Here is a 56,918-nt window from a genome sequence, read left to right on the forward strand (position 1 = left end):
GCCCTTTTTTATTGTGCGCGATTTACCTTCAATCAACGCAGTTCACGTTGATTGCCACTCTCACAACCTTTAATGAAAGTCCCTGGACTTAACCCTGAGTTTATCCAATAAATGGCTTAGATCTTCTAGCTTGCCGGCAATTACATGGATAACACCACCGTCACCTTTTTCAAGCAGGCCTGAGACCTTAAGAATACTGGACTTCAGGTAGGCTTGCTTTTGCGCCCTGGCGGTGGCAAGCCAGACAATTACATTAATATTGCCAGTGTGGTCTTCTAAGGTGATAAAGGTCACTCCCTTGGATGTACCTGGGCGTTGCCGCCCGGTGACCATGCCTATCACAGTAACGGGTTTTCTGTGCTCCTTCATGGTTAGTTGAGCGGCCGGGGTATATTTTCCTAACAGCGCGGCTTCATCCAGCAATTGAATAGGATGCTTGGCAAGGCTGAAGCCTGTTGCAGCGTAATCCTCGGAGAGCGTTGCCAGCTCATCTGGTTGAAATAGCCATGCCTGAGTTGAAGGTTCTGAGTGGCTAAACACGGACAGACTATGGCTGCTGTCCATAAGTGCCCACCTGGCCTGATAGCGATTGCCCTGAATACAAGCAAGGGCGTCGGCACTGGCTAGCTGTTCCAATGCCTCCTGAGAGAGATTAATCTCACGTAACTGCTTAATATGAGTAAACCCATGCTTTGGACGAGCAGCTAGGAGGTTCACTGCCGCCTGCTGGGCAAGTCCTTTAATCTGGCGAAAGCCCACCCGAATAGCCAGTTCATTATCCTGTTTCTCCAATCTATAGTCGTAATCTGAGTGATTTATACAGACAGGAAGCACCTTGATGTGGTGACGTCTGGCGTCCTGAATGAGCTGGGAAGGGGTATAGAAGCCCATCGGCCAACTATTCAGTAAGGCGGTATAAAAAACGGCTGGGTAATAATATTTTAGCCACGACGAGGCATACGCCAACACGGCAAAAGAGGCGGAATGTGCTTCGGGGAAACCGTACTCACCAAAGCCACAAATCTGCTGGAAGATGCGTTCAGCGAATTCCCGCTCGTAGCCTCTGGCCAGCATGCCGTTAACCAGTTTCTCGCCAAACCTTTGCAGTTCGCCGGTTTTCTTCCAACTGCCCATGGCGCGACGCAATTGGTCTGCCTCTCCCCCGCTAAAGCCCGCTGCGACCATAGCCAACTGGATAACCTGTTCCTGAAAGATAGGCACGCCAAGGGTGCGAACCAGGACTTTTTCTACCTCTGGTGAGGGATACTCGACTGGCTCCTGACCATGACGTCGACGCAGATAGGGATGCACCATATCGCCTTGAATAGGGCCGGGGCGGACTATGGCAATCTCAATCACAAGGTCGTAATAGTCCCTGGGTTTTAGCCTGGGTAACATACTCATCTGTGCGCGGGATTCAATCTGGAAGACCCCTACGGTATCCGCACTTTGGATCATGGCATAGACCGCTGGATCATCGCCGCGATTGCTGATTTCAGCAATCGACAGAGCTTGTCCATAATGTTGTTGAATAAGGCTAAAACACTTGCGGATAGCCGTAAGCATTCCTAGAGCCAATACATCGACTTTGATCAGGCCCATGGCTTCAAGGTCATCTTTATCCCATTGAATAACAGTACGCTCTGCCATGGCGGCATTCTCTACTGGCACTACGTGATACAAGGGGCCGGAGGCAATCACAAAGCCACCGACATGCTGGGATAAATGGCGCGGAAAGCCAATCAGCTCGTTGACCAGTTCAATAAAGTGCTGGCCAAGGTGGGACGATGGATCCAAGCCTAACTCGCTGAGCTGGGCCTGCCAGTTCAGGCCACTGTCGCGGTGATTGATGTTTTTGATAAAGAAGTCCAGCTGGGTCTCATTAATACCCAGGGCCTTGCCCACCTCACGTATGGCGCTTTTGCGCCTGTAAGTAATTACTGTAGCGGCCAGGGCTGTGCGCTCACGGCCATACTTTTGATAGATATATTGAATGACTTCTTCGCGGCGTTCATGTTCAAAGTCCACATCAATATCCGGTGGCTCATCTCGCTCTCTGGAGATAAAACGCTCGAACAGTACCTCGCTTTTTTGCGGGTTTACCGCGGTAATGCCCAGGCAATAGCATACCGCCGAGTTGGCGGCCGAACCCCGCCCCTGATAGAGGATGTCCTGCCGACGGGCAAACTCAACAATGTCATGAATAGTCAGAAAGAAATATTCGTATCCAAGCTCTGAGATCAGACAGAGTTCTTTATCAAGTAATGCTTGTACCTTGGCCGATACGCCCTCGGGATAGCGCCATGCTGTACCTGCTTCAACTAATGCCCGTAGATGCTCACTGGCCGTTTTACCCTGAGGTACGACTTCCTGGGGATACTGATATTTGACTTCATCCAGTGTAAAGGTGCAGCGCTCAGCGATACTCAGGGCAGTCTGTATCCACTGCTGAGGGTAAAGCTTCATAAGCTTTTCCAGTGGCCGCAGGCAGGCTTCCGCGTTGGCCTGGAGTTGATGACCTAGCTTTTCCACTGGCTTACCCTGGCGAATGGCCGACAAGGTGTGTAGCAGTTTTTGGCGGGTTTCATGGTGCATTAACACCCCGGTGCAACAACAAACCGGCAGCTTGTACTGTTCACTTAACTGCTGACAATGTGCCAGGTATTCCTGTTCATCGGCTTTGAGTAAACGCCGACAGCCCAGCCAGAGACGTTCTCTCTGATGTTTAGTTAACCAGTCAGCCCAATAGTTATCTTGCTGCTTCTCCCCGCTGGGCAGCCATAGCAGTAGGCAGTGCCGTAGGCTTTTTAGATCCCATTCATGTATCTGGTAGCTCCCTTTTTCTGAACGGCGTCTGGCATTAGTGATCAGTCGGCAAAGCTCGGAATAGGCGGATTTGTCCGGGCAAAGCAATACCAGTTCGAGACCCGGTGCGAGCTTAATTAAACTACCGACAATTAACTTGATATCCAGTTGTCGGTCTCTGACTTCCATATACGCTTTGACAATACCGGCCAGGGAACACTCGTCAGTGATGGCCAGCGCCTGATAGCCAAGATAGTCGGCTTGCCTGATGAGTTCTTGTGGATGGGATGCCCCGGTCAGGAAGGAAAAGTTGCTCTGGCAGAATAACTCAGCGTAAGACATCAACTGAATAATCCTTGGATGTACCACTGGTTATCGCGGGTACGATAAACCCACAGCCACTGGCCCTGGATATTGCGGGCAATAAAATAGTCCCGGTCAATGGCCTGATGATCCCACCAACCCGTTTGGATACGCTCCGGACCCTGTAACAGGCTGACTTTTTCATTTAAGGGGCGATGAGGGGCCAATAGCAGGCTGGGTCTGAGGGTGGGAACCGGCCAGTTTTGCTTTTCAAGGCGCTCAAAAGGGCGGCAATAGCTACTGCTGTATTCAGGGCGAAAGTCATCACGTAGTTGTAGTCCCGAGACCGCGTTTGTGCCTAAGCGAGCTTGTAGCAGCGACAGCAACTGGCGGTGATTCATTTGCCCTTGCTTACCGGCGAACAGATCATTCACCTGCGCTTCTTTGGCCATCATATGAGTAACGGCCAACTGGATGCCATACACGGGCTGATCAAGCTCCAGGTTTTCCAGTTTAAGGCTGACCAGGGATTGCCATTGCTGGGCCTGATATTCTCCTTGTGCTGAAGATACGGTGAGTGAAAGGGCGTCGCTATCTCGCTGTGAGAAGCGAAACTCGAGTACAGTGGCCAGCTTATCCCGCAAGCGTAAAAAACGCTCTAAATCGCTCAGCAAGCGCTTGATGGGGTGCAATAGTATTGGGCTGCTGTCTATTTCATACATCAGCTCAAGATACTGATTGAAGACGGCCGGGGGGTGATAAAAGTCCACGGGGTGATGGAATGTGCCCTGCAGCTTGCCTATATAGGTCACCAGTTGGCTGTCAAAGCGTTTAGCCAGCTCGCCGGGGGGCACATTCATCAGTTCTTTCAGACGGCGGATGCCCACTCTGGCCAGCTTCTCACACATACTCTGGGGAAGGTCAGTTTGTTCCAGTGTGCATAAGCTAACCTTCTCTCGCAGCAGCTCTGGATCCTGACTGATGAGATTGTGTCCGCTTCTGGCTAGTAGCCTTGCGCCCAAAGGGCTGGTACCGCAAGCGTAGCCTATGGTTAGTTTTAAGGAGCTGAGCCTGTCATTGAGCGCCTGCCAGTAAGACGACAAGCCACCATACATGGATAACATATGCTGGATACGCAGCAACAGGCCGTTAGGTGACCAAAAGGCAATGTCTGAGGTGACAAAGTACAACCACTGTGCGATCTCGGCTAACTTAGTGGCTTCCAGTTCCTGCCTATACTCAATAACTTGTAGATCTCTATGTAAAGCGGCGGCACTGCCAAGCCCCATGCCCACTCTGATCCCATGGTGATATGCCAGAGCATTTAGCTGGATGACCTGGTTGTGTTCTTTATTCAGGATGATGACAGGATTGGAGGCTTGCTCCTGGTATAAGGTGTCGAGTTGCAGACTGGGAAAGTCCAGATACAGCCAAAGGGGCGTCATAGGGGGGCTCAGCTTGCACGATGCAGAGGGATTACATTGGCTGAGGGCTGTGCTGGCTGAGGCAGACACAGTTTTGGCCAGCGCTGGCGCATATTAAAAATAAAAGGTGCAGGTGGCCAACTACCGCGGCATTTCGTGACTTTGATCTGAAGGCCTTGTGCATGGGCTTCAAGCTGCAAGCTTAACGATACCGGCAAGGATTGGCTAATGCTCTGCCTGGTACGCAATAGGAACAATTGCGCCCGACCTTGCTGACAAGCCTGCTGCAGTCGTTTCACCTGAGCAACTTCCATATCACCGTGCCAGAGTAATACCGAGTGGCAGGTTCCGCTTTTCAGACACTGCTCTGCTGCCCACAGGGCATCTTTGCCATCACGAGGGTGTAGAATAAGCACCCGGGACAAATCTACCCCTGCCTGGTGCAGACATTCGCCATTGATTTGGTGTGGTGGTGCAATCCACACCAACAGTCTGTGGTCTTGACCATTCGCTGCCAGACGCGGGAGTAACAGACGAATTTCACCTATCCCAATCTGGCTGTGAATTTCCACCAGGGCATGTTCTTTCAGCCCGCCACGAACATATTCATCCAGATCGTCCGGTACAGGTTGATTGGCGATGGGCAAAGGTCGGGTAAAATCCGTTTGCCAGATCCAACCTTTGTTTTTTAAATGATCGAGAAGATTGTTCATAGGATAAATTTGACTGTATATAAATACAGTATATTGATGATTGGCCATTGTGCAAGTCTCTGTCCGTTCAGGGGCTGAAAAAGGAGCAAGACAAATGCGTTATTGGTTATTTAAAACAGAACCCGATGCTTTTGGGATCAATGACTTAATCAGCCGTCCAGAGCAAACCGAGCATTGGGATGGGGTGCGAAATTATCAGGCCAGAAACTTTCTGCGTGATCAGATTGCGCTTGGCGACCAGGTATTTATTTATCATTCCAGTTGCGATGAAGTGGGCATTGCCGGGGTGGCCGAAGTGGTCAAGGCTGGCTATGTGGATCACACCCAATTTGATCCTGAATCCAAATACTATGATCCCAAAAGCAGCCAGGATAAGCCGCGCTGGTATATGGTGGATGTGAAGTTTGTGCGTAAGTTTGACCGGGTGTTGAGTCTGCAAAGTATTAAAGCCAATCCTGCGCTGGCAGATATGCAACTAGTACAAAAGGGCAACAGGCTGTCAGTGATGCCGGTCGAGGCCGGCGAATGGAATATCTTGCTAGAAATGGCGGGCTGATTCTGGGGCGTAAAACCTGAAGGGCCCGGGTTGGCCGGGCCGCTAACGATTAACTCTGTTGTTTAATGTAGTCTCTGACCAGTTGTTCAAGCACGTCCAGGGGCACAGAGCCGTTTTCCAACAACATGTCGTGGAAAGCGCGCAGATCAAAACGGGCACCCAGGGCCTGTTCAGCCTCTTTGCGCAAGCGCTTAATGGTGATTTCCCCCAGCTTGTAAGACAGCGCCTGACCGGGCCAGGAAATATAGCGATCAATCTCTGTGGTGACGTTGTGGGCGGATAACGCGGTATTTTCCAGCATGTAGTCAATGGCTTGCTGGCGTGTCCAGCCCTTCATATGCATACCGGTGTCGACCACCAGGCGGCAGGCCCGCCACATCTCGTAGCTCAGGGCGCCAAATTGATCATAAGGGGTTTGATAAAAACCAATTTCCTTACCCAGATATTCAGAGTACAGGCCCCAGCCTTCACCAAAGGCAGAAATGTAGGTGTAACGTCTGACTGGTGGTAGGTCAGTCATTTCTCTGGCCAGTGAGTTTTGCAGGTGATGACCAGGTACGGCTTCATGTAAGGTCAAAGCAGGCAATTCATATAAGGGGCGCTTGTCCAGGGCATAGGTATTTACCCAGTAGTAGCCGGGCTGATCGTCCCTGGTTGGGCCAACATAACGCCCGGTGGTGTACTTGGGTGCAATGCTGTCTGGTACCGGTGCCACGCCATAAGGGGTGCGGGGCAATTTATAGAAAAGCTGCGGCAGTTTGGCGTCAATTTGTTTGGATAAGTAAGAAGCCTGCTTCAATAACTCCTCGGCACTAGTGGCATAAAATTGCGGATCGGTGCGTAAAAACTGAATAAACTCACTATGCTCACCTTTAAATCCTGAGGCTTGCATCACGGTTTGCATCTCTTCACGGATGCGTTTGACTTCTGCCAGACCGAGTTGGTGAATGGCCTCTGCACTCATATCCAGGGTTGTGTAATAACGGGCACGGTTTTCATAGTAGGCGGCACCCTCTGGCCAACTTTTAGCGGCAATGTCCTGCTTGGCACCGGGAATATATTCTTTTACGAAGAAGTCATAGACCATCTGGTAAGCCGGGAACACTTGCTGGCTGATAATCTGCCTGGCTTCGGCCTGCAGCTCGCCTTTTTGTTTGGCGTCTATGTGGGCTGGCATGTTTTTAAACGGGCCATAAAACAGGCTGTCTTCTGGACGGTCATGAATGAATGCCAGGGCTGTTTGCTCAAACCCTTTCAATACAACTTGTGGCTGGGTAAAGCCGGTTTTTAACCCTTCGCGCATCCAATGCATGTTTTGCTGGAAATAGGTGTTAATGGCAGCAAGCCTGGCCAGGTAGTTCTCATAATCCTGGCGGCTGGCAAACTTGCTGCTGCGCGGCAGGAATGACAAGGCACTATGGAAGCCGTACTCGGAGGTAATAGGCATGTAGTGGGCATGAAACTGATAGCTATCGACAATTTCTTGCAAGCGGCGGCGCTGCATCAGCAGATTGATGCGACCGTCTTTACTCAGCTTGCTGTCGGCCAGCGCGTCGAGTTGCTTGATATAAGCCTGAGCTTGGTCGTTTTCACGTTTTAGCGCCTCGGCAGACAGGTCAGCCAGCAAATGATCATAATCATGTACCCCTTGAGACGTGGCCATTGTTGGGGAAACACGTAATTCAAATTGCCAGATCTCGTCTAACAGCTCGTCCAATCTGTCGCTAGCCATGGATGCGCTGCTGGTCAGTAGCAGGGCTCCGGTTATCCAATGCTTTAACACAGTGATTACCTTATTTCTTATTCTGAACCTCAGAGCTTAAGGCATCCTGGTTGGAAAGTGTATTGGTCAGAGTGAGAGGCTCGTTGGATTCGTTGTGATCTGCGTTTGTTGGCAGTGAGGTCAGTGCAAGCCTCAGTTCTTAGGGGTATAGATGGGTTTGGGAAAGGGCGTCACTTTGTCAGACAATTCTGTTACCTTGGCATTGCCTTGTTTTTTCACTTCATCAATGCGCAGTACGTTATGCATTGGAATATATGTACGCATAACGTTGTCAAATTCGGTCTTCAGCTTTTCCTGACTGGGGTCCACTAACAGGCTGCTGTGGTTATCCCAAACAAAGTCGCCAATTTCGACAAAGCCAAACATGGCACCTTGGCTGACTTCGCGCACATACACCTCGTAACGTTCAGCGTTACTGATAAATTGGACTTTATAAAGTGGCTTAGCTTTGCTCATTTCAGGGTTTTCGAGTGACCATCAGGGCGGCGATTTTAGCGGTTGCACAAGTCACTGCCAATAGCCTCTCATTTATATCGACAAAGGACCAAGTAAAGCATGGGTCGCTAATTTAAGTTCATCCGTCTGAGCCGCCAGGATGGCATTCACCGCAAATCCTTGCACATAGCAGGTGAGTTGCAGCGCGGTGGCTTCCAATTGAATGTCCTTGCGCACTTCGCCATGCATGAGAGCTCTTTCCAGGCAACCAATAAAGCCCTGTTGCAGATTATCCAGATAATGGCGCCCCATCTCGCGTATTCTGGCATCGTCAAAACCCAGCTCAGTAATACAGTTAATCAACAGACAGCCGCGACCTTTGATCAAGGCAATGTAGTCATCAAAGAAATGCTGGATGGATGCCAGCCCTTGATTTTCGGCCAGGTGATGGGTAATCGGTGCCAGTTTGTGCTGTTGGTAGCGTTCAAGTACCAAATAAAGAAAGTTCTGCTTGCTGCCGAACTCGAGATAAAAGCCACGGCGATTAAAATCGGTCCTGGCAATGATTTCATCCATGATAGAACCATGAAAACCATGCTCCAGCAGTACATCCATGGCCTGATCTAAGACCTGATTGACATCATATTGCGCTTTTCTAGGCATAGTGTAGGTGAACCAAAGAACGAATGTTCTTAGCAGAGTAGTGCAATGCGCAATCAAGTCAACCCACTCGCCCGCACAGATACAGCAGAATTAAATAATTACAAAGTATAACGCGGACGAGCGAGGGGAAATATGCGAGACTGGCGAGGCGTAACCACCGAGAATTACAATGAAAAGATCACTGATTACATTATGTTTATTGCTGGGAAGCAGTTTGCCAGCCTGGGCAGAGGCAGACCTGCCGAAAGCCGATGCAAACCGCCTGCAGGCACATTTACAGTTTTTATCTCATGACCTGCTGGAAGGGCGGGATACCGGTTCCAGAGGGCATGATATTGCTGCGCAATATATGCTCAGCCAGTTCGCCCAGTTGGGGTTAAAGCCAGCGGGTGACAATGGCAGCTATTTGCAGGCCATCCCTTTTCGCCAGGCTTACTTGGTACAGGACTCTGCTAAGTTGGTTCTAAAGGGGACTGGTGGTGAAACCAGTCTGGAATATCCTCGTCAGTATTTGACGTCTGCGAGCCTGATCAGTGAAGTCTCGCAATTGCAGGGAAAACTGGTGTTTGCTGGATATGGCATTGTCGCTCCGGAATTACAGCATGACGACTACGCCAAGCTTGATGTGAAAGGTAAGGTGGTGGTGGTGTTATCGGGTAAACCTAAGTCTTTTCCCAGTGAGGAAGGGGCGCACTTTGGTTCCGGCAGCGAGAAGAGTCGTCATGCCGCCGAGCATGGGGCTATTGGCATGCTCACTATCAGTACACCACTGGCTGAGAAAGTCAGACCCTATCAGAATCTACTCAATTATTTACACATGCCTAGTGTAAGCTGGTTAAAAGCTGATGGTGAACCTGCTAATCAACAACCCCAGTTAAAAAATTCGGCGTACTTCTCTCAGGATGCTGCGGCCTTGTTATTTGCGGGCGCACCACGCAGTCTGGAAGAGATTTATGCGGATCTTGAGCAGGATAAATCTCCGGCAGGTTTCGCATTACCTACTGAGATTGAATTCAGTAAGCGCAGCGAACATAAAACCATTAGCAGCCCCAACGTGGCAGCCATTCTGCCGGGTTCGGATGCTAAGTTAAAAGATGAGTATGTAGTATATACCGCGCATTTGGATCATATTGGCTTCGCTAAAACCGTTAAACAAGACAAAATCAATAATGGCGCTATGGATAATGCCAGTGGCAGCTCGGTATTGTTAGAAACCGCCAGGCTGCTAAGTGGCCTGCCACAGGCGCCTAAACGTTCCATATTGTTTTTGTCTGTTACCGGCGAAGAGAAAGGCCTGCTCGGGGCGGACTATTTTGCCAACCATCCGACTGTACCTTTAAAGTCTATGGTGGCGAACGTGAATCTGGATATGCCAATTCTGACTTATGAAGCTGCCGATGTGATCGCCTTTGGCGCCAACCACAGTTCTTTGCAAGCTACGGTCGCGGATGCGGTGGCCAAGCTTGGCATGAGTTTGAGCCCGGATCCTTGGCCAGAACAGGCACTCTTTACCCGTTCCGATCATTATATGTTCGTGAAGAAAGGGGTGCCTGCGGTATTTTTGGTGCCCGGTCTGACTTCCATGGATCCGAACGTGGATGGTGCCAAGAAGTTTGGTGAATTTCTGCATACGGATTATCACAAGCCTTCTGACGAGCTGAATGACAACTTCAACTGGCGTGCCGCGCAGCGTTTTACGGAAGCGAATCTGCAAATTGGCCTGACCATAGCCAATGACCCGGTACGACCCAGCTGGAATGAAGGGGACTTTTTTGGTAACACCTTCGGGCAATAAAAAAGGGGCGTTTGCCCCTTTTCCCATTAAAATACAATGACTAGACGAAGAAGCGTCCTTTCAGCAATTGCCATTGTTCGGCAAAGCCTTCAGTAGGACGGCGGGTAAACTCACTGCGGATAAACTGATTGATACGGCCATCGGCAAAGCAAATCAGAATATTGGCGATCAGTCCTTCGTCGGCAATCATTGGCTTGCCTTCGCGTAACTTACGTTCGCGCAATACTTGCTTTAATTGTGTCTCCAGTCGCTCAAACAACTGAGCTATGCGGGTACGCAGCCTGTCCTGTTCGCCCATCAGTGCGTCACCGTTCAAAATACGAGTGATGCCAGGATTACGCTCAGCAAAGCCAAGAATCAAATGCAGGATATGCTGGCAGCGCAATGCAGTATCTTTCTCATCTTCAAGAATCTTGTTGATACGGGAAAACAAGGTTTCTTCGATAAACTCAATCAGACCTTCGAACATTCTGGCTTTGCTGGGGAAGTGCCGATAAAGGGCCGCTTCTGATACTCCCACTTCCGCTGCGAGTTTGGCTGTGGTGATACGCTGACCCGGGCTGGTTTCCAGCATGCTGGCCAGACACTGGAGAATTTGCGCGCGACGATTGGTGCGTTTGCTTGCTGGCATAATACTCCCCCGCTTAGTTACGGCCTGAGGAGCCAAAGCCACCCTGACCACGGTCACTGCTATCGAATTCGTCCACTATGCTGAATTTGGCCTGGATAACCGGCAGAATCACCATCTGTGCGATTCTATCGCCTGGCTGGATAATGAATTCTTCATCGCTGCGATTCCACACAGAGACCATCAACTGGCCCTGATAGTCAGAATCGATCAAACCGACCAGATTTCCCAGCACGACCCCATGCTTATGGCCTAAGCCTGAGCGGGGTAAAATGGTGGCACAGATGCCAGGGTCGGCGATGTGAATAGCAATACCTGTGGGTAACAATTCGGTTTGCCCTGGAGCCAGCAATAAGGGAGCGTCCAAGCAGGCCCGCAAGTCCATGCCGGCAGAGCCGGGGGTTGCATACTCGGGCAGCGGAAACTCATTACCGATTCGTGGGTCCAGTATCTTTACGTCTATCTTGTGCATCTTGTTTTTCTTTATATTGCTCTGCAATTACATCTAGTAATTGCAATGCCAGGCTGTGTTTATCACTTTCCGGCAGTTTGGTTTCACCTGAAGGCCAGAAAACAGATAAGGCATTCTGTTCGCTGTTAAAGCCGATATTCTGCTTGGATACATCGTTGGCTGCAATCATATCCAGCCTTTTTCTGTTGAGTTTGTCGCGGGCGTAGTGTTCAAGGTCCTGCGTTTCAGCGGCAAAACCCACGACGAATGGCCGATTTGGCAGTGCGGCCACGTCGCTAAGAATGTCAGGGTTTTTTATCAGGGTCAGCTGAATTTCGTCACGACTTTTCTTAATCTTTTGCTCAACTTGCTGGGCCGGACGGTAATCGGCCACGGCAGCACAGCCGATAAAGATATCGACATTGGTGACTTCAGCCATCACGGCTTTATGCATGTCCAAAGCACTTTGCACTGCAATGCGCCGACAACCAGCAGGGGCATTTAGCGCAACAGGGCCGCTGACAATCGTCACTTCAGCGCCAAGGTGTCTGGCTGCACCTGCTAGGGCGTACCCCATTTTTCCTGAGCTATGGTTGGACAGATAGCGTACTGGGTCGATTGCTTCCCGGGTGGGGCCGGCGGTAATGAGAACTTTTGTGCCAGCCAGAGGGCGACCAGCAGAATTGTCTTCCAGCGCATCGGCAAGTTCCTGTGGCTCCAGCATGCGACCTGGTCCAACGTCACCACATGCTTGTTCACCCTCTGCCGGTCCCAGTAAGTGGATGCCGCGGTTACGCAAGGTGGCAAGATTCTGTTGGGTTGCTGCTGCCCTATACATTTGCTGGTTCATAGCTGGTGCCACATATAAGGGGGCGCTGGTGGCTAAACATAGCGTGCTGAGCAGGTCGTCGGCCATACCGGCAGATAACCTGGCAATGAAGTTGGCGCTGGCCGGTGCGATCAATACCAGATCCGCCCATTTGGCCAGTTCAATATGCCCCATGGCGGCTTCGGCAGCTGGGTCAAGCAATTCCAAAGACACAGGTTCACCGGACACGGCTTGCAGCGCTAAGGGGCTGACAAACTCTTTGGCTGATGGCGTCAACACCACCCTGACATTGGCGCCCTTGGCTTTTAGCTTACGCACCAGATCAGGTGTCTTGTAAGCGGCAATGCCACCTGTGATGCCTAGCAGAATGTTGATTTCATGTAACCTTTGCATAGATACAAATCCGGTTCGGATAAGGTGGATAGCCTATCATTAATAACCGCCAATGGACTATGCATATTGCAAAGGAGGGGGAGATGAAACTTCAGGATTGGCCATCTCAGGAGCGTCCCAGGGAGAAGCTTCTAGCCAGGGGGGCGCAAAGTCTGTCTGATGCCGAATTGTTGGCCATTTTTCTTCGCACCGGGATTCAAGGCATCAATGCCGTTGATCTGTCTCGTTCCCTTCTGCAGCGATTTGGCAGCTTACGGGGGTTACTATCGGCCGAGCGCGATGCCTTTTGTGCCGCCAAAGGGCTAGGAGACGCAAAATATGTGCAACTGCAAGCCGTATTGGAAATGGCCAGACGCCATTTTCAGGAAAACCTGTGTCGCAACGACGTGTTTAACAGTGCCAATGACACCAGAGCCTTTCTGGTCAGCCAACTTAGGGATGAACCCAACGAAGTGTTCGCCATGTTATTGCTGGATGCACAGCATAGGTTGATTGCATTTAAGCCTATGTTTTATGGCACTTTGGATGCGGCATCCGTGTATCCGAGGGTGTTGGTGAAGACTGCCTTGGATGCCAAAGCGGCGGCCGTGATCCTTGCGCATAATCACCCATCTGGTGTGGCAGAACCCAGCCAGGCTGACCGAATGATCACTCGTCGGATCGTTGATGCCATGGCGCTTTTGGATATTCGCGTGTTAGATCATTTTGTTATCGGTGACTCAGAGGCAGTCTCTTTTGCTGAAAGGGGCTTGCTATAAGCGCTTGCGCCTCATTATTGAACGGAAAAGAGTTGATCTTAGGAGGGCTTTGCTGTATAAAATGCGCCCTCTTGTCACTAGCGTGAACTGGTATAGGTTGTACATTGGCCAGCCAGGAATGATTTAAAGTAATTTGGAGACAAACATGTCCAGAGTATGTCAAGTAACTGGCAAGCGTCCAGCGGTAGGTAACAACCGTTCACACGCAAAGAACGCGACTCGTCGTCGTTTTCTGCCAAACCTGCAAACCCACCGTTTCTGGGTTGAGAGCGAGAACCGTTTCGTTAAATTGCGCCTGACTCCTAAAGCTATGCGCATTATCGATAAGAAAGGCATCGATTCAGTATTGGCTGATATCCGTGCCCGTGGCGAAAAAATCTAAGGAATAAACCATGCGCGATAAGATCAAGTTGGTTTCTACTGCAAATACTGGGTATTTCTATACCACTGACAAGAACAAGCGCAACATGCCTGGCAAAATGGAGATCAAAAAGTTTGATCCCGTTGTGCGCAAGCACGTGCTGTTCAAGGAAGCCAAAATCAAGTAATTTTGCTTGCTTTTGTCTCCAAGAAAACCCGGCTCGCCCGGGTTTTTTTATGTCCAGGGATGGACGGTATGCCGCGGTGGCAGGACGCCAGGGAGCGGCGATGCCCAGGGATGTGCGGGCAGATAACTGCTCCTGCGTGATCTGCACTTCCCCCTTCCTTGGAGTTGTGCGTAATCTTCACTCCACCATCTTTGGTGGTCGTATGTCGCGGTGGCAGGATGCCAATGAGCATTGGCCTTTTGTTTACCTAAGCACTTTGTCTGTGCTTTAGTGGCAGGTAGAATGAATAGAAACCTGATACTGAGCTACGTCTTATGATTCGCCTGTCGCGCCGGGGCTGGAATAACGTCCTGATCTTCGCCACCTTGCTGTTGATCCTTTTGTTTAATCAAAGTGGAAAGTTTTTATCCGATCCCACATCCACCGATACCATGCATTTGTTACCTGCCGACATACCGGTGATGAAGATAGAATTTGGCAGTCATTTATTAGAACGGGTGGGGCAAGGCTGGCGGTTACGCCGCTCGGAGAATGCGGATGAGCCATCATTGACGGCCATAGTGCAAAACTGGCAGGCCGCCGAGCCAATTTCCTTAGGAGAAGGAAGCTTAGCTACTGGTGTGGTTGTGGTTGTCTGGCTGGCTGGAGAAGAACAAGGCAGGGTCTTTAGTCTACAGCAGCGTGATGACGGCGTGCTGGTGGCGCACCAGGGCAAGTTATACCAACTTCCCAACGCTTATCTGGCTAGTTACCTACCAGAAGGAACCTATTAATGCCTGAATTACCTGAGGTAGAAGTCAGTCGTTTGGGTATTAGTCCGCATCTGATTAGCCAGCGGATACAAGCCATTATGGTACGACAAGTTCAACTACGTTGGCCGATTCCGGGGGAAGTCCAATACGCTGTTGGCCGAGAAATCCGCGATGTCAGACGCCGGGCTAAATACTTGTTGATCGATACTGACGTTGGCAGCCTGATTTTGCATCTGGGCATGTCCGGTAGCCTGCGGGTAGTGGATATTGATACGCCAGTTCAGAAGCACGATCATGTGGATATTCAACTGCATAACGGCAAATGCTTGCGATTCAACGATCCCAGACGCTTTGGCGCCTGCCTATGGCAAGCTGCTGGTGAAACCCCCATTGAGTTGCTTGAGCGTTTAGGCCCTGAACCGCTAACAGATGCCTTTGATGGGCGTCGTCTTTATGAACTTTCCCGCAATAAAACTCTGGCGGTGAAGAATTTTATTATGGACAACCAGATTGTGGTTGGGGTGGGGAATATCTACGCCAGTGAATCCCTGTTTATGGCGGGCGTTGACCCGCGTAAAGCCGCAGGAAAAATCACTAAAGGTGCTTACGAGAAGTTGGCTGCGGCAATCAAGCAAGTATTGGCACACGCCATTCAGCAGGGGGGCACCACCCTTAAAGACTTTACCCAGGCCGACGGTAATCCCGGTTATTTTGCCCAGGAACTGCAAGTCTATGGCAGGGCAGGAGAGCCTTGTCGGGTTTGTGAAAACCCTGTGCAATCGCTCACCATAGGGCAACGCAACAGCTTCTATTGCAAAAAGTGTCAACGCTAGACGCGTTGACCTTCTACCTGTCTTTAAACTTTATCCGCAGAGCGTCTTGGACGACAGGATGGCAAAAACCGCTGACATCACCACGGTGCAGGGCGACTTCTTTTACCAGGGTGGATGAGATAAAAGAGTTTTCCTCAGACGGCGTGAGAAAGACACTTTCCAGATTGGGATTTAAGCGCCGATTCATATTGGCCAATTGGAATTCGTACTCGAAGTCCGATACAGCGCGCAAGCCGCGAATCAGGATAGTCGCATCATGCTTTGCCGCAAAGTCCACCAACAGGCCGGTAAAGCCAAGGACTTCCACGTTATCCAGATGCGCAGTGACCTGTTTAGCCAGCTCTACACGTTCTTCCAAACTAAACAGCGGCTTCTTGCTTGGGTTGGAAGCAACGCCGACGGTAACGTGCGTAAACATATTGGCAGCCCGCTCAATAAGATCGGCATGGCCGTTGGTGATCGGGTCAAAAGTGCCTGGATAAATGGCCTTGGTATGCATAAAGGTGTCACTGACAAAAAACCAGCGCCAAGCTTAGCTTAGCTGTTTACAGAATTTAACCCTTTCGTTGGTATTTTTAATGCTAGAATGCCGCCTCTTCCGGGGAGGTAAGGGCTTCAGTTAATGTCTGAGAAAGGAATGATTTTGCGTAAGACACTGCTTAATTCATCATTGTTGGCCGCTTTGGTTACCCCTTTTGCTACGCTTTCCTCTCCCTGGATAGGCACCATTGACCCCGCTTTACACTCAGATCTGACATTACTGGCTGAGAAAGGTCATTTACAGGTTGCAGTAACCAGCTTTCCCGTGCCTTGGAAAGGGGTTGATCGTGAACTTGAGCGAATTGACCCGACCGGCTTAGACGCTGAGGCTTGGGTCGCTTATTCCCGACTGCGTCATTATCTACAGCAGCAAAAAAATGCTAAAACCCTTAAGGTGCTTACTCTGCAAGCCAGCAGCAGTGAAAAACGCTTCAAGAGTTTCGATGACGTATCTGCCGAAAAAGGCTTTGCCCGTATCTCTGCCAGCGGCGATTGGGGGCCGTTGGCCTACCAGATTACCAGCAACTTTGCGCCTGGTGGCGAGCGTTATTGGGACCAAAGCTTTATTGCTTACCAGTTTGGTAACTGGAACATTCGGGTTGGTGCGTTAGACCAATGGTGGGGGCCCGGCCAGTCCAGCAGCCTCATCCTAAGTAATAATGCCAGACCTGTTCCTGGTATCTCTGTTTCACGCTCAATGGCAACAGCTTCGGATGGCTTTCTGAGCTTCCTTGGTCCTTGGTACTTTACCGCCCAAATGGGCAAGCTTGAAGGTAATCGCGCAGTACCTGACACCCGATTATGGAAGAGCCGGCTTAACTTTCAACCCTTGGATGGTTTGGAAGTTGGTTTTTCCTGGGCCGCTATGTGGGGAGGGGAAGGTCGAGGAAACAGTCTCTCAGACTTTCTGAATATACTGACCTTTAAAAATGAATGCGCTAACGGTGCGGATGACTGTGATCCCGCGTTGAAAACTCAGGCCGGAAATCAACTTGCTGGCTATGATATTCGTTACAGTTTTAACCTGTTTGATCTTGATATGAGTCTTTATGGCCAACAGATAGGTGAAGATGCCGTTGATTATTATAAGGTCACGGACAAAGGCCATCTTTACGGCTTCTCAGTTTATGCATTTGGTGCGAAGTGGTTTGCAGAAACCAGCAACACCCAAGTTGCCTGTGGCGGTGAAGGTGTTTATATCTACGATTGTTATTACGAGCATAGTCAGTATAAAAGTGGCTATCGCTATCAGCAACGAGCTATCGGCAGCACCTTTGACTCAGACGCTAAAGCAATAGTCCTAGGTATGCGACAGCACTTTAAGGATGGGGATACCTTGTCCGTTGAGCTTGCGCAATTGAAGCTGAACCCTGATCAGTCAAAGCCATCCCCTGTTACCCAAGGTGAATCGGAACAGGTTGTTTATCTTAAGGGCCAGTATCAATGGCCCATGGCGAATTGGTCTTTAAAGATGGGGCTGTACCTAGAGCACAGCCGCATTGACAAACAGGACTCTGACTGGGGTGCCGATATTAACCTTACGGCTAGTTACAAGTTCTAACTAGTCGGCTAATGCCAAGTAGGATTGGGTAACGTTTTCTGCGCTTACTTGGCTTAGAATCTCTGCCGTTTGTGCATCAGGGTACACTTCTAACGCTCTATCCATGGCTTTTGCCAAACTTTTCGGATCCCGGCATGGAACCAGAAATTCTGCCAGTGGCCCTGTCATAATTTCATTTGGACCATGGGGGCAGTCAGTACTGACTACAGGCGTATCGCAAATTAATGACTCAATTAATACCGTTGGTAATCCTTCGCAGTCGGAACTGAGCGCAAGTAGCCTGGCATGCTTAATCCATGGGTAAGGGTTGGCCTGAAAGCCTGGCAGGATAATCCTGTCTTCAACACCATACTGCTTGGCCATTTTTTTGGCCTTGCTGGTATTGTTACAAAGCAGCACCATCGGCAGTTTGTTATCCATTTCGCGCATGGCTTGAAACAGGATATCGTGCCGTTTTTGTTTAGCAAAACGCCCTACATGTACCATATAGTCACCCTGCGGTAAGCCTTTGACTTCGGCTTGTGCCTGCAGTTGGATCTCTTCAACATTAAATGGGTTATAGATAGTCTGCACAGACTGTGGGTGGATGAATCCTGAGGTTTGGATCTCTTTCTGTATGCCGTGCGACACAGTGATCAGCTTCTTACCGTCCAAGGCCTTTTTCGCGCGCCACATTTTAAAATACTTGACCGGTCCCAGCCTTCTCTCTTTCTTAAGTTCTTCAGCCACCGCGTTATGTACGACAAAGTAGGTGGGCTCAAGCTGAGAGCGGCTCATCAATAAGTTGCTCTTGTCCAAGTTGGAAATGAATAAATCAAATTTTCCCTCTTGCCGCTGAATACCCTGTACCCAAACCAGGAATTCTTGGGTTAATTTATCCATTCCCCATAGTGCATCACATCGCTCATTCTTACTGGCTTTCCAGTAGTGCACTGGCAAATTATCTGGTACTTCATATAAGCCAAAGTTTTGTAAGACCAGTAAATGCACATTATGGCCACCTTGAAGCATAGTCTGCGCCAGGGTCAACATGACCTTTTCTGCTCCACCGCCGGCCAGGCTATCTATTACAATGGCAATTTGTTTAGTCATTCTTAGCTACTTCCAAGAGCTGGCGGATATCCGCCATGGCTGTATTTAAGCCGTTGAGTGTGGGGATGGCTGCCATGTTCTGCTTGAGCCTTGTTATTTCTGCTTGGTTATCCAGCACCTTGCAGGCCGCTATCATGCTGTTAACCTCGCAAGGGCAATCCTTAATCAATTGCAGTTTCGCACAAGCTGCAATGCGTTTAGGCTGATCTTTGGACACTGGCACCGTAAGCGTCGGAACTAAAAGAGCAATGGCCTGGAGCAGTGTGTCACCACCACTGATTACCGCGTATTTGCAAGCATCCAACAGGGCAATAAAGTCCTGATTATCCACTTTACCTAAGCACAGCACGCCAGGTATCTGGGGGAGTTCTTTCGGATAATTGGGGCCAAGTACTAAGACGGCCTGACACCCCTTGGCGGCAATAGTTCTCGCCACATCAGCGAAGCGATCCGCGGCTAAATCATCCTCGACCTTATGGCCACCAGAGCCAGCGTTAAGTAAAACAAATTCGTGCTGTGCTAGCGAGTGCTTTGCAAGTAAGTCTGTCTGCGTTTCTGATTGCGGATTGCTAAAAACCGGACCAATACACTGTGGTGCGGTAAGCCCCAACCATTTAAGTTTGACCTGAGACAGCCAGGATGGCTGGCCAATCACAAACTCCGGCTGCACTACCCAATGTCTGTCCGTATGCCTCGCTCGGCCAATTTTCATGCCCCTGCGGCGTTTGCTCTGGTGTTGGCTGATGAAAATCACTTTGGCGCCCACTGCCTTGGCTTGTGCCAATTGAGATTGACGGCCCGAGGCGTCAAAAATGACCAGTGTTGGGCAATATTCCCGAATGAGGGTATTTACCTGCGCCTCGCATTTTGTTGGGGACGCATTCAATAATAGCGCAGGGTAAGGGCAGGAAGCTGCGTAGGGAGCGTGGCGATTCAATACAAAGTTGATATCTGCTTCTGGCCATTCTGCGCGAATCGCATCTGCAAGGATGATACTACGCATATATTCCCCAATTCCCTCAGGTGAGGAAACGGGGATAAACAACACTTTAATCTGTCGCTGCGTCATGCTTGTCCTCGTTGTGCTGCAGGTGGTATCCATGTAGCAAATGGCTAAAGTTATCTGGCTGATAATGATATTGTTGGGTGCGTGCCGTTTCTTTTTCCAGAGAACGTTTCAGACGGGCAAGGTTGTTGGCCTGCCAGGCTGTACCATTGCGCTTTTCACAACGATCAAAGTCAATTAACCAAACCTTACCTTGCGCATCCAGCATCAGGTTATGAATATTTAAATCGTGGTGGTAAATCTGCGCCAGGTGCATTTTCGCGATAGTACGTCCGACTTCCTGCCAGAGACTCTCTGCCAATCCAGATGTACAAAGTATCTGATGAAGATCCCGGGCGTTTTCTATCTGTTGTAGGAGCAGATCGGCGCGGTAAATCAGTCCGCTGCGATACACATGGGCAGCAATGGGCCGTGGCACCGGTAGTCCTCGCTTATGCATCCAACTGAGTAAACGGAACTCCTGAAATGAGCGGCAATTATCCAGCCCCGTATACAGGTATTGGTCAGACAACAGCCTGCCAATTAATCCACCGCGACGGTAATGGCGGAGCACTAACGGGGTGCTGTTGAGGCGGACGAAGTAGGTTGTGCCACGACCGCTTGAATGTCCCGTTACCAGGCCAGCAGATTGCCAATACCCGATATCGAAATGTTGGGGGGTGAGATCCTGTATTACTTCAGCATCAACCAACCAGCTGTGCGCACTATGATGACCCTGCTTAACAGACGACATCTTGTTCCCGCTTTGTGGTAAATTTGCCATTTTACACGATCCGTATTGGAAACTTGAGTGAAAAACCTGTGCATCCTGCGTTTATCCGCCATAGGCGATGTTTGTCATGCTGTTGCCATGGTGCAACGAATCCGTCGGCAATGGCCAGATGCACGCCTTACTTGGGTAATTGGAAAAGTAGAACATCAGCTTGTTGGTGATATACCCGGGGTTAATTTTGTTATCTTTGATAAACGTCAGGGGCGCCAGGCGTACGTTCAGCTTAAGCAGCAATTGTCGGGACAAACTTTCGATGCATTATTGGTCATGCAGGTTGCGTTAAGGGCCAACTTTGCTGCCATGCAGATTAAGGCGAAGCGTAAGATTGGCTTTGACTGGCAGCGTAGTAAAGAGTTTCATTGGCTGTTCACCGGTAAACGTATTCAGCCTCAGCAGCATGCGCATGTGCTGGATGGTTTTATGGCGTTTGCCGACGCATTGGGCGTACCAGTTGAAGACAGCGTAAATTGGGATATGCCCCTTAGTGAGCAAGACAAATTGTGGGCCGCGGAACAAACACAGTCCGTGGGTGACTATGTGATTATCAGCCCGGCGGCCAGCAAGGCAGAGCGTAACTGGTTGCCTGAGCGTTATGCGCAGATAGCGGATTACCTGCACCAGCAGGGTAAAAGCGTCGTGCTATGTGGTGGTCCTGGGGCACTGGATCGAAACGTCGCCGATGCTATTCTTGCGCATACGAATACTATTCGCGCAGATTTTGTTGGTAAAACCAGCCTGAAGCAGATGTTGGCGTTGATCGCCGGTGCAAAACTGGTGATTGCGCCTGATACTGGACCCGCTCACATGGCTACCACTGTTGGTACCCCTGTTATCGGTTTGTATGCACACAGCAATCCGCGCCGCACAGGTCCATACTTGGATCAGCATCGGGTGGTGTCAGTTTATGATGAGTTGGTTTTGCAGCAAAAAGGTAAAACCTGGCAAGCACTGCCTTGGGGCACCCGAGTGAAAGGTACTGAGTTAATGGCCAGAATATCCGTGCAAGCGGTTCAGGCCAAAGTGGATGCTTGGCTGAGTGAGGGCTGTTAACCGCTTGAGTCTTTGAATAGACAAGCCAAGGTGGTATCTACCGCCCCTCGATTTGTCAGTACAACATCGTGCCCGGCAAGCCCGGCTTCCGCTCGCATGTTGGGATCAGTTAGCCAGCGCTCTGCGCATTGGATGATGTGCTGGCTGTTTTCAACTTCTACTAAGGCGCCGGCATCCTTAAGAACCTGACAGATTTGCGGGTTATTGTGTTGTGAGGGGCCCATTAATATAGGTATCCCCAGAGCTGCAGGTTCCAAGGCATTGTGACCACCTCTGGTCGCTATACTGCCGCCTACAAAAGCAATGTCGGCAACCGCGTATAACCCCATCAGCAGCCCCATCTCATCTGCCAACAAGATATCGGTTTCCTGATCGCATTGTTGCCCTTTGCTGGTGCGGCGGGTTTGAAATCCGCGTTTTTGACATAACTCGGCGACCTTGTCGAATCGCTGAGGGTGGCGTGGCACCAAAATTAAGAGCAATGCCGGAAAGCGTCTTTTCAATTGTGAATAGGCGTCCAACAGTATTTCTTCTTCTGGGTCATGAGTGCTGCCGGCAAGCAAAATTTGCCGATCTTGCAAACCATATCTAGCGATATTTTCCGTCGCCAAAGCCTTTTTATTCGGGATGACTAAGTCAAACTTTATATTGTTGGTTAAACAGAGTTTGGTTGGTTCAATGCCGAGCTTGAGGTAATTGTCGAAATCGCGCTGCCCTTGGCAACACACCTGCTGCAGTCTCTGTAGCATGGGGGTAAACAAGCCTCGAAGTTTCCAATAACTGCGACGAGAGCGGTCGGTCATTCTGGCATTGATTACACTAACCGGTACGCCTTGCTTCCAACAAAGGTGTATCAGATTTGGCCATAGTTCAACCTCCATGATCAGTACTCGGCTAGGAGCGACTCTCGTCAGCATGGATTGCATGGCAAAAGGTAGATCAATTGGCAGATAGATATGGTGAACTGAAGTGCCAAAGATTTGCTGCACCCTTTGCGCGCCAGTTGTGGTCGTCGTGCTGACACAGATCGTTAGCGCCGGAAACAAGTCTTGAATGCGGCGAATCAAGCCGCTTGCTGCGACTACTTCACCCACCGAGACGCAATGGATCAATAGCCCTCCAGGCCTTGGTGGAACCGGAACAAACCCTAGACCTTGAATACCCCGGCGCTGGTGCGCTGAGCCACTACGAATTGATTGAATTGCCTGGCTGATGAATACAAAGGGCAACAAGGCCGACAAAATCAGCGTATAGCCCAAGCGCAAGAGCGTCTGCAGCAGAGTCGGTTGGTTGTGGGGGATAATATTAAGCATCGCTCTGGTTAGCGGTTTGATATGGGCACTTTACCAGAAATCGCCATAAACTGAATTAGCAGACCTCATACAGGGGAGTTTACCTCTGTGCGCAATGCTTTCAATCAGCGGCACATTCGTTGTATTCAGAATAGGGTGAAATCAACGCAACCGATAGAGACCTATAGTCGGTGTATGTCAGCAAGCCATTTGATAGTAAAAAAAATCGAGTAAGAGTTTGATTTTCGATAATAAATACTTTTGAATTGGCATAGTTAGGCTATGCTTGTGTGGTAACTGACGTTGCAGAAGTGCTGACATAGGGCAGGGACGTGAGGAATATTTGTTTCGTGAGAGTTATTGTTGGACTTCTGCTGATGTTGCTATGGCCAGCCCAAGCTATGGCGAGTGATGCGCAAATCATTGTTAATGCAGATGCTCAGGTCGAGAGCCTGTCTCAAGCCCAGTTGCGGCGAATTTTTACTATGCGTCAACGGCAGTGGCCAAACGGCTTACTGATCAAAGTTTTTGTCTTACCCAACCAGAACGCCCTTCATCAGCATTTCAGCAAATCGCAGTTGAATATGTTCCCTTATCAGTTGGAACGTCTCTGGAACAAATTAGTGTATTCGGGACTCAGTGAAAGGCCCGTGGAAGTCTATGATGAACAGCAGATGTTGCAATTGGTGGCGCAAACACCCGGAGCAATTGGCTACATATCGGTGACAGAGAATACCTCCGGAGTTGGGGTCATTAAACTAGCCATTAGCGAGGAAGGCGATGATGAATAAACGCAAGGGCATAGGGAATGTTGTTAGCTTGTGGCTGGGATTAACCTTGGCATCAACTGTTTGGGCGGACAATGACATTGCCTGGCATGGTTTTTTATCACAAGGCATGATGCAGGCGAGCGACAGTAACTTCGTCAATGATTCAGGTGACGTATCCTTTAAGCTTACCGAAGTCGGGGTTAACCTCTCTTATCAAATTTCACCGACCTTGCGCCTGGCCTCTCAAGCTGTCTATCTTAATGGTGGAAATCGATATCCTGAAGGACTTAGGCTGGACTATCTTTTTCTGGATTGGAACTTATATAGCGCAGAGAATTGGCAGATTAATCTCAATCTGGGGAGGTTTAAAAACTATCATTGGTTATATTCCTCCACCCGGGACATCCCTCATACCCGACCTTCAATCATTCTGCCACAGTCACTTTATTACGATGCGTTTCGAGACTTTGCCAAAGGCAACGATGGTGCTGCTTTGTTGGCGCAAGGCGATGGTGCCCTAGGTAGTTGGGAATTTAATTGGAGCTATGGAGATACCCCCATTGAGCGGGCTCTGACCACAACCTTGCTTGGAGATATGGCTGGTGGAAGGCTAGAGCAGATTTATGATCACCAGTTGAGTTTCTATTTCCAACCCCGTGACTCCTTCAGTCAATTTGGTGTGGCCTATGTTAAATCTGACTTCGAATATTTGCGTAGCGAACAAGATGCATTCGTTGACGGTAGGGCTAATACTCGTCGGCTTATTTTTAACTATAAGTACAGTGCTGAGTTTTGGGATTTTTCTACTGAGGCCATTGATGAAAATGTGATTTACCAGAATATGCTGTTTTCTGGCTACTATCAGGAACTTCATTCTCAGGGAATTTATTTTCAGGGGCGCTGGTTTGCTAATAGCGATTTAACCTTCCTAGCCAGGCTTGATTTGTTTGACCAGAATAAAGATGACAGAAGTGGCGGATGGCTGGAGGAGCAAAGTGGTGGGATGATTCCGCATTACTTTGGTTATTCGGATACCTTGACTCTCGGCGTTACCTATCGCTTGGCGGACAACTGGTCATTACAGACGGAGGTGCATCGCTTAAAGGGGACGGGACGTTTATCCCCTGCCGTTTTGCCTGATACCGAGATCAACGACAAAGAATATTGGAACTTGTGGGCCGTGCAATTGATGTATTGGTTCTGATATGCGGTTTTTTATCAGTCTGCCATGGAAAATACTCGGCTTACTGGCTATTGGATTAGTATTGGGTAGTACATTACTTACCTATAGCTGGTTAGAAAAATTAGATGAAGATTTTGCTAAACAGCAAGAGTATTTGCTGAACAAGGACGGACAGCAATACCATCTAATCACGGACATGTTACTAAACCGGATGGAGACACGCCTCGAGTCACTGGTGAGGTTTCGTAGCCTGGATGGGCACAGTAAAGAGCAGGTTGCCAAATTAGTTGAAGAGGAAATCGAACATTTGCAGATGAACTGGCAGGTGGGCGATTTGTGGTTGTTCAGGCAAAGTGGCCAGCTGTTATATAGCACCACTCCTAAAGTACCCGGACATATTCTTCGTGACCGGCAGAAAGTTGCTGATACACAAATGTCAGTTGCCAATATTCGTTGTGACCGTCAATGTGAGCTGTATGTCAGCGTCCCCATATTATTAGATCAGCAAGCCTGGGCCGTGCTTTCATCCAGTGGGTCGCTATTGGAGACCCTTGCCTACCTGAACCAGGCTACAGGCGCAGACTTAGCCTTGCTAAAAGACAGTGGAAGTACAGAAAAAGTATTTAGGAATCTGCAGTTACAGGAACCTCTGGCTCCAAGTAAAAGAACCAAGCTGCAGTATATTCTTAGTCAAGTGCCAGAGACTCTGCCGTTGGATGACATGCTCAGCAACGGTGTCAGGCTGACTCTGGAAGACAGCATGCTATTGCTCAACTTGCTGCCTTTGCAAGAGGAGCAGCAAGACGCTTACTTACTGTTGATGCACGATATCACCGAGTTTAGTCGGGCGCATAAAGCCTATCAGCAACGGGCGTTATGGATTGCTGCATTGGTGTTTGTATTGTTACTGGGATTGTTTTTTGCGCTGACGCGTAGCTTCCGTCGTCGTTTGGTGTCGTTAGCAGGCAGCTTACCCTTGCTAGCACAAAAGCGTTATCGCGAGTTTCATGCAACACAGAGTCGTCAACCCAGGATGATAAGTGATGAATTGGAAGTGTTGCAGGAGTCGGCGTTGTCCCTTAGCGCAGAGCTTGAACGTCTCGACAAGCAAGTCGAATCTTACACCACAGAATTAGAAAATATTGCGATGTACGACAAACTGACGGGTTTGCCGAGTCGCAACAAACTGACATTTTATCTTACGGAAGCTCTGCCTAAGCTGGCTGAACAGAGCGGTATTCTGTCGGTTTTGTTCCTCGATTTTGATAATTTCCGCAAGATCAATGACAGCCATGGTCATTCGCTGGGCGATGATTTTCTGATTTGTGTTGCACAGGAGCTTACCCGGTGTTTGGAGCCGGGAGATTTTTTATGTCGCTTTGGCGGCGATGAGTTCATTCTGGTTTTGGCGCCAAGGCAAGATGAGCGACAGATATTGAAAATGGCTGAAGCAATACAGCGACGATTTTGTCATCCGGTATTAGTGAGAAATTTAAGTTTCCATGTATCTGTCAGTATTGGTATTGCCGTAGCGCACGAGCCGGATGCGGTGCCTGAGGAGCTGATTCGTCAGGCTGATATGGCCATGTACCATGCCAAAGACCAGGGGGGCAACCGCCCTTGCTTGTACAATGAACAAATGTACCGGGCACTGACTCGTCGCACCCAATTGGAAGAAGAGGTGCGCGATGCCCTCAACTACGACGAATTCAGCTTTGCCTTGCAACCTCAGATTGAGATTCTGAGCGGGCGGCTGGTGGGGTTTGAGGCATTACTGCGTTGGATTCATCCAAAGAAAGGCTTTGTGCCACCAGATGAATTTATCCCATTACTGGAACATACCGAGAGTATGTTGCGAATCGGCTACTGGGGCATACGTCGGGCTTTTGAGATCTTACAAAGGTTGCGGGAAATTGGCTTGGTAGATTGCAAAATTGCCGTCAACCTGTCAGCAGAGCAAATGCTCGATTCCCGGCTAGCTCCTTATCTAAGTGAACTTCTGGAGGAGTTTGGACCTTACGCCCAGTGGATTGAGTTCGAGCTGACCGAACGTACCTTGGTGATGGACATTGATCATTGTCTGCGTTTAATGCACAGCTTGCGTGAATTGGGTTTTAGTTTTTCTATCGATGACTTTGGTACCGGTTATTCGTCTTTGAGTTACCTGAAAAAAATGCCGGTTGAGGTGATCAAGATTGACCGCAGTTTTGTTGCCGGCATGTTGGATAATCATGCCGATTACCAGATTGTTTCCTCCACTATTGCCATGGTTCACAACCTTGGAATGCGGGTAGTAGCCGAAGGGGTAGAAAACAAAGAACAGTTGAGATGTTTGAATGAACTCGACTGTGAAATTGGTCAGGGGTATCACATTTCTCGCCCCATTATGGAATCGGATTTGTTCCAAATGTTGTCAAGCAAAGTGCAGAATGGCATCTGGAAGGGCTTAGGTCACCTATGACAGCGTTGTCAGGTTAATGGTCTGACCGCACAATTCAATTCCACCTATGTACCTGCCCTGCTCGAGTCTTTTACAATAGTGCTTTGGCACGAAATGTTCTGACGGAGCAAAAAGAATGAATAGTGGTTTTATTGCACACTTGCAACAGCAACTGGATGATGTGCGAGAGCAGGGCCTATACAAAGGCGAACGAGTTATTACATCCCAGCAGCAAGCTGACATCCGCATTAACAGCGGCGAGCAGGTGCTAAACTTCTGTGCCAACAATTATCTCGGATTAGCGAATCACCCCGATTTGATTGAGGCGGCTAAGCAAGGCCTGGACAGCCACGGCTTTGGCATGGCGTCGGTACGTTTTATCTGCGGTACGCAGGATATTCATAAGCAGCTTGAGCAAAGCATCAGCCAGCTTCTGGGGATGGAAGATACCATCCTTTACTCTTCGTGCTTTGACGCAAATGCCGGTTTGTTTGAAACCTTGTTGGGGGCGGAAGATGCGATTATTTCCGACGCTTTGAACCATGCCAGCATTATCGATGGCGTGCGCTTGTGTAAGGCTAAACGTTATCGCTATGCCAACAATGATATGGCTGAGCTTGAGAAGCAGTTACAGCAGGCTCAGGCAGATGGTGCCAGATTTAAGCTGATCGCTACTGACGGTGTATTCTCAATGGATGGCGTGATCGCGAACCTTAAGGCCGTTTGCGACCTGGCAGACAAATATGATGCACTGGTGATGGTGGATGACTCTCACGCCGTCGGCTTTGTGGGAGAGCAGGGCCGTGGTAGTCACGAATATTGTGATGTAATGGGGCGTGTGGATATTATCACTGGTACCTTAGGAAAAGCGCTGGGCGGTGCCTCCGGTGGTTATACCGCTGCTAAAAAGGAGGTGATTGAATGGCTGCGCCAACGTTCACGTCCTTACCTGTTTTCCAATTCTCTGGCACCAGCCATTGTCTCTGCTTCTATCAAAGTTCTGGAGTTGCTGGCGCAAGGTGGCGCATTGCGTGAGCGTTTGCGTGAAAACAGCCTATATTTCCGCCAGCGCATGAGCGCCGCTGGTTTTACCCTGGCGGGAGCGGACCACGCCATTATTCCGGTCATGCTGGGAGACGCCAAACTGGCTGCCCAGATGGCAGAAAAAATGCTGGAAAAAGGTGTATATGTGGTGGGTTTCTCCTTCCCGGTAGTGCCACAAGGACAAGCCAGAATTCGTACCCAGATGTCCGCTGCGCACAGTCGTGAGCAACTGGACCATGCTATTGACGCCTTTATTGCAGTGGGCAAAGAGTTAGGAGTGATTGCATGAAATCCCTGTCAAAGCTGCATGCCAAACCTGGTATTTGGCTGACCGATACAGATAAGCCCGAGATGGGCCACAATGATTTGCTGATTAAAATCCGCAAAACCGCCATCTGTGGTACTGATATGCATATTTATCACTGGGACGAGTGGTCTCAGAAAACTATTCCTGTGCCTATGGTAGTTGGCCATGAATATGTTGGTGAAGTAGTTGACATGGGGCAGGAAGTTGCCGGCTTTAAAGTGGGTGACCGAGTGTCTGGTGAAGGACATATAACCTGCGGATATTGCCGTAACTGCCGTGCTGGTCGTCGTCATTTATGCCGCAATACCACCGGAGTCGGTGTGAACCGCCCTGGTGCCTTTGCCGAGTATTTGGTGATCCCGGCTTTCAACGCCTTTAAGATCCCAGACAACATTTCTGACGACCTGGCATCTATTTTCGACCCATTTGGTAATGCTGTGCATACCGCGCTGTCCTTTGATTTGGTTGGTGAGGATGTACTGATCACCGGTGCTGGTCCTATTGGCATTATGGCTGCGGCCGTGGCTCGTCATGTTGGTGCCCGCCATGTAGTGATTACCGACCTCAATGACTATCGTTTGGAACTGGCGCGTAAGATGGGGGCTACCCGGGCTGTGAATGTCGGTAAGGAAAACCTGGCCGATGTGATGAAAGAGCTGGGCATGACCGAGGGTTTCGATGTTGGCCTGGAGATGTCCGGCGTACCCGCGGCATTCAGAGATATGTTGGCCAAGATGAACCATGGCGGCAAGATTGCTATGCTGGGTATTCCCTCGGGAGAGACCGCCATTGACTGGAACCAAGTCATTTTCAAAGGGCTAATCATCAAAGGTATCTATGGCCGCGAGATGTTTGAAACCTGGTATAAGATGGCCAGTTTGATCCAAAGTGGCTTGGATCTTACGCCTATTATTACCCATAGGTTTAACATTGATGATTTCCAGCAAGGCTTCGACGCAATGGCGTCCGGCCAGTCTGGTAAAGTTGTTTTGAGTTGGTCATAAGATGCAAAATTTTGCCCATATCCAGGCCGAAACCGCACAGCAAATGCTGAGCGATGACAAGGCAACACTGGTCGACATTCGCGATGCTAATTCTTTTCAGGCTGCGCATATTGAAGGTGCCACTCACTTGTCAAATGAGTCGCTTAGCCAGTTTATGGCGGCGACAGACAAGGCGCGACCAGTGATTGTTTGTTGCTACCATGGCATTAGCAGCCAACAGGCAGCTCAATTTCTGGTACAGCAAGGCTATCAGCAGGTGTACAGCCTGGATGGTGGTTTTGAAGGGTGGCGCCGTGCTTACCCTTATGTGAGCCAAGGGTAGCCGCTTGCAACTGATCGCCTTCAGCCAGGAAGCGCCAGCACAGTTGCTGGCGAACTACCTGAATCAGCAGGGTATTGCGGTGCATTACCGTCATACCGACGAAGAGCATCCGCATAGCCTGGTGTTAGTCGATGAAAGTCAATGGGAGGCGGCCAGGCTCATCACCCAGGACTTTATTCGTGACCCGCGTCAGGCCAAATACCAGCAGGCCGCCTGGCAGCAGGGCGAGGCCGTGCAGCTGCAGCCAGTGGCACGGCAAATGTCACCGCAATTGCAGATGCTGTTGAAAAGTCCGGTAACCATACTGGTATTGGTGGCGTGCTTGCTTGTCTATCTGGGCAGCTTGATGGGCTGGTTTGGGCCAATACAATACTGGCTGTCCTTTCAATCCCCTGCGTTGCTAAGTGAAAACCATCAGTGGTGGCGGTTACTTGGGCCGGCGTTTTTGCATTTCTCCACCATGCATATTGTGTTTAACCTGCTGTGGTGGGCGATGCTGGGTAGTCAGATTGAGAGCAAATTCGGCAGTGTAAATCTGCTGTTGATTTTTGTGCTCACGGCGTTGTTATCTAATTACGCACAATTTCTGCACACCGGCCCAAGTTTTGGTGGCTTGTCCGGGGTAGTCTACGGTGTTATGGGTTTTGTTTGGTGGTGTGGATGGCTGCGACCTCAGTGGGGGCTGAGTTTGTCCAAACCCTTAGTGGGATTTATCTTGTTCTGGCTGGTGCTGGGCTATGCCGATTTGCTGTGGGTAAGTGTTGCCAATACGGCACATACTGTTGGGCTGGTGAGTGGCTGCTTATTGGCTTTAGGCTATTCAAAAATCAGACGCTAGGCTTGCCGAGCAAGCCTGCGTATTCACTTAACCCTGATAAAGATACTTAGTGAATATAACGTCCTTGATCATTTCTGAGCCAGTTTCCTGTTTCATTAGCTGACGTAGTTTTTGCAAGCAATCCCGGCGAATTTCTTCCCTACCGGTCAGCGACTTCACTTTTTCTTCTGGCTGGCGACCAAAAATATCGATAGTGGTGGCCCTTAACAGAGGGGCGTGATGCTCGGCGGCTTCAAGAAATGACGCGTCTTCCAACATTAATTCAACAGTTACCCGTACATAGCCTAGATTGCGGCTGCTATTGCTCACGTAGTTGGTGACGATATCCGGCTCCAGGCCGAAATAGGCGTAAGCAGCATGAGACTTCGGTGCCATTATCAAAAGCGGCACAATAATCAGCAATGCATAACATCTTTTGAACATAAGTAGTTGCTTCCAGCGAGTCTCTAGTTGTTTGTATTTTATCAGTAAAATCTTGCTAATCGACAGCCTGACACAGGTATTTTCTGAGACCGGCAGATTTGCCGCTGTCTAAGCGCACAGGTATCATGGTTTCTTTATCGTCTTATCTGCAACGCATCTTGAATTTATCCACCCATTTTCCTTTTACACTGGATACGCGCTGGGAACAGCCGGACACTTTGTCTATACCTGATTTTCATTTGAAAAATTGGTTATTGGACACCAGCTCGCTGACGGAGCGTTTACAAAGTCATTGCAGACAGTTCAGGGTACAACTGCTTGGTCAAGCGGTGGCTCCATTACTGGCCAATGAGAAGTGCCAGATGCAGGGCGTGCCTTGTGAAGTCAGAGAAGTGTTGCTCTGTGCTGAAGATCAGCCTTGGGTATTTGCGCGCTCGCTGCTGCCCGTTTCTTTGGTTCTGGAGGGGATGCAGGAGTTAGCGCACTTGGGGGAGCAATCATTGGGCAAAGTCCTGTTCAACCGAAGTGATTGTGTGCGAGAACCTTTTGAAATAACGCGCATTCCGGTTGGACATAATTTGCTTCAAATGTTGCAACTAGACAGTCGCCATGACCTATGGGGGCGACGCTCACGCTTTCGCTATCGCCACTGGCATATGATGGTGGCGGAAATTTTCCTGCCGGGCAGTCCGGCCTATAAACAGTTTGGAGGCTAGGGTGCTGAGTCAGGACAAATTAGGCGCCTATGCGAGGCTAGCCCGCATGGATAAACCCATCGGTACCTATTTGTTGTTGTGGCCCACCTGGTGGGCACTTTGGATGTCGGTGCAGGGCACACCCGATTGGTCTTTGTTGATTATTTTCAGCCTGGGCGTGTTTTTAATGCGCTCGGCAGGATGTGTCATTAATGACTATGCTGACCGTCATGTTGATGGGGAAGTGAAACGCACCGCACAACGCCCCCTGGTCAGTGGTCAACTCAGTGAGAAAGAAGCTTTGGGCTTTTTTGCCCTGCTAGTTTCGATGTCATTTTTGCTGGTTTTACTATTGAACTGGCAGACTATCCTGCTGTCGTTTGCGGCGTTAGCATTGGCTGCCAGCTATCCCTTTATGAAGCGTTATACTAATCTGCCGCAATTTGTTTTGGGGGCCGCATTTAGCTGGGCTATCCCCATGGCCTTTATGGCCAGTCTTGAAACCTTGCCTTGGTGGTGCTGGTGGCTGTTTGTGGCCAACCTGCTGTGGACGGTGGCGTACGATACCATGTACGCCATGGTGGATAGGGATGATGACTTGCGTATTGGGGTAAAGTCGACCGCCATTTTGTTCGGACGCCATGACAAGCTGATTATCGGCTTATTGCAGTTGGCTACACTGGCTATTCTTGCCTGGCTTGGTGATTACCTGTCACTTGGTATTTGGTACTTTGCTGGGTGGGTAGTCGCGCTGCTGTTGTCCGGCTACCAACAATGGTTGATAGCCGGACGCGAGCGAGATGCGTGTTTTCGTGCCTTTTTGAACAATCACTATGTGGGGATGGCACTGACCCTGGGATTAATTCTGGATTTAAGTTTCTAAATGGTGCAACTGGTGTAAGGTTTGCACTATGCCTGAACTAACCAGTGACAAAACCAGCTCTTTGAGCGCAGCACTTTGCGCAGTATGTTGCAGGCCACCTTCTTCACTGGCTTTGACCAAGCCGTTATCTTTCAACGCGTTGACGAAACTGGCAAATACACCTTTGTCGTAAAATTCAGGCGCATGGATTCCGTTGACCGCACTCAGGTGCTCGGCCAGATCCCGGCTTTGCTTTTCCAGGCTGGCACGCGCGATAGACTGCTCTTTTTCAAGTAGAGTCAGCACTATGGCATAGCGTTGCAGTGTTTGCTGCAGTGTTTGATTGAGGATGTTCAATGTCACATAAGCTGCACTGGTGCGAACTGGCTGCATATAGTTGCCATCCTGTTCTACGACTAACCCTATTGATACCATCTGACTTAAAAGCTGGCGAGAATAGACTAATGCTTCGTCCTGGGACATGTGCATAAACAGCTCGCGTTTCAGCATGGGATAAATAGCCTTGATATAGGCCTCCAGACGAGCCGCTGTTGTGGAATGTTCCGAGAGGATGGCGGCTGCAATCAGGCCGGGCAGGGCAAATAAGTGGAGTATATTGTTACGGTAGTAAGTTTGGGTAATAGCGCGGTAGCTATCCAGCGAAATCACCTTACCAAAGGTATCTTCCTGAATTGTAAATTTCTTCAAGGCCAGCGTTTGCGCTAACAGCTGGCTGCCACTTAACTCCGGAATATTACTCTGTGCGCTGTAGGGGGCTTTTCTCAGCATGGTGAGTAACAGCTCCAGACTATCAATAAGATCCTTTTCTGCCATGGCATGATTATCGGCTGCGAGCAACGTCATAGAGCATAGGGCCATGCCGTTTAGGGCAGCGGCCTGGTTGATACGACACATTACTTGGTTGGCCAAATGGTTAACTGTGGGGGTTAGCCAGCTGGGTTTTCGCTCTGGATCTGATTGTGCGTCCTGACGCCAATCCGGTACACGTTTGTCCAGATAATTGTTCAGTTGGATAGGCTCACCAAAACTGAGGAAACCATGCCCATAGTTTTTTAGCTTCTTGATGGCTGTAAATACCTGACCAAAAGATTCTTTCTGTTTGTTGCTGCCTTTCAGCTCGCTCAGGTAGCTACCCAACTCCATGACATTCTCATAGCCAAGATAGACAGGTACCAGACTCACTGGGCGTTTAACGCCTTTGAGCAGGGCTTGCAGAGTCATGGCCAGCATGCCGGTTTTTGGTGTAAGCAAACGGCCGGTGCGACTGCGCCCGCCTTCCGGGTAATATTTGACCGGAACACCCCGGTTAAACAAGAACTCAAGATATTCACGAAAGACCGCGGTGTAGAGCTTGTTTCCGGCAAAACTGCGGCGCAGGAAGAAGGCGCCCGCACGACGGAATATCCCCCCAACCGGCCAGAAGTTCAGATTGATGCCGGCTGCAATATGGGGTGTGGCTAGACCCTCATGGTAGATAACATAGGTAAGCAGCAGGTAGTCCATATGGCTGCGGTGACAGGGCACATAGATAATTTCGTGGCCGTTTTGCGCCAGCTCGCGGATACGTGCCGCGTTATGTACTTCGATACCGTTATAAATTTTGTTCCAGACTCGGGTGAGCAGGCGATCGCCCAGACGGATGGTACCCTCACGGTAGTCAGCGGCAATTTCTTTCAGATACTTTTCGGCTTGCTGTTTGGCTTGCTCGGCACTGATCTTCTTACTTTGTTGTTCTTCAGCGATGGCTTCTTTAACGGCACTGGCACCCAGAATCGCATAGTTCAATTGCTGGCGATCTATGCTTTGAGGCCCCGTCATGGATTGAATTCGGCGATGGAAGTGAGTACGGGCAACGCGAGTTAACTTATGCGCGATAATTTCGTCGGTGCCTTTCTCCTGAGCCATACGTTGGGACGATACCGCTCGACTGAAATACACAAAGTTGTCACGGCCGAGAAATAACACAATGAACAATTTACGCAACCAGCTTGGGGAGGCTCTATCTGCTAACAAGTCAGCCCAGCCTGGCTTGGATTTTTCCGGAGCACGACCCCAGAAAATAGAAGCTGGCACAATTTGTACATCCAGCTCGGGGTTATCCCGCTGCATTTTTAGTATGTCAACAAAGTGCTGGGCGATTTTAATACTCTGTATCTTACGGCTAATTAACCCTTGTGGCTCTTCCAGACAAAGGTGCGCATGGAAGGGCTTGCCATCCAGGAATACTGGCTGCAGAGGATCTGGAAGTCCGCTTTGTTCGGTGGCTTTTTGCAGTGCAATCAAGTCGGTGGCTGAGTGCGTATGCAGCAGATAAATGATGGGCTTATCCCGATTGATACCCAGCTCTTGATGAATATCAGCTGGAATGCTTTTGGTTTTGACCAGTAAGCGGGTTGGGTATTTAAACAGGCTCAGCAGCAACTTGTGCAACCAGAACATCGTGACGGATCCTCAGCTAAAAGTGCGCGAAGCATAGCATTTTCGTGCCTGATTGTCCTTTTCCCGGGCGCTGTTGGTGACAATCTTGCGTTCACATGGGCAAAAGGCTCATGGGAGTTGCTATCCTTGTGTAACTGGATATACTGACAGTAAAACTGTATGGAAAAACAGGCTTATGCGTCCATTAACTCCCAGGCAGGAAGAAGTTCTGCAACTGATAAAAGACACCATGGCTCACACTGGCATGCCACCCACCCGGGCGGAAATTGCCAAACAGCTGGGGTTTCGTTCAGCCAATGCGGCTGAAGAACATCTTAAAGCCTTGTCGCGCAAAGGGGTTATAGACATCCTGCCAGGCACATCCCGAGGCATAAAGCTGAATATTCCATTGGATGCTCAGGAACTGGATGAAGGGCTGCCGTTAATTGGGCGGGTTGCCGCTGGCGAGCCTATACTGGCGCAGCAGCATGTGGAAACTCACTACAAGGTGGATCCTGATCTGTTTAAACCTAAGGCGGATTTTCTGCTTAGGGTTAACGGCATGAGTATGAAAGATATCGGCATTATGGATGGTGATTTATTGGCGGTGCACCGAACCTTGGATGTACATAACGGCCAGGTTGTGGTGGCCAGGGTTGATGATGAGGTGACAGTGAAACGTATTGAGCGGCGAGGTCGTAGCGAAATACTGTTGCATGCAGAAAACGAGGAATTCGCACCGATCAAAGTTGATTTGGCCACTCAGCCTTTTTCTATTGAAGGTATAGCCGTGGGTGTGATTCGCAACAGTGACTGGATGTAAGTCAAAAAACACCGACTTCCTCACAACCCGGCAATCGCCGGGTTTTTTATTGTCAGTCTTAAACCACCTCCTATGGAGGTGGTGATCGTCCAGTCGGGGCTGTGCCCGTAGAGTGCTCATGCTAGATACTGACTTTTGTTTGTTACCAGCAAATAAAAGGAGTAAATAGCATGAGCCGATATGAATCCGCCTCACACGTATTCTATCGTTGTCAGTATCACATCGTGTGGACGCCGAAGTATAGATACAAGATTTTGAAAGGTCAGGTAGGCAAAGAGCTTTACCGAAGTATCTATGTCTTTTGCAGCATGAAAAAGTGTGTGGTGGTTGAACTGAATTTTCAAGTTGACCATGTTCACTTGGCGGTGAGAACGCCACCGAGTTTAAGCGTGTCAGAGTTGATGGGGACATTAAAAGGTCGAACAGCCATCAGATTGTTCAACAAATTCCCTTATCTGCGGAAGAAGAAATTGTGGGGAAACCATTTTTGGCAAAGAGGATACTTTGTCGATTCGGTAGGTGCTAACGAAGACATCATTCGCCGTTATGTGAAGTATCAGGATAAACAAGCCAAAGAGGAAGAGGAGCGTCAACAGCACTTAGCACTTTCTTGAGTAGAAAGGCACCCTTCTAGGGTGCCCTTAAGCAAAGCCACCTGCTATGCAGGTGGATTTTTACATCCAAAGATGCTGCGAAACCGGAGGTCAGAGCGCTGCGATATCCAATGGTGGTTCAGTTACTTTTGTAGATTTATTTAACTATTTACCATTCCTTCCTGCTAAACGCCTATTGGCAGGCAGACAAGCTACTAATACCGCCTCATCTTATAAAAATTTCCAGAAATTAACGAGTTAGCTTTTACCCCTGAAGCTGCCACCTTTGTTTAAAAAATAACCGCTTGACCGTTAATTAGTCAGAAATCACTGGACGGGAAGTAACCAGTTGGGTAATTCTTGTACTGCCTTTAACAAAAAAATAACAATAGGGTGTCATTTTATATCCAGCGACACCTTTTTGTTCCGACAGTTTGCTGGCGGAATTTTTACGTTTTGACAGAGGAGACGTCACGTGGCCAGAGGTTTGTTGACCGCAATGCTTGCGACCTTGCTGAGTGTCGGCGCTATGGCGCAGCCCTCCCAGCTAAATTTGCGCAAAGGGGTTACCGATATCAGTTCGCAGGTCTACGACCTGCATATGACCATTTTCTATATTTGCGTTGTGATTGGCATTGTGGTGTTTGGTGCCATGTTTATTGCGCTGATTTTTCACCGCAAATCCCGTGGGGTGAAGCCAGCTAATTTCCACGAAAGTGTAAAGGTGGAAGTGGCGTGGACCGTGGTGCCTTTTCTAATTCTTATCGCTATCGCAGTACCCGCAGCGAATACTCTGATTGCTATGGAAGACACCAGCAAAGCCGACGTGACAGTGTTGGTAACCGGGTCACAATGGAAGTGGCACTACAAGTACATGGAAAACGACGTTGAGTATTACTCTGTGTTGGCCACTCAGCCCGAGCAAATTCGTAACAAATTCAATAAAGGTGAAAACTACCTCCTTGAAGTAGATAAACCATTGGTGATCCCTACCGACAAAAAAGTACGTTTTTTGGTGACCTCCGATGATGTTATTCATTCCTGGTGGGTACCAGATTTTGCGGTGAAAAAAGACGCTAACCCCGGCTTTATTAACGAAGCCTGGACCAGGGTTAATCAACCTGGCATCTATCGTGGTCAGTGCGCGGAACTGTGCGGTAAAGATCACGGTTTTATGCCGGTCGTGGTTGTCGCCAAAGCCCCTGCTGAGTATGACGCCTGGATTGCTGAGCAGGAAGCAATTCAGCGTAAAGCCAAAGAGGAAGAGCAGAAACTCTTGGCCATGAATATGGACATGACAGAGTTGATGGATCTTGGTGGAAAGGTTTACCAAAGCAGCTGCGCTGCCTGTCATATGCCCAACGGCGAAGGTTTACCTGGTGTGTTTCCTGGCTTGAAAGGCAGCCCTATTGCGTTAGGTGATATGACGAAACACATTGATGTTGTGGTGCATGGGGTTTCAGGTACTGCTATGCAATCTTTTGGCAAGCAATTAAGTCTGAAGGAACTGGCTGCTGTTATTACCTTTGAGCGCAACGCATGGGGCAATAACACAGGTGATACTGTGCAAGCCAAAGACGTTAACGCTGTCCTGACAGGCAAATAGGAGAATTATGATGAGCACTGCAGCAGAACACCTGCATCACGACGAACATCATGACCATAAGCCATCCGGTATCAAGCGTTGGCTATATACGACTAACCATAAAGACATAGGCACCCTGTACCTGTGGTTTGCCTTTATCATGTTCCTGATTGGCGGCGCCATGGCTATGGTGATCCGCGCCGAGCTGTTCCAACCCGGTTTGCAGTTGGTGGACCCCAACTTTTTCAATCAAATGACCACAGTGCACGGCCTGATTATGGTCTTTGGTGCGGTTATGCCAGCGTTTACCGGTCTGGCCAACTGGATGGTGCCCTTGATGATAGGCGCACCGGATATGGCCCTGCCACGGATGAACAACTGGAGTTTCTGGATCCTGCCTTTTGCATTCCTGATCCTGTTGTCCTCCTTGTTTCTTGAAGGTGGTGGTCCCAACTTTGGTTGGACCTTCTACGCACCGCTGTCCACCACTTACAGCAATGACAGTACCGCGTTGTTTGTTTTCTCTGTGCATATTATGGGTGCCTCTTCAATCATGGGCGCCATTAACGTTATCGTGACCATCTTCAACATGCGCGCGCCGGGTATGACATGGATGAAGATGCCGCTGTTTGTGTGGACCTGGCTGATCACGGCTTTCTTGTTAATCGCGGTTATGCCGGTTTTGGCCGGTGCGGTAACCATGGTCTTGACAGATAAGTTCTTCGGTACCAGCTTCTTTAACGCTGCCGGTGGTGGTGACCCAGTGCTGTTCCAGCATATTTTCTGGTTCTTCGGTCACCCCGAGGTATACATCATGATTCTGCCGGCGTTTGGAATTATCTCGCAGATTGTGCCGACCTTCTCACGCAAGCCGCTGTTTGGTTATGCCTCCATGGTTTATGCCACTGCATCCATCGCGCTGCTGTCTTTCATCGTTTGGGCGCACCATATGTTTACCACCGGGATGCCGGTCGCTGCTGAACTGTTCTTTATGTTCGCCACTATGCTGATCTCCGTGCCGACCGGTGTAAAAGTCTTTAACTGGGTGGCCACCATGTGGCGAGGGGCGATAACGTTTGAGATCCCCATGCTGTTTGCCTTGGCCTTCATTGTGCTGTTTACCATAGGTGGTTTCTCTGGGCTGATGCTGGCGATTACGCCAGTCGACTTCCAGTACCATGATACCTATTTCGTGGTAGCGCATTTCCACTACGTCTTAGTTACTGGCGCGGTATTCTCGATCATGGCGGCGGTTTACTATTGGCTGCCTAAATGGTGCGGAAAAATGTACGACCTGGGGCTGGCAAAGTGGCATTTCTGGTGCTCGCTGATTTCGGTCAATGTGCTGTTTTTCCCCATGCACTTTGTAGGTTTGGCCGGGATGCCAAGACGTATTCCCGACTATGCCTTGCAGTTTGCTGATTTCAACAAGTGGATCAGTATCGGTGGCTTTGCCTTTGGTCTGTCACAGCTTATTTTCCTGGCTCTGTTGATCAAAGCCTGTCGTAAGCAAGGCGAGCCGGCTACCGACAGAGTGTGGGAAGGTGCGGAAGGCCTGGAGTGGGAGATACCCTCACCGGCGCCATACCACACCTTTGAGACTCCTCCAGTGGTGAAATAATTTATGGCGCAGACTCCTCCAAACAACAGTCGATTAGTTATTAAGCTGGTAGCTGTTGTGTTGGGCATGTTTGGTTTTGGTTTTGCACTGGTGCCTTTGTATGACGTTTTTTGTGACATCACAGGTATTAACGGCAAAACCAACCCTTTCGCTGCTACTTATGAAGTTCAGGACATAGACACCAGTCGCACTATAACGGTGGAGTTTATTACCCGGACTAATACTGGCATGCCCTGGGAGTTTGCAGCCCGTACCCGTCAAGTGCAAGTGCACCCTGGTGAATTAAAGACGGTGGAGTTCACCGTACATAACCCTACCGCCAAGAATATTATTGGGCAGGCTATACCCTCGGTTTCACCGGGGACGGCAGCCCTGTATTTAAACAAGACCGAGTGTTTTTGTTTCAATCAGCAGCCTTTGCTGGCGGGTGAATCGGCAGTTATGCCTATGCAGTTTTATGTCGACCCTCAGCTACCGGCTGATATTGAAATATTTACTCTGTCTTACACTTTTTACGATGTGACAGAAACCTCATCGACTGTGGCAATGAACCGCGGCTAAATGGAGAGCGAGATGTCAGAGCAACAATACGAAAAATACTATGTACCAGCACAGAGCCCCTGGCCCATTGTTGGTGCTGTGGCATTGTTTTTAATTGCTGTTGGGGCCGGTAACTTTGTTATTGAAACCACGAAAGGCAAGGATGGTTACGGTGGCTGGACTCTGCTGGCAGGGCTGGCAATCTTAGTCATTATGCTGGTGGGCTGGTTCCGGGATCAGATTGAAGAGTCTATGACCGGGATGCATTCCAATCAGTTGGGGCGTTCTTATCGTCAGGGCATGAGCTGGTTTATTTTTTCTGAAGTGATGTTTTTTGCCGCCTTCTTCGGTGCTTTGTTTTACGCCCGCATGATCGCCGTGCCTTGGTTGGGTGGTGCATCCAATAACGCTATGACCAATGAAGTGTTGTGGCCTGGTTTTGAAGCTATGTGGCCACTGGTTAAAACGCCGGATGGAACTACCACAGAAGCCATGGGCTGGTTTGGCCTGCCGTTAGCCAACACTGTTGTCTTATTGATATCGTCAGTTACTGCTCATTTTGCCCATGTTGCGCTGGAAGAAGGGAAGCGCAAGCAGTTAACACTGTTTCTGGGCGTGACTATCTTGTTAGGGCTTGGTTTCCTAGTCTTGCAAGTGGAAGAATATGTGCATGCCTATCGTGAAATGGGCTTAATGCTGACCTCTGGCGTATACGGTAACACCTTCTTCATGTTGACAGGTTTCCATGGTCTGCACGTTACGTTGGGAACGATACTGCTGATCATTATGTTCTTCAGGGTGCTTAAAGGGCATTTCAGTAAAGACAACCAGTTTGCTTTCCAGGCAGCTAGTTGGTATTGGCACTTTGTTGACGTGGTTTGGGTACTGCTATTTATCTTTGTCTACATTCTCTAACCCTGACCTAAGCGGCAGCCAGTGCTGCCGCTATATCAATAGGGGGGCGGATTGGGAGTAATCCAACCCATTGCTACGGCAATGATTAACAGCAGTATGATAATGAAAGAGGTGAGTACCCTGCGACCGATAAATTTGGTCATGGATTCGCTGCCGTTGTCTCCCTTTAGCATGATTTTCATGGCACGAAAGAGGTTGAAAACCATAAAGATCAGCAGGCAAATTATCAAAATCTTCAAAAACAACGTGCTTCTCCCATGCTGTTAAAGTTACGCGCTTTACCCTTTGTTGCTGGGTTACTCGCGCTGTTGGCTATTGTGATCATGTTGCGCCTAGGTTTTTGGCAGTTGGCTCGCGCTGAACAAAAACAACTTCGCACACAACAACTTGAACAAAGATTGGCATTGCAACCTCTATCTTTACAAGATATTAACAGACAGTCAGGCGATGTCGCAGACTTCCCCGTACAAATTATTGGCAAACTGGATGCTAAGCACATTCTGCTGTGGGACAACAGAGTGGTGAATGGCCAGGTGGGTTATGAAGTACTGGTGCCAATGACAACAGACTATGGAACTGTGTTGGTCAATCTAGGCTGGCTTAAAGCGCCCGTGCGCAGGGACCAATTACCTGAGTTGACGCTGCCCAAACATAGGCTGACCTTAGATGGCAAAGTTGTGGTCCCTGGCCACAACCCCATCAGTCGGGAGATGACGGAGAGTGGTTGGCCCAAAAGGATTCAGCAGCCACAAAGACATTATATTGAGTCATTGTTGCAGACCGAGTTGTTACCTTATCTGGTGCAAGTAGATGATACACAACAGTTCGGTTACCTGAATAACTGGCGGCCGGTAGTGATGCCTGCAGAAAAGCATGTGGCTTATGCAGTTCAGTGGTTTGGATTGGCGCTGGCTTGTTTGATTATTACCTTGGTGGCTATCGCAAAACAGAGGAAGAAGTATGGCAAATCCGTCTCACCGTAAAACTATGTTACTGGTTGCTACGGTTTTTATTTTACCCGTTTTGCTGGCAAAGCTAGCCCTGGAAATGGATTGGTTTAACAGAGCCTCTACCAATAAGGGAGTGTTGCTGGAGCCTATTCCAAATCTGTCCAGTCTGGATAGTCAGCATAAGTGGCGACTGCTTTATGTGTTGCCAGAACAGTGCGATGCAGCATGTGAAAACGCCTTAGTGGCTATCAATCAAGTTTGGGTTGCTTTGGGCCGGGAACAAGACAGGGCCGAACCCTTAGTTATTGTGATGGACAATAGTGACACTAAGCCCCGGCAGCATCTGGGGGAAATGCCTGGCGTCAGAACCATGGAAGCTAGTCAACAGAATGTTAATGAAGTGTTTAAAGATGTGCCGACTGATGGTATTTTTCTGGTAGATACTTTGGATAATGTGGTTTTACGTTATCCGCCACAAATAGAACAACAACAAGCCGTGCTGCATAGCCGGGATATATTGGCCGATCTGAGAAAACTGCTAAAGCTTTCCAGAATCGGATAAGGGAATGCGCTAATGAGAAAGTTAGTGCTGGCAGCCTTACTGCTGGCCTTTGTCGTCGTCATATTGGGGGCTTACACCCGTTTAACCGATGCTGGATTAGGCTGCCCGGACTGGCCTGGTTGCTACGGATTTTTGCATGTACCTATGCATGATGAACACGTCGAACAGGCTGAAGCCGCTTTCCCTGAGCGTCCCGTAGAGGCGCATAAAGCCTGGAATGAAATGATTCACCGCTATTTTGCCGGTGCATTGGGTTTAGTCATTCTGGCCATCTTCCTGTTCAGCTTAATCAAACGAGCACACCATCGTCCTCTCAAACTACCATTTTTGTTGGTTGGTCTGGTCTGTTTCCAGGCCATGTTGGGCATGTGGACGGTCACCATGAACCTGATGCCCTTGGTGGTGATGGGCCATCTGCTGGGGGGCTTTACCGTCCTGAGTTGTTTATTTTTGCTGCTGTTGCGCTTAACACCCTATCGTATTCCCGGTGGTGACCCGAGACTAAGGCAGATGGCAGGGTTTGCTTTGCTGGGCTTGTTAATTGTGATCGGCCAGATTGCGTTGGGTGGTTGGGTATCTGCCAACTACGCAGCTCTGGCTTGCACGGAGCTGCCGATTTGCGAAACAAACTGGCTACAGCGTTTGGATTTCCCTGGCGCGTATTCTGTAGTCGCCACAGATAACTATGAATTCGGTACTCATGATTACGATGAGCGTATGACCATGCATATTATGCACAGATTTGGCGCTTTGCTGACCTTTGTCTATTTGTGCTGGTTTGCCAGCCGCTTGTATAAGGCTGCTTCGTCAAGCCTGTTCCGTCAGCTCGCTGTGGTTTTAGTTTTGGTACTGGGGCTGCAAGTTGCATTAGGCGTAGGTAACGTGGTCTTTAGCTTACCCATAGCTATTGCGGTTGCTCATAATGCGGTGGGAGCCTGTTTGCTGTTGACCATGGTCATGATCAACTACACCCTGCTGCGAAAAACTTAGGAGGTCAAAATGGATAAGACTGTCGGTGCTAGCCAGCGTGACATTTACACCAAGGCAAGTTGGCGGGATTACTATGAAATGACCAAACCTAATGTGGTGCTATTGCTGCTGCTTACCGCGTTGGTTGGCATGTGTCTGTCACAACCTGGCTGGCTGGCCTGGCAGCCGTTACTCGCCGGGCTGTTTGGCATCGGTGCACTCTCCGCCTCGGCAGCCGTGATAAATCATGTGATGGACAGGCACATTGATGCGCAAATGGCGCGCACCTTCAATCGTCCGGTGCCAAAAGGCAAAGTCAGCCCCAAACAAGCGTTAATTTTTGCCTTTGTGCTCGCTTTGGTCGGCTATTTGGTATTGGAAGTCTGGGTGAATCGCCTAACCGCCTTGCTAACTTTGGCTAGCTTAGTGGGATATGCCGCCATTTATACTTTGTACCTAAAGCGTGCGACCCCGCAAAATATTGTTATCGGCGGATTAGCCGGAGCCGCGCCACCTCTGCTGGGATGGACTGCCATGACAGGGGAAGTTCACCCTCATGCCCTGTTGTTGGTGCTGATTATCTATACCTGGACGCCGCCGCATTTTTGGGCGCTGGCCATTCATCGGGAAAAAGATTATGCCCGGGCGCAGATCCCTATGCTGCCAGTCACGCATGGGGTGGAGTACACCAAGCTATCGGTACTTCTCTATACAGTTTTGCTTGGCATTGTATGTTTACTGCCTTACCTGGTAGGTATGACGGGCGTTATTTATTTGGCGGGCTCTAGTTTACTTAATGCCATTTTCCTGTATTACGCACTCAAACTTAAGTACGCCCCCACAGAAAATACTGCCATGCAGACTTTTAAGTTCTCCATAGTGCATTTGATGCTGTTATTCTTGCTGCTGTTGTTGGACCATTATTTTAAATTTGTTCTATGAAACAGAAAGTTGTTATAGCCCTGGGATTGTTGGTAGCCCTGGTCGGCGGCATCTATTTATCGTTGTCGCTAAAACCTTCAGGTATGCCAGAGCATGCCAGCTTGTATCCTCAGGCCAGGGAGGTGCCAGATTTTACGCTGCTGGATCAGCAAGGTCAGCGTTTCGGCAAGGAGAGACTAACGGGGCATTGGACCCTGGCATTTACCGGCTATACCTTTTGTCCAGATATCTGCCCAACTACATTAGCCGAATTAAAGCGTATCTATCCGCAATTAAAGGCGATTTCACCGGATATACAGGTATTGTTTTTATCCGTGGATCCTAATCGAGACACCCCGGAACGTCTTAACGAATATGTGAACTTCTTCGAGCCTGAATTTATTGCCGCTAGTGCTGAACATGCGGAGTTGTTTCCCTTCGTGCGCAGTCTGGGCATGATGTACGCTATTGCAGGCAGTACGGACACCCCGGACTATTTGGTCGATCACAGTGCATCAGTCACGGTGATTAATCCAAAAGCGCAGGTTGTCGGGCGATTCAAACCTGTGTTGGCCCCTGGGGCCATGGCAGTGGTGAACCCTGATCATATCTTGCAGGATATGCCACTAGTTATTGAGACCTATCGCTAAACATAATTTACAAAGCATTTAATCTAAGCGGACTGTTACTGATATCGTACGGTGTGTTTGACTATGCAACTAAAACCAAAAAGGACGTAATTGAATGAACTGCAAAACACCTGTTGTGATTGGAAGCCTGTTGTTGATGACAGTTGCCTGTGGCTCGACCGAAAAGGCCGCTGAAGCAGAAGCACCAACCAACACTGTTAACACGGGAAAAGTGATACTGATAGAAAACTCCATTCCCTATTCAGAGGATGCCTCCGTGCCAGATGCGGTCCGGGCTGAGTGTTCTGCCAATAGTGATTTTGCTGGATTTATCAAAACTTATGCCAGAAAACGTGGCTTCTCTCCTGTTTCCGGTGATGCTGCACCAGATGGCGCACTTACGCTTAAGGTACAGATCGATGATGTTTATGCGCCAGCAGGCGGTGCTTGGAGTGGCGCTAAATACGTTATTGCTAGTGGAACATTGTTGGATGGTGGAAAAGAGGTGGGCACCTTTAAAGTGAAACGAACAACTTCTGGCGGTGCGTTTGCTGCATTCAAAGGAACATGCTCTTTTGTTGGACGAAATGTCAAAGCTATGGCGAACGACATCAGCGTTTGGTTACAAAACCCTACAAAAAATGGGCGCTTAGGCGAGATGTAAGTAGCCCTGATTAATTGAGGAAGCTATAAGCGGAACTGTGCGCATAGCTTCCTTACGTTTTACTAATCTAGCCAACGTCCATCATTGGTGGGTACAAAGAACGGCTGTGAATGCCAGTAGTAGCGAGAAGGATCCTGCTTGCTTGGCGCGGTGCAATTAACTCTTGCGCGACCCGCGGAAAGGGGGGTTGGCATCGTTAGACTAAATACATCCTGCATTTCCCACACCGGCTGCAATTTTTTACCCTGAAAATAACAAGCCAACTGCGCAGGGCGGATGTCATTGGTATCAATTTTTGTGGTCCAGGTCGGCTGCAAATTATCCAGCGCCAGCTCCGGATCCAGTGGTGCGTATAAACTAGGCATGGCTAAGCTGCTGAGTTTAACTTTAAGGGTTTTTAGATTGGCGTAAACACCGGCGGCTGGGAAACGTGGCAGAGCGGTCATATCGCTAAAAGGTGCCACAGCGCCAGACTGTTGGCCCAGGCCAATAAATCCCAGATCTTTGACTAAAGCTTGTAAGTCGCTGTTGTATTCCCCATAGGGATAAGCCAGATAACGTAGGCTGTATCCTAACTCCTCCTGCAACTTGCTTTCAGCACTGAGTATTTCTTCTTTTAGGTTAGCCAGCCACTGCGCTTTACTCATATCACCACGGCTAAGCAAATGTTGATGATGATTGGTGTGATTGGCAAACCACACCCCGTCTTTCTGCATCTGCTTTACCTGTTTCCAGCTCAGTTGCTGGCTTTCGTTACCAATCAACGCGGGGTTGATGAATACCGTGTAGTTAAACCCGTGGCGCTGCAAAATCGGATGCGCGTTTTGAAGAATGTTGGTGTAGCCGTCGTCGAATGTGATGGCTACCGCGTTATCAGGGAGAGGCTGATGACGGCTCAACTTGTACAGCATGTCCTGTAGCGAGATAACATTGTGATTTTCCGCTAAGTACTGCATGTGCTCAGCAAACTGCTCGGGACTGACCGAGGTGGACGCCGGTGTTTCGGTGCTGACATGATGGTACTGAAGAATCACGCCATGGTGCTGCAGAGTAAGATCGGCGGCAATTCCCGTGCTGCTCCATAACAGCAAACATAGCAAGGCTGGTAATTTGGTGATAGGCATAAGACCATAGGCTCTGTTTTTTCTATCCGCCGAGCTTAACTTGTCTGCAGGAGTTTTTCAGCAATTGCTGGATCGTAAAGAAAACAGGCGAATTGCCTTTTTGTCCTTACCCATGATCCTGAGCAACATTACAAATCCGTTGTTAGGCATGGTGGATACAGCCATTGTTGGTCATCTGGGGGCAACCTATTACCTTGCTGGTACTGCGGTGGCAGGCATGGTGATTACCCAGATATATTGGTTGTGTGGCTTTTTACGTATGTCGGCTACCGGCCTAAGTGCACAAGCGCTCGGCGCAGCCAGGCGAGAAGAGGCAGCCAAAGCTTTCTATCAACTTTTACTCCCTGCGCTGCTTATTGGCCTGGTACTTATTCTGTGTGGCAGTGGCCTGCAATGGCTGGCTGTGCAGTTTGCCGATGCCGATTCACGCACCGCCGGGGTTATCGAAGACTATCTGCATGTCCGCATTTGGGGGGCGCCCGCAGCGCTGACGAACTTGTTGCTGATGGGCTGGCTGATAGGGCAGCAAGCTACCCGCACAGTGATGACCATACAGATTGTGGCTAATCTGCTTAACGCATTACTCAGTTATACCCTGGCTATGAAGTGGGGTATGGGGGTCTCCGGCGTGGCATTGGCGACAGTGATTGTTGAATACGGTATTTTTGCCAGTGCGTTGTTTGTGGTGCTAAAACGCATTGGTGGAGTGGTGCCTTGCTTAAGCTGGTTTAACCTGCAGGGTTATAAGCCCGTATTGGCCCTGAATCTGGACATTCTTCTGCGTAACTTGGCTCTTCAGCTAACCATGGCGTTTATGGTGTTTCAGGCTGCGCGACTGGATGCACAAAGTGTTGCACTCAATGCCTTGCTGATGCAGTTTTTTGTCATTTCCGCACTGGGGTTGGATGGTATTGCCTATGCGGTGGAAGCCTTAGTCGGTGAAGCGAAAGGCCGCAAGCAGCAAGACTTGCTAAACCTGCGGGTCTGCCGTGGACTGTTATGGTCAACGCTTTTGGCACTGCTTTATAGTGCCGGTTTCTTACTGTTTGATCAGTCTATATTGGCCCTATTAACCAACCTGCCAGAGCTGCTTGTGCTGGCAAATGATTACCGCCTGTATATTTGGCTGCTTCCCCTGATCGGACACTGGTGTTTTTTGTTGGATGGGGTGTTTATCGGCTTAACCCGCGGCACTGAAATGCGCAACAGTATGCTGTTTTGTGCATTGGCAGTGTTCTTGCCGGTCTGGTGGTTAACTTCCTATGCAGGTAATCACGCGTTATGGGTGGCTTTTCTGGCATTCCTGGCGGGCAGGGGAATTACACTAGGTGTGGCTTACTGGCGCTTGTGGCAGGCGCGGTTACTCTTAGTATGATCAAAAAGCCCGTCTAATTGACGGGCTTGCGTATACATACAGTCTTAGTAGTAAGAATGTTCACCAGCATGGTGCTCGGTGGCATCCATAACGCCTGTGAGCTCAGGAAACTGTGCAAGCATCTGTTTTTCAATGCCCTCTTTAAGCGTGACATCGACCATTGAACAACCATTACAACCGCCGCCAAATTGCAGGACAGCTTTGCCAGCGGGAGTGATTTCCAGTAACACGACTTTGCCGCCATGATTGGCCAATTGCGGATTGATTTCTGCATCAATCATATAGTTTACCCGCTCTATTAGCGGCGCATCATCAGCAACCCTACGCGTTTTGGCATTGGGTGCTTTGAGGGTAAGCTGAGAACCCATTTGGTCGGTGACAAAGTCAATTTCCGCTTCTTCCAGAAAAGGTGCGCTGTCTTTGTCTACAACCGCATCAAAACCATCAAACTCCAGACAGATATCTGAGGCTTCCACGGCATCGGGTGGACAATAAGACACACCACACTCCGCTGTGGGCGTACCGGGATTGACGACAAACACTCTGATATTGGTATCTGGCTCTTGTTTATCCAAAAGCTTGCGAAAATGTGCCTGTGCGGCTTCGGAAATGCGGATCATCTGGTTGTCTCAACTGCCAACATGGGGGCTATGATAGCAAAATTACTTGAGTAAAACACTCGGGTAATAAAATTCTTTGCGTGTCACTGAATCTCGCGTTGCTCCTGCGACCAGTGACGCGGTATTTGCCGTAACTTAACTGGCAAGCCAGCTTCTTAGCTGCTAGTTTGGTCTGAAAAGATTAGTTAAATCAAGGGGCTAAATATGAATAAAATAACAAGAATCGGCCTGGGGATGGTGTGGCTGTTGACTGCACCATTGTGTTTGGCGCAGGTGTCCAGTGATCTCGATTACCTACCCAATGACATTCAATACGATGCCAATGTGCCAACGCCTGAATCTGTGCTTGGTTATCCTGTGGGTACCTGGCACGTACGACATGATCAGATCGTTCAATATCTGTATAAATTGGCAGAAAGCTCTCCCAGAGTGAGTATTGAAGAAATTGGTCGTTCCCATGAACACAGACCCATTTTATTACTGACTTTTAGTTCAGAACAAAATCACAAAAACCTGCCTTCGCTTCGTCAATCACATCTGGCAGCCTTAAATGGCAATAAGCAAACAGCATCGCCTCTGGTGCTGTGGATGGGCTATAGCGTGCATGGCAATGAACCCTCTGGGGCAAATGCCGGATTGCTGGTGGCCTATTATCTGGCCGCGGCACAAGGGCCCAAAATTGAAAAGTTACTTAACGAAACAGTGATTCTGCTTGAGCCTGCTTTGAATCCGGATGGTCTGTCCCGGTTTGCCCAATGGGCGAATATGCACAAAGGCCTGAATCTTGTCTCAGATCCTAATCACCGTGAGCATCGGGAAGGTTGGCCCAGTGGCCGTACCAACCACTATTGGTTTGATTTGAATCGTGACTGGCTGCTGCTGACCCATCCAGAGTCCCGTGCCAGGATCAGTAAGTTTCATGAATGGCGGCCTCATGTTCTGACCGATTTTCATGAAATGGGCACTAACAGTACCTTCTTCTTTCAGCCGGGCATTCCAACCCGCAAGAATCCTTGGACGCCCGATGAGAATCTTGAGTTGACGCATGATTTAGGTAAATTTCATGCCTCCGCGTTAGACGCAGCAGGCCAGCTGTACTATACGCAGGAAGATTTTGATGATTTTTATTACGGTAAAGGCTCTACCTATCCCGATTCGATGGGCAGCGTAGGTATTTTGTTTGAACAGGCCAGTAGCCGTGGTCATTTGCAAGACTCTGTGCATGGGCCATTGTCTTTTCATGCCACCATTCAAAATCAGGTCACCACCTCAATGTCGACGTTTGAAGGTGCCTTGGCTAACGCCCAGCAATTGAAGCGCTTTCAACAAGGTTTTGCGGCCCAGACAGAAAAGCTTGCATCCAAAGACAAGCTCTCAGGCTATTTACTGACGGAAGAAAAAGATAAAAGTCGCTTTAAAGCGCTTTTGGCGATTTTGAAACAGCACCATATCCGCATGCATGGGCTAAGCAAAGATATGGAACTAGAGGGGCGCAGTTATGCCAGTGACAACACCGTGTTCGTTCCATTGGAGCAACCACAATACCGCTTGATTAAATCAATTTTCTCAACCAGAACCAGTTTTAATGACAACACCTTCTACGATGTTTCCAACTGGAACCTGCCTCTGGCTTTTGACATTGATTTCAAAGAAGTAGAGAAGGGCGCTTGGCGTAAGCTACCACTGAGTGACAGTTTGCCGAGTTTGGTCACAGAGGCGTCCGATCTGGCTGATGGTGCTTACGCTTATGCTTTCTCCTGGCAAGATTCCAATGCGCCCAAGTTGCTGCAGTCTTTACTTGCTGCTGGTATCAAAGTGAAGGTCGCCGGAGGCGCCTTTACTGCAACGACTAATCATGGCGATATTGCTTTTGAGGCGGGTAGCGTGATTATCCCCCGGGCCCTGGCCCAACCAGAAGGCTGGCGCGCGACTATAGATAAGGCAAGTCGTGCTGCCGGTATTAAAGTGTGGTCGGTAACCTCTGGGCTGACAGCGCAAGGCAGTGATTTAGGAAGTCGTCATATGGCCATGGTTACTGCCCCGAAAGTGTTGTTAGTGGGCGGGGAAGGCACATCCCAATATGAAGTGGGTGAAGTTTGGCATTATCTTGATCAGCATGTTGGATTACCAGCCTCTATCATTGAACTGGATCGCTTGAACAACCTTACTCTCGCTGACTACAGCCATATTGTTATGGTTGACGGTAATTATCGTAATCTCGATGAGAAGCTGGTGGATAAGTTGGCAGGTTGGATCAAGCAAGGCGGCGTCTTTATCGCACAAAAGAACGCGGCCAAGCTGGCTGCAAAACAGGAATGGCTGCAAGCCAGTTTTGCCTCTGACAAAGAAATTCAGGATGCTTTTGATACCAAGACATTAAGCTTTGCTGACCAGGAGGCTTTGCAAGGTAAGCAGCGGATAGCCGGTGCGGTATTTGCCGGTCAGGTTGATTTGAGCCATCCATTGGCATTTGGCTACTCCGACGCCGATGTCGCCTTCTTGCGCAATACCAATATGGTGATGCAAGCAGCCGACAAGCCGTTTATTACTGTATCCAAGTACAAAAACAAAGCCTTACAGGCAGGTTACGCCAGCGAAGAAATGCAAAAATTATTATCGGGTAGCACCAATCTGGTGGCGAATAAAATGGGTAAGGGCATGGTGATTGGTACAACGGATAACTTAACGTTCCGTGGTTATTGGTATGGCACCAGCCGTTTCCTGAGCAATGCCATTTACTTGTCCCCGTTGATGAGCAACTAGCCAGTAGTCGTTAGTTACTCGTGCCTGGCGACAGGCTAATGGCAATAGCCCAGACTTCAATATGTAAGCTGGGCTTTGCTTTTTTAAGGGCTTTGCTAAGGCTGTTAACCGTACTTCCTGTCGCGATGATGTCATCAAGTATGGCGACATGTTGATAGGCCGGTGGTGATGATAGCCTGAAGGCGTCACGCAGATTTTTGCGTCGTTGTGCACCGCTAAGTTGAGTTTGCGCTTGGGTCGCTTTGCTCCGTTGGCAGAGCTGGTCGTCTAAGGCAATGCCGGAAAGGGCTGACAGGTGCTTTGCAATTTCCATTGTCTGATTGTATTTGCGTTTTGCATAGCGCTTATAATGCAGTGGCATCGGCAGTATTGCCTCAGGACGCTTGCCATTATGAGTGAGTGCAATTCGATAAAACTGCTCCGCTAGCGCCTTGGCACATAGGGTGCGCTGATTGAACTTCAGTGCGGTAAGCAATTTATCCCATGGCCAGCAATATTCAGTGCTGACTAATAAGCTGTCGTAGGCTACCTGTTGTAATCCACTTTTGATTTTAGGCCAGTTAAGCAAGTTATAGTCGCATTGGGATAAGGCCAACACCGGCAGATCTGTCTGACAATAGTGGCAGATTAACGCGTCTGCTGGTTGTTGACAGAGCAGACAACTTTGCGGGATCTTGAATCCTATTGTTTTTAGCATTCCTGCCATTAGACTGGCCTCCTTTTCACAAAGAGTAGATGATTTTGGTGTTGATCTCCGACTCCGTAGGCACTGGTTCAAAAGTCTTACTGTTACATGGCTGGGGACTGAACAGTGAAGTGTGGCAGCCGCTTGTCGAGCGTTTACAGGATAGATTTCAGTTTGTACTGCTGGACTTACCAGGATTTGGCCACAACCAGCAACTTGTTCCTGATAGCTATGATCTGGATTCATTGACAACGCTGATTGCGGAACAGCTCAAAGAGCCAATGATTGTAATGGGGTGGTCGTTAGGTGGACTGGTTGCCCAGCAACTGGCGCTGCAGTTCCCTAAGCTGGTGCGCGCTCTGATCTGTGTAACCAGCACGCCGAAGTTCCTTGCCACCGAACAGTGGCCAGGTATTAAAGCCGATGTGCTAAGAGCTTTTGCAACGCAGTTGCGCTCGGATCCACAAAAAACGATAGAACGTTTTTTGGCTATTCAGGCGCTTGGTAGCGAGAGAGCCAAGGCGGACATACAAAATCTAAAGATGCTGCTGGCAAACCGGCCCACACCCTCCAAGCTTGCACTGGCAAAGGGATTAGCCATCTTGGAACAGGCTGATTTATGTGAACAGATTGGTTCTATTCGTTGCCCAACGTTGAGAATCTACGGTCGCAACGATAGTTTAGTGCCCAAGTCGACACTTGAGCAGGTGGAATTGTTGCAACCCTCGGCTTCGTCCATGCTATTTCCAGGTGCTTCGCATGCCCCCTTTATCTCCCATGCGGATGAATTTGCAGATGCAGTCAGTGAATATTTGGGCAAGTGCCTGATAGCTTGAAGCAAAATTAACCTAAGACTTCTATTTTTGCCTAAATTGGTTAATAATTAGGCATGAGGTAATAGGGGTAGTTTATGTCGGTGAATTTCGATAGCAATATCAATTCGGCCATATTGTCGGGTACGCTCGGTTTGCAGCGTGCATCTGACGGTATTACCCAGCATTCTATCAGCTTGGCACAACAGCAAGCTCAGCTGCGCGATCCTAAAGAAGTCTTGGCCGATGCTGCGGTGCAGCAGATTGGCTTGAGCAGCAAGCTGCTACCATCGGGGGGGGATAACCTCACTAATGATTTAGTTGGGCTGACCTTGAATCTGCGCAACGCTCAGGCTAGTGGCAAGGTATTGGACGTGGCCAAAGATACCATTGGCCGATTAATCGATGAGTTGGCCTGATTTATTATGAATATTGTCGCACCGGCTCTCACCGCCATTCCTTTGAATACCGCTAATCTGAATACAGAGGCGGCGCGCCGTGACAATGTTGCCCGGGAAACTGTACCTCAACTCACAAATACCGAGAATTCCGCCGCGCAATCTGGTTTAGGTTCAGAATCTGATCGGGTGAAAACCCCGGGGCAAGCGCCTCAGCCAGTTACTTACGAGAAACCACAAGTCGGTCAGCAAACACCGCTGCAAGGCGAGGGGCGCCAGGATAAAGACAACTCTGAAGATCCCAGTGCTGGTAAGCAAGATAGTAAAGGCGAGCAGCAAAGCGCTTCTGAGCAGAAGAAGGTTGAAGAGCTCAAACAGCGTGATCAGGAAGTTCGTGCCCATGAGCAGGCCCATGCCGCGGTTGGCGGGCAACATGCTGGCGCACCAAGTTATGAGTTTGAAACCGGACCGGATGGCAGACGTTATGCGGTAGGTGGTGAAGTCAGTATTGATATTTCCGAAGGTAAGTCGGCGGAAGAGACTCTGCGCAAAATGCAGCAGGTGCGGGCAGCTGCCTTAGCCCCGGCGGAGCCTTCTCCCCAAGATTTAAGAGTGGCGGCGGAAGCACAGCAACGCGCTTCTGAAGCCAGACAGGATATTGCCCGGGAGACAGCAAGGAGCGCCGAGCAGGCCTTGCAGGCAGTAGCGACAGATAAATCCGAACAGCAGAATAATGCAGGTTCAGTCCCTGAGCTTAGCGATATTGTTGATGGCGGCGGCGTGACGCCTCCGCGTCGTACATTGCAGCAGGATGATCCGGTGGCTGAAGCGGTAGGACTGGAGTCCAGCAGTACCGAGTTTAGGAATGCGCAGGCTAGTTTGGATGTGGAAATCAGCGCCCGCAGTCTGCGTATAGAAAGTTTTTATCAGCAGGTCTCGCAGCCCAAAGCCTATTCGCTGCAACAAAGTGCTTGAGATTAGAAATTTGGATAAAACAACGCCCCTTAATGGGGCGTTGTTGTTTCTATCAGGGCTTTTTCGCTTTGGCGAATGCTTCTGCCAAGGCATTACCCATTGCACTATTAGCAGGTTGGGCCTGGCGCTGCGGCTTAGCCTGTGCAACTCGCTGACCTTGAGGTTTGGCGCTTCTGTCCGGCTTAGCTTGTGCTTGCTTGGACGAAGGTTCGTCGTTCAGCCGCATGCTGAAGGATATGCGATTACGTGCTACATCCACTTCCATCACTTTAACTTTGACGATATCACCGGCCTTTACCACTTCACGAGGGTCAGAGATAAACTTATCTGTCATGGCGGAGATATGTACCAGGCCATCCTGATGCACACCCACATCCACAAAGGCACCAAAGTTGGCCACATTGCTGACCACACCTTCCAGGATCATGCCCGGCTTCAGGTCGCTAACCTGTTCGATGCCGTCCTTAAAAGTGGCAGTTTTAAACTCAGGACGCGGATCCCGGCCAGGCTTGTCTAATTCAGCTAAGATATCGGTGATGGTCGGAATACCAAAAGTTTGATTGGCAAAATCTTGTGGCTTTAGCGACTTAAGCAGGTCTTTATTACCTATCAGTGAAGCGATATCGGTTCCCGCACTCTGGCTGATATGTTTAACCAGCTCATATGCTTCCGGGTGCACAGCAGAGGCGTCCAATGGATTGCTACCACCCATCACGCGCAAAAAGCCCGCAGCTTGTTCAAATGCTTTGGGACCGAGCCTTTCTACCTTAAGCAGTTGTTTACGGTCAGCAAAGGCGCCGTGTTGATCCCGGTAACTGACAATATTTTGCGCCAAAGTCCGGTTTAAACCCGATACATAGCTAAGTAATGCAGGAGATGCCATATTGAGATCGACGCCAACGGCGTTAACGCAATCCTCTACCACGGTATCCAGAGACTTACCCAGCTGACTTTGGGAAACATCATGCTGATATTGTCCAACCCCTATGGCTTTGGGCTCGATTTTGACTAATTCAGCCAGGGGATCCTGTAAACGTCTGGCAATAGAAACGGCCCCACGAATAGAAACATCCAGATCAGGTAGTTCGTTAGAGGCCAGTTCAGATGCTGAATAAACAGATGCGCCAGCCTCGCTGACCACAATCTTATTGATCTTCAGGTCAGGCAAGGCTTTGACGACTTCGCTGGCTAGCTTATCTGTCTCACGCGAAGCCGTGCCGTTACCAATACTGATGAGCTGCACTTTGTGTTGCTGACACATCAGCGCCAGGGTGCGAACTGATTTGTCCCACTGATTTTGCGGGGCATGTGGGTAGATAGTGTTAGTGGCGACCACCTTACCGGTAGCATCTACCACTGCTACTTTGACACCGGTTCGCAAACCTGGATCAAGGCCCATAGTGACTTTGGCACCAGCTGGAGCCGCCATCAGTAGATCCTGCAGATTTTTTGCGAATACGCTGATGGCTTCCAGTTCTGCTTTTTCACGCAGGCTGCCAAACAATTCATTTTCCATGTGTAGCAGGATTTTTACCCGCCATGTCCATTGCACCACAGACTGCAGCCACTTGTCGGCCGCGCGTCCATTGTCGCGAATATCCAGATGCTGGGCGATGATGGATTCGCATTGGGAGCTGCGGTCGCCTTCTTCATTGGCCGGGTCTGCATTCATGGAAACTTGCAGCAAGCCTTCATTGCGGCCACGGAACATTGCCAACGCCCGGTGTGAAGGGGTCTTGCTGAGCTGTTCGCTATGTGCAAAGTAATCCGCATACTTAGCTGCTTCTTTTTCCTTGCCAGCTACCACTTTGCTTTGAATATGGGCTTCTCTGGTCAGGTGTAAACGAATTTTCTGCAAAAGCGCCGCATCTTCAGCAAAGCGCTCCATCAAAATATAACGGGCCCCTTCCAAAGCGGCTTTGGTATCTGCAACGTCGGCATTTAGATACTGTGTAGCCAGAGCTTCTGGGTCCTGATTGGGATCCGCAAACAAACTTTCAGCAAGGGGCTCCAGACCCGCCTCGA

At 49.4% G+C, this 56,918-nt stretch carries 57 protein-coding genes (1 of these 57 running past the window's edge); 36 read left to right on the forward strand and 21 right to left on the reverse strand.

What is annotated here, in order from left to right; all coding sequences use genetic code 11:
• Positions 1–69 precede the first annotated feature (69 nt).
• From KJY73_RS19510 to imuA, 3 genes are read right to left on the reverse strand one after another with little or no spacing between them, the layout of a single operon-like run.
• Positions 70–3,147, reverse strand: coding sequence for an error-prone DNA polymerase (locus tag KJY73_RS19510; protein WP_214345499.1), 3,078 nt, complete (start codon positions 3,145–3,147; stop codon positions 70–72).
• Positions 3,147–4,553, reverse strand: a complete 1,407-nt coding sequence (locus tag KJY73_RS19515; RefSeq protein WP_214345344.1) for a Y-family DNA polymerase — start codon at positions 4,551–4,553, stop codon at positions 3,147–3,149. Before KJY73_RS19515 ends, KJY73_RS19510 begins: the two co-directional genes overlap by 1 nt.
• Positions 4,554–4,561: 8 nt before the next feature.
• A complete protein-coding gene (imuA, locus tag KJY73_RS19520) occupies positions 4,562–5,245 on the reverse strand; it encodes a translesion DNA synthesis-associated protein ImuA (RefSeq protein WP_214345345.1) in 684 nt (227 codons plus the stop codon).
• A gap of 94 nt (positions 5,246–5,339) precedes the next feature.
• On the opposite strand from imuA, the gene KJY73_RS19525 reads away from it, so the two are divergent.
• The gene (locus KJY73_RS19525) at positions 5,340–5,801 is read left to right on the forward strand and encodes an EVE domain-containing protein (RefSeq protein ID WP_214345346.1); all 462 of its coding nucleotides are present in this window, start codon (positions 5,340–5,342) and stop codon (positions 5,799–5,801) included.
• Positions 5,802–5,850: 49 nt separating this feature from the next.
• On the opposite strand, the gene KJY73_RS19530 is transcribed toward KJY73_RS19525, so the two are convergent.
• From KJY73_RS19530 to KJY73_RS19540, 3 genes are all read right to left on the reverse strand, one after another.
• Entirely contained in the window at positions 5,851–7,533 is a 1,683-nt protein-coding gene (locus KJY73_RS19530; protein WP_214345500.1) for a DUF885 domain-containing protein, read from the reverse strand.
• A gap of 183 nt (positions 7,534–7,716) precedes the next feature.
• Positions 7,717–8,040, reverse strand: coding sequence for a DUF1820 family protein (locus KJY73_RS19535; RefSeq protein ID WP_206592933.1), 324 nt, complete (start codon positions 8,038–8,040; stop codon positions 7,717–7,719).
• 72 nt (positions 8,041–8,112) lie between these two features.
• The gene (locus tag KJY73_RS19540) at positions 8,113–8,682 is read right to left on the reverse strand and encodes a TetR/AcrR family transcriptional regulator (protein ID WP_214345347.1); all 570 of its coding nucleotides are present in this window, start codon (positions 8,680–8,682) and stop codon (positions 8,113–8,115) included.
• A gap of 169 nt (positions 8,683–8,851) precedes the next feature.
• Here KJY73_RS19540 and KJY73_RS19545 point away from each other — a divergent pair, with 169 nt between their 5' ends.
• Positions 8,852–10,477 (forward strand): M28 family metallopeptidase, encoded by a 1,626-nt coding sequence (locus KJY73_RS19545; protein ID WP_214345348.1) that lies wholly within the window; start codon positions 8,852–8,854, stop codon positions 10,475–10,477.
• A gap of 40 nt (positions 10,478–10,517) precedes the next feature.
• Here the strand turns inward: KJY73_RS19545 and slmA are convergent, their stop codons facing one another.
• The 3 genes from slmA to coaBC are packed head-to-tail and all read right to left on the reverse strand — an operon-like array spanning position 10,518 to position 12,778.
• The gene (slmA, locus tag KJY73_RS19550; protein WP_206592936.1) at positions 10,518–11,108 is read right to left on the reverse strand and encodes a nucleoid occlusion factor SlmA; all 591 of its coding nucleotides are present in this window, start codon (positions 11,106–11,108) and stop codon (positions 10,518–10,520) included.
• Between the two features lie 13 nt (positions 11,109–11,121).
• Positions 11,122–11,577, reverse strand: coding sequence for a dUTP diphosphatase (gene dut, locus KJY73_RS19555; protein ID WP_206592937.1), 456 nt, complete (start codon positions 11,575–11,577; stop codon positions 11,122–11,124).
• Positions 11,534–12,778: a bifunctional phosphopantothenoylcysteine decarboxylase/phosphopantothenate--cysteine ligase CoaBC gene (gene coaBC, locus KJY73_RS19560; RefSeq protein ID WP_214345349.1), complete on the reverse strand. Its 1,245-nt coding sequence runs from the start codon at positions 12,776–12,778 to the stop codon at positions 11,534–11,536. Before coaBC ends, dut begins: the two co-directional genes overlap by 44 nt.
• Positions 12,779–12,861: 83 nt before the next feature.
• Here coaBC and radC point away from each other — a divergent pair, with 83 nt between their 5' ends.
• The 6 genes from radC to mutM all read left to right on the forward strand — a co-directional run bounded on the left by radC (position 12,862) and on the right by mutM (position 15,669).
• On the forward strand, positions 12,862–13,536 hold the full coding sequence (gene radC / locus KJY73_RS19565; protein WP_214345350.1) for a RadC family protein: 675 nt from the start codon (positions 12,862–12,864) through the stop codon (positions 13,534–13,536).
• Positions 13,537–13,681: 145 nt separating this feature from the next.
• The gene (gene rpmB, locus KJY73_RS19570) at positions 13,682–13,918 is read left to right on the forward strand and encodes a 50S ribosomal protein L28 (protein WP_188696552.1); all 237 of its coding nucleotides are present in this window, start codon (positions 13,682–13,684) and stop codon (positions 13,916–13,918) included.
• 10 nt (positions 13,919–13,928) lie between these two features.
• Entirely contained in the window at positions 13,929–14,084 is a 156-nt protein-coding gene (gene rpmG, locus KJY73_RS19575) for a 50S ribosomal protein L33 (protein ID WP_102798540.1), read from the forward strand.
• Positions 14,085–14,133: 49 nt separating this feature from the next.
• Entirely contained in the window at positions 14,134–14,355 is a 222-nt protein-coding gene (locus KJY73_RS19580) for a hypothetical protein (protein WP_214345351.1), read from the forward strand.
• Positions 14,356–14,398: 43 nt separating this feature from the next.
• Positions 14,399–14,857, forward strand: a complete 459-nt coding sequence (locus tag KJY73_RS19585) for a hypothetical protein (protein ID WP_214345352.1) — start codon at positions 14,399–14,401, stop codon at positions 14,855–14,857.
• Positions 14,857–15,669 carry a bifunctional DNA-formamidopyrimidine glycosylase/DNA-(apurinic or apyrimidinic site) lyase gene (gene mutM, locus KJY73_RS19590; RefSeq protein ID WP_214345353.1) on the forward strand — a complete coding sequence of 271 codons (813 nt, stop codon included), beginning with the start codon at positions 14,857–14,859 and terminating at the stop codon, positions 15,667–15,669. Before KJY73_RS19585 ends, mutM begins: the two co-directional genes overlap by 1 nt.
• Positions 15,670–15,682: 13 nt before the next feature.
• Here mutM and coaD read toward each other — a convergent pair whose 3' ends face one another.
• On the reverse strand, positions 15,683–16,168 hold the full coding sequence (coaD, locus tag KJY73_RS19595) for a pantetheine-phosphate adenylyltransferase (RefSeq protein ID WP_206592942.1): 486 nt from the start codon (positions 16,166–16,168) through the stop codon (positions 15,683–15,685).
• 123 nt (positions 16,169–16,291) lie between these two features.
• Here coaD and KJY73_RS19600 point away from each other — a divergent pair, with 123 nt between their 5' ends.
• Complete coding sequence (locus KJY73_RS19600; RefSeq protein ID WP_232848786.1) at positions 16,292–17,770, forward strand: capsule assembly Wzi family protein; 1,479 nt, start codon at positions 16,292–16,294, stop codon at positions 17,768–17,770.
• Here KJY73_RS19600 and KJY73_RS19605 read toward each other — a convergent pair whose 3' ends face one another.
• From KJY73_RS19605 to KJY73_RS19615, 3 genes are read right to left on the reverse strand one after another with little or no spacing between them, the layout of a single operon-like run.
• The gene (locus tag KJY73_RS19605; protein ID WP_214345354.1) at positions 17,771–18,862 is read right to left on the reverse strand and encodes a glycosyltransferase; all 1,092 of its coding nucleotides are present in this window, start codon (positions 18,860–18,862) and stop codon (positions 17,771–17,773) included.
• Positions 18,855–19,931, reverse strand: a complete 1,077-nt coding sequence (locus KJY73_RS19610) for a hypothetical protein (protein ID WP_232848787.1) — start codon at positions 19,929–19,931, stop codon at positions 18,855–18,857. Before KJY73_RS19610 ends, KJY73_RS19605 begins: the two co-directional genes overlap by 8 nt.
• Positions 19,912–20,661, reverse strand: a complete 750-nt coding sequence (locus KJY73_RS19615) for a 3-deoxy-D-manno-octulosonic acid kinase (protein ID WP_214345356.1) — start codon at positions 20,659–20,661, stop codon at positions 19,912–19,914. Before KJY73_RS19615 ends, KJY73_RS19610 begins: the two co-directional genes overlap by 20 nt.
• A 57-nt stretch (positions 20,662–20,718) precedes the next feature.
• On the opposite strand from KJY73_RS19615, the gene KJY73_RS19620 reads away from it, so the two are divergent.
• A complete protein-coding gene (locus tag KJY73_RS19620; protein WP_332874238.1) occupies positions 20,719–21,750 on the forward strand; it encodes a glycosyltransferase family 9 protein in 1,032 nt (343 codons plus the stop codon).
• On the opposite strand, the gene waaA is transcribed toward KJY73_RS19620, so the two are convergent.
• Positions 21,747–23,063, reverse strand: coding sequence for a lipid IV(A) 3-deoxy-D-manno-octulosonic acid transferase (waaA, locus tag KJY73_RS19625; RefSeq protein ID WP_214345357.1), 1,317 nt, complete (start codon positions 23,061–23,063; stop codon positions 21,747–21,749). The genes KJY73_RS19620 and waaA overlap by 4 nt on opposite strands.
• A 356-nt stretch (positions 23,064–23,419) precedes the next feature.
• Between waaA and KJY73_RS19630 the strand changes: the two genes are divergently transcribed.
• The 7 genes from KJY73_RS19630 (at position 23,420) to glpG (ending at position 30,950) form a co-directional block, all read left to right on the forward strand.
• A complete protein-coding gene (locus KJY73_RS19630) occupies positions 23,420–23,833 on the forward strand; it encodes a hypothetical protein (RefSeq protein WP_214345358.1) in 414 nt (137 codons plus the stop codon).
• Positions 23,826–25,016, forward strand: a complete 1,191-nt coding sequence (locus KJY73_RS19635) for a TonB-dependent receptor (protein ID WP_214345359.1) — start codon at positions 23,826–23,828, stop codon at positions 25,014–25,016. Before KJY73_RS19630 ends, KJY73_RS19635 begins: the two co-directional genes overlap by 8 nt.
• A gap of 1 nt (position 25,017) precedes the next feature.
• Entirely contained in the window at positions 25,018–27,456 is a 2,439-nt protein-coding gene (locus tag KJY73_RS19640; RefSeq protein WP_214345360.1) for a putative bifunctional diguanylate cyclase/phosphodiesterase, read from the forward strand.
• A 115-nt stretch (positions 27,457–27,571) separates the two neighbouring features.
• Complete coding sequence (gene kbl, locus KJY73_RS19645; RefSeq protein ID WP_214345361.1) at positions 27,572–28,768, forward strand: glycine C-acetyltransferase; 1,197 nt, start codon at positions 27,572–27,574, stop codon at positions 28,766–28,768.
• Positions 28,765–29,790, forward strand: coding sequence for an L-threonine 3-dehydrogenase (gene tdh, locus KJY73_RS19650; protein WP_214345362.1), 1,026 nt, complete (start codon positions 28,765–28,767; stop codon positions 29,788–29,790). The genes kbl and tdh overlap by 4 nt, the downstream gene beginning before the upstream one ends.
• A 1-nt stretch (position 29,791) precedes the next feature.
• Positions 29,792–30,112 carry a thiosulfate sulfurtransferase GlpE gene (gene glpE, locus KJY73_RS19655; protein ID WP_214345363.1) on the forward strand — a complete coding sequence of 107 codons (321 nt, stop codon included), beginning with the start codon at positions 29,792–29,794 and terminating at the stop codon, positions 30,110–30,112.
• Positions 30,113–30,116: 4 nt separating this feature from the next.
• On the forward strand, positions 30,117–30,950 hold the full coding sequence (gene glpG, locus KJY73_RS19660; RefSeq protein ID WP_214345364.1) for a rhomboid family intramembrane serine protease GlpG: 834 nt from the start codon (positions 30,117–30,119) through the stop codon (positions 30,948–30,950).
• A 27-nt stretch (positions 30,951–30,977) separates the two neighbouring features.
• On the opposite strand, the gene KJY73_RS19665 is transcribed toward glpG, so the two are convergent.
• A complete protein-coding gene (locus KJY73_RS19665) occupies positions 30,978–31,325 on the reverse strand; it encodes a flagellar basal body-associated protein FliL (protein WP_232848797.1) in 348 nt (115 codons plus the stop codon).
• 206 nt (positions 31,326–31,531) lie between these two features.
• On the opposite strand from KJY73_RS19665, the gene KJY73_RS19670 reads away from it, so the two are divergent.
• Together KJY73_RS19670 and ubiA are read left to right on the forward strand one after the other, a co-directional pair.
• Positions 31,532–32,089, forward strand: a complete 558-nt coding sequence (locus KJY73_RS19670) for a chorismate--pyruvate lyase family protein (protein ID WP_214345365.1) — start codon at positions 31,532–31,534, stop codon at positions 32,087–32,089.
• 46 nt (positions 32,090–32,135) lie between these two features.
• On the forward strand, positions 32,136–32,951 hold the full coding sequence (gene ubiA, locus KJY73_RS19675; RefSeq protein WP_232848788.1) for a 4-hydroxybenzoate octaprenyltransferase: 816 nt from the start codon (positions 32,136–32,138) through the stop codon (positions 32,949–32,951).
• On the opposite strand, the gene plsB is transcribed toward ubiA, so the two are convergent.
• The gene (gene plsB / locus KJY73_RS19680; RefSeq protein ID WP_214345367.1) at positions 32,940–35,390 is read right to left on the reverse strand and encodes a glycerol-3-phosphate 1-O-acyltransferase PlsB; all 2,451 of its coding nucleotides are present in this window, start codon (positions 35,388–35,390) and stop codon (positions 32,940–32,942) included. The two genes, ubiA and plsB, sit on opposite strands and share 12 nt — an antisense overlap.
• Positions 35,391–35,565: 175 nt before the next feature.
• On the opposite strand from plsB, the gene lexA reads away from it, so the two are divergent.
• The 6 genes from lexA to KJY73_RS19710 all read left to right on the forward strand — a co-directional run bounded on the left by lexA (position 35,566) and on the right by KJY73_RS19710 (position 41,446).
• A complete protein-coding gene (gene lexA, locus KJY73_RS19685) occupies positions 35,566–36,192 on the forward strand; it encodes a transcriptional repressor LexA (protein ID WP_206592958.1) in 627 nt (208 codons plus the stop codon).
• Between the two features lie 170 nt (positions 36,193–36,362).
• On the forward strand, positions 36,363–36,806 hold the full coding sequence (tnpA, locus tag KJY73_RS19690) for an IS200/IS605 family transposase (protein ID WP_214345368.1): 444 nt from the start codon (positions 36,363–36,365) through the stop codon (positions 36,804–36,806).
• Positions 36,807–37,284: 478 nt separating this feature from the next.
• On the forward strand, positions 37,285–38,391 hold the full coding sequence (gene coxB, locus KJY73_RS19695; protein ID WP_214345503.1) for a cytochrome c oxidase subunit II: 1,107 nt from the start codon (positions 37,285–37,287) through the stop codon (positions 38,389–38,391).
• Positions 38,392–38,401: 10 nt separating this feature from the next.
• The gene (gene ctaD / locus KJY73_RS19700; RefSeq protein ID WP_214345369.1) at positions 38,402–39,991 is read left to right on the forward strand and encodes a cytochrome c oxidase subunit I; all 1,590 of its coding nucleotides are present in this window, start codon (positions 38,402–38,404) and stop codon (positions 39,989–39,991) included.
• Between the two features lie 3 nt (positions 39,992–39,994).
• Positions 39,995–40,552, forward strand: coding sequence for a cytochrome c oxidase assembly protein (locus KJY73_RS19705; protein ID WP_214345370.1), 558 nt, complete (start codon positions 39,995–39,997; stop codon positions 40,550–40,552).
• A gap of 12 nt (positions 40,553–40,564) precedes the next feature.
• A complete protein-coding gene (locus KJY73_RS19710; protein ID WP_214345371.1) occupies positions 40,565–41,446 on the forward strand; it encodes a cytochrome c oxidase subunit 3 in 882 nt (293 codons plus the stop codon).
• A 35-nt stretch (positions 41,447–41,481) separates the two neighbouring features.
• Here KJY73_RS19710 and KJY73_RS19715 read toward each other — a convergent pair whose 3' ends face one another.
• A complete protein-coding gene (locus KJY73_RS19715; protein ID WP_332874239.1) occupies positions 41,482–41,685 on the reverse strand; it encodes a DUF2909 domain-containing protein in 204 nt (67 codons plus the stop codon).
• Positions 41,686–41,703: 18 nt separating this feature from the next.
• Between KJY73_RS19715 and KJY73_RS19720 the strand changes: the two genes are divergently transcribed.
• From KJY73_RS19720 to KJY73_RS19745, 6 genes are all read left to right on the forward strand, one after another.
• Positions 41,704–42,429 (forward strand): SURF1 family protein, encoded by a 726-nt coding sequence (locus tag KJY73_RS19720; protein WP_214345372.1) that lies wholly within the window; start codon positions 41,704–41,706, stop codon positions 42,427–42,429.
• Positions 42,407–42,958 carry a hypothetical protein gene (locus tag KJY73_RS19725; protein WP_214345373.1) on the forward strand — a complete coding sequence of 184 codons (552 nt, stop codon included), beginning with the start codon at positions 42,407–42,409 and terminating at the stop codon, positions 42,956–42,958. Before KJY73_RS19720 ends, KJY73_RS19725 begins: the two co-directional genes overlap by 23 nt.
• Before the next feature lie 12 nt (positions 42,959–42,970).
• Positions 42,971–43,948 carry a COX15/CtaA family protein gene (locus KJY73_RS19730; RefSeq protein ID WP_206592964.1) on the forward strand — a complete coding sequence of 326 codons (978 nt, stop codon included), beginning with the start codon at positions 42,971–42,973 and terminating at the stop codon, positions 43,946–43,948.
• A 9-nt stretch (positions 43,949–43,957) separates the two neighbouring features.
• Positions 43,958–44,869 carry a heme o synthase gene (gene cyoE / locus KJY73_RS19735; RefSeq protein WP_214345374.1) on the forward strand — a complete coding sequence of 304 codons (912 nt, stop codon included), beginning with the start codon at positions 43,958–43,960 and terminating at the stop codon, positions 44,867–44,869.
• Positions 44,866–45,498, forward strand: coding sequence for an SCO family protein (locus KJY73_RS19740; RefSeq protein ID WP_214345375.1), 633 nt, complete (start codon positions 44,866–44,868; stop codon positions 45,496–45,498). The genes cyoE and KJY73_RS19740 overlap by 4 nt, the downstream gene beginning before the upstream one ends.
• 94 nt (positions 45,499–45,592) lie before the next feature.
• Positions 45,593–46,141 carry a hypothetical protein gene (locus tag KJY73_RS19745; protein ID WP_214345376.1) on the forward strand — a complete coding sequence of 183 codons (549 nt, stop codon included), beginning with the start codon at positions 45,593–45,595 and terminating at the stop codon, positions 46,139–46,141.
• Positions 46,142–46,203: 62 nt separating this feature from the next.
• Here KJY73_RS19745 and KJY73_RS19750 read toward each other — a convergent pair whose 3' ends face one another.
• Positions 46,204–47,265, reverse strand: coding sequence for a polysaccharide deacetylase family protein (locus KJY73_RS19750; protein WP_206592967.1), 1,062 nt, complete (start codon positions 47,263–47,265; stop codon positions 46,204–46,206).
• Between the two features lie 64 nt (positions 47,266–47,329).
• On the opposite strand from KJY73_RS19750, the gene KJY73_RS19755 reads away from it, so the two are divergent.
• Positions 47,330–48,640 carry an MATE family efflux transporter gene (locus tag KJY73_RS19755; protein ID WP_232848789.1) on the forward strand — a complete coding sequence of 437 codons (1,311 nt, stop codon included), beginning with the start codon at positions 47,330–47,332 and terminating at the stop codon, positions 48,638–48,640.
• 44 nt (positions 48,641–48,684) lie between these two features.
• Here the strand turns inward: KJY73_RS19755 and nfuA are convergent, their stop codons facing one another.
• Positions 48,685–49,260, reverse strand: a complete 576-nt coding sequence (gene nfuA / locus KJY73_RS19760; RefSeq protein WP_214345377.1) for a Fe-S biogenesis protein NfuA — start codon at positions 49,258–49,260, stop codon at positions 48,685–48,687.
• 204 nt (positions 49,261–49,464) lie between these two features.
• On the opposite strand from nfuA, the gene KJY73_RS19765 reads away from it, so the two are divergent.
• Complete coding sequence (locus KJY73_RS19765) at positions 49,465–52,023, forward strand: M14 metallopeptidase family protein (RefSeq protein WP_232848790.1); 2,559 nt, start codon at positions 49,465–49,467, stop codon at positions 52,021–52,023.
• A gap of 10 nt (positions 52,024–52,033) precedes the next feature.
• Here KJY73_RS19765 and KJY73_RS19770 read toward each other — a convergent pair whose 3' ends face one another.
• Entirely contained in the window at positions 52,034–52,729 is a 696-nt protein-coding gene (locus tag KJY73_RS19770) for a ComF family protein (RefSeq protein WP_214345378.1), read from the reverse strand.
• A gap of 29 nt (positions 52,730–52,758) precedes the next feature.
• On the opposite strand from KJY73_RS19770, the gene bioH reads away from it, so the two are divergent.
• From bioH to KJY73_RS19785, 3 genes are all read left to right on the forward strand, one after another.
• On the forward strand, positions 52,759–53,544 hold the full coding sequence (gene bioH / locus KJY73_RS19775; protein ID WP_214345379.1) for a pimeloyl-ACP methyl ester esterase BioH: 786 nt from the start codon (positions 52,759–52,761) through the stop codon (positions 53,542–53,544).
• 74 nt (positions 53,545–53,618) lie between these two features.
• Positions 53,619–53,939 (forward strand): hypothetical protein, encoded by a 321-nt coding sequence (locus KJY73_RS19780; RefSeq protein ID WP_206592971.1) that lies wholly within the window; start codon positions 53,619–53,621, stop codon positions 53,937–53,939.
• Between the two features lie 6 nt (positions 53,940–53,945).
• Positions 53,946–54,893: a putative metalloprotease CJM1_0395 family protein gene (locus KJY73_RS19785; protein ID WP_214345380.1), complete on the forward strand. Its 948-nt coding sequence runs from the start codon at positions 53,946–53,948 to the stop codon at positions 54,891–54,893.
• A 52-nt stretch (positions 54,894–54,945) separates the two neighbouring features.
• Here KJY73_RS19785 and KJY73_RS19790 read toward each other — a convergent pair whose 3' ends face one another.
• Positions 54,946–56,918, reverse strand: partial view of a Tex family protein gene (locus tag KJY73_RS19790; protein WP_214345381.1) — the 3' portion only. 343 nt of this gene lie beyond the right edge of the window; only the last 1,973 of its 2,316 coding nucleotides appear in the window; its start codon lies beyond the right edge, outside the window; the stop codon is at positions 54,946–54,948.

Source organism: Bowmanella yangjiangensis (assembly GCF_018531185.1).
Taxonomy (GTDB): domain Bacteria; phylum Pseudomonadota; class Gammaproteobacteria; order Enterobacterales; family Alteromonadaceae; genus Bowmanella; species Bowmanella yangjiangensis.

Coding starts and splice junctions, on each gene's coding strand:
- KJY73_RS19510 (WP_214345499.1), bottom strand. CDS start 3,147: ATGTCTTACGCTGAGTTATTCTGCCAGAGCAACTTTTCCTTCCTGACC.
- KJY73_RS19515 (WP_214345344.1), bottom strand. CDS start 4,553: ATGACGCCCCTTTGGCTGTATCTGGACTTTCCCAGTCTGCAACTCGAC.
- imuA (WP_214345345.1), bottom strand. CDS start 5,245: ATGAACAATCTTCTCGATCATTTAAAAAACAAAGGTTGGATCTGGCAA.
- KJY73_RS19525 (WP_214345346.1), top strand. CDS start 5,340: ATGCGTTATTGGTTATTTAAAACAGAACCCGATGCTTTTGGGATCAAT.
- KJY73_RS19530 (WP_214345500.1), bottom strand. CDS start 7,533: ATGGCTAGCGACAGATTGGACGAGCTGTTAGACGAGATCTGGCAATTT.
- KJY73_RS19535 (WP_206592933.1), bottom strand. CDS start 8,040: ATGAGCAAAGCTAAGCCACTTTATAAAGTCCAATTTATCAGTAACGCT.
- KJY73_RS19540 (WP_214345347.1), bottom strand. CDS start 8,682: ATGCCTAGAAAAGCGCAATATGATGTCAATCAGGTCTTAGATCAGGCC.
- KJY73_RS19545 (WP_214345348.1), top strand. CDS start 8,852: ATGAAAAGATCACTGATTACATTATGTTTATTGCTGGGAAGCAGTTTG.
- slmA (WP_206592936.1), bottom strand. CDS start 11,108: ATGCCAGCAAGCAAACGCACCAATCGTCGCGCGCAAATTCTCCAGTGT.
- dut (WP_206592937.1), bottom strand. CDS start 11,577: ATGCACAAGATAGACGTAAAGATACTGGACCCACGAATCGGTAATGAG.
- coaBC (WP_214345349.1), bottom strand. CDS start 12,778: ATGCAAAGGTTACATGAAATCAACATTCTGCTAGGCATCACAGGTGGC.
- radC (WP_214345350.1), top strand. CDS start 12,862: ATGAAACTTCAGGATTGGCCATCTCAGGAGCGTCCCAGGGAGAAGCTT.
- rpmB (WP_188696552.1), top strand. CDS start 13,682: ATGTCCAGAGTATGTCAAGTAACTGGCAAGCGTCCAGCGGTAGGTAAC.
- rpmG (WP_102798540.1), top strand. CDS start 13,929: ATGCGCGATAAGATCAAGTTGGTTTCTACTGCAAATACTGGGTATTTC.
- KJY73_RS19580 (WP_214345351.1), top strand. CDS start 14,134: ATGTCCAGGGATGGACGGTATGCCGCGGTGGCAGGACGCCAGGGAGCG.
- KJY73_RS19585 (WP_214345352.1), top strand. CDS start 14,399: ATGATTCGCCTGTCGCGCCGGGGCTGGAATAACGTCCTGATCTTCGCC.
- mutM (WP_214345353.1), top strand. CDS start 14,857: ATGCCTGAATTACCTGAGGTAGAAGTCAGTCGTTTGGGTATTAGTCCG.
- coaD (WP_206592942.1), bottom strand. CDS start 16,168: ATGCATACCAAGGCCATTTATCCAGGCACTTTTGACCCGATCACCAAC.
- KJY73_RS19600 (WP_232848786.1), top strand. CDS start 16,292: ATGTCTGAGAAAGGAATGATTTTGCGTAAGACACTGCTTAATTCATCA.
- KJY73_RS19605 (WP_214345354.1), bottom strand. CDS start 18,862: ATGACTAAACAAATTGCCATTGTAATAGATAGCCTGGCCGGCGGTGGA.
- KJY73_RS19610 (WP_232848787.1), bottom strand. CDS start 19,931: ATGACGCAGCGACAGATTAAAGTGTTGTTTATCCCCGTTTCCTCACCT.
- KJY73_RS19615 (WP_214345356.1), bottom strand. CDS start 20,661: ATGTCGTCTGTTAAGCAGGGTCATCATAGTGCGCACAGCTGGTTGGTT.
- waaA (WP_214345357.1), bottom strand. CDS start 23,063: ATGCTTAATATTATCCCCCACAACCAACCGACTCTGCTGCAGACGCTC.
- KJY73_RS19630 (WP_214345358.1), top strand. CDS start 23,420: ATGTTGCTATGGCCAGCCCAAGCTATGGCGAGTGATGCGCAAATCATT.
- KJY73_RS19635 (WP_214345359.1), top strand. CDS start 23,826: ATGAATAAACGCAAGGGCATAGGGAATGTTGTTAGCTTGTGGCTGGGA.
- KJY73_RS19640 (WP_214345360.1), top strand. CDS start 25,018: ATGCGGTTTTTTATCAGTCTGCCATGGAAAATACTCGGCTTACTGGCT.
- kbl (WP_214345361.1), top strand. CDS start 27,572: ATGAATAGTGGTTTTATTGCACACTTGCAACAGCAACTGGATGATGTG.
- tdh (WP_214345362.1), top strand. CDS start 28,765: ATGAAATCCCTGTCAAAGCTGCATGCCAAACCTGGTATTTGGCTGACC.
- glpE (WP_214345363.1), top strand. CDS start 29,792: ATGCAAAATTTTGCCCATATCCAGGCCGAAACCGCACAGCAAATGCTG.
- KJY73_RS19665 (WP_232848797.1), bottom strand. CDS start 31,325: ATGGCACCGAAGTCTCATGCTGCTTACGCCTATTTCGGCCTGGAGCCG.
- ubiA (WP_232848788.1), top strand. CDS start 32,136: ATGGATAAACCCATCGGTACCTATTTGTTGTTGTGGCCCACCTGGTGG.
- plsB (WP_214345367.1), bottom strand. CDS start 35,390: ATGTTCTGGTTGCACAAGTTGCTGCTGAGCCTGTTTAAATACCCAACC.
- lexA (WP_206592958.1), top strand. CDS start 35,566: ATGCGTCCATTAACTCCCAGGCAGGAAGAAGTTCTGCAACTGATAAAA.
- tnpA (WP_214345368.1), top strand. CDS start 36,363: ATGAGCCGATATGAATCCGCCTCACACGTATTCTATCGTTGTCAGTAT.
- coxB (WP_214345503.1), top strand. CDS start 37,285: ATGCTTGCGACCTTGCTGAGTGTCGGCGCTATGGCGCAGCCCTCCCAG.
- ctaD (WP_214345369.1), top strand. CDS start 38,402: ATGAGCACTGCAGCAGAACACCTGCATCACGACGAACATCATGACCAT.
- KJY73_RS19705 (WP_214345370.1), top strand. CDS start 39,995: ATGGCGCAGACTCCTCCAAACAACAGTCGATTAGTTATTAAGCTGGTA.
- KJY73_RS19710 (WP_214345371.1), top strand. CDS start 40,565: ATGTCAGAGCAACAATACGAAAAATACTATGTACCAGCACAGAGCCCC.
- KJY73_RS19720 (WP_214345372.1), top strand. CDS start 41,704: ATGCTGTTAAAGTTACGCGCTTTACCCTTTGTTGCTGGGTTACTCGCG.
- KJY73_RS19725 (WP_214345373.1), top strand. CDS start 42,407: ATGGCAAATCCGTCTCACCGTAAAACTATGTTACTGGTTGCTACGGTT.
- KJY73_RS19730 (WP_206592964.1), top strand. CDS start 42,971: ATGAGAAAGTTAGTGCTGGCAGCCTTACTGCTGGCCTTTGTCGTCGTC.
- cyoE (WP_214345374.1), top strand. CDS start 43,958: ATGGATAAGACTGTCGGTGCTAGCCAGCGTGACATTTACACCAAGGCA.
- KJY73_RS19740 (WP_214345375.1), top strand. CDS start 44,866: ATGAAACAGAAAGTTGTTATAGCCCTGGGATTGTTGGTAGCCCTGGTC.
- KJY73_RS19745 (WP_214345376.1), top strand. CDS start 45,593: ATGAACTGCAAAACACCTGTTGTGATTGGAAGCCTGTTGTTGATGACA.
- KJY73_RS19750 (WP_206592967.1), bottom strand. CDS start 47,265: ATGCCTATCACCAAATTACCAGCCTTGCTATGTTTGCTGTTATGGAGC.
- nfuA (WP_214345377.1), bottom strand. CDS start 49,260: ATGATCCGCATTTCCGAAGCCGCACAGGCACATTTTCGCAAGCTTTTG.
- KJY73_RS19765 (WP_232848790.1), top strand. CDS start 49,465: ATGAATAAAATAACAAGAATCGGCCTGGGGATGGTGTGGCTGTTGACT.
- KJY73_RS19770 (WP_214345378.1), bottom strand. CDS start 52,729: ATGGCAGGAATGCTAAAAACAATAGGATTCAAGATCCCGCAAAGTTGT.
- bioH (WP_214345379.1), top strand. CDS start 52,759: ATGATTTTGGTGTTGATCTCCGACTCCGTAGGCACTGGTTCAAAAGTC.
- KJY73_RS19780 (WP_206592971.1), top strand. CDS start 53,619: ATGTCGGTGAATTTCGATAGCAATATCAATTCGGCCATATTGTCGGGT.
- KJY73_RS19785 (WP_214345380.1), top strand. CDS start 53,946: ATGAATATTGTCGCACCGGCTCTCACCGCCATTCCTTTGAATACCGCT.